Origin of the sequence: Roseicella sp. DB1501 (genome assembly GCF_013112485.1) — a bacterium.
GTDB lineage: Bacteria > Pseudomonadota > Alphaproteobacteria > Acetobacterales > Acetobacteraceae > Paracraurococcus.
In genome coordinates this window covers 442,868-496,908 of sequence record NZ_JABFHG010000002.1, presented here as the reverse complement: position 1 = coordinate 496,908, position 54,041 = coordinate 442,868, and the positions used below count along the sequence as shown (strand labels likewise).

At 68.7% G+C, this 54,041-nt stretch carries 61 protein-coding genes (2 of these 61 running past the window's edge); 21 read left to right on the top strand and 40 right to left on the bottom strand.

The features are described from left to right. From hutU to HJG45_RS05725, 6 genes are all read left to right on the top strand, one after another. Positions 1–210 carry the 3' portion of a urocanate hydratase gene (hutU, locus tag HJG45_RS05750; RefSeq protein WP_171611121.1) on the top strand. It extends 1,473 nt beyond the left edge of the window, so only the last 210 of its 1,683 coding nucleotides appear in the window; the start codon falls outside the window, past its left edge; its stop codon occupies positions 208–210. Next, positions 207–1,715 carry a histidine ammonia-lyase gene (gene hutH, locus HJG45_RS05745; RefSeq protein ID WP_171611120.1) on the top strand — a complete coding sequence of 503 codons (1,509 nt, stop codon included), beginning with the start codon at positions 207–209 and terminating at the stop codon, positions 1,713–1,715. The genes hutU and hutH overlap by 4 nt, the downstream gene beginning before the upstream one ends. After that, complete coding sequence (gene hutI / locus HJG45_RS05740) at positions 1,715–2,905, top strand: imidazolonepropionase (protein WP_171611119.1); 1,191 nt, start codon at positions 1,715–1,717, stop codon at positions 2,903–2,905. Before hutH ends, hutI begins: the two co-directional genes overlap by 1 nt. A gap of 8 nt (positions 2,906–2,913) precedes the next feature. Then, positions 2,914–3,339, top strand: coding sequence for a PaaI family thioesterase (locus HJG45_RS05735; protein ID WP_171611118.1), 426 nt, complete (start codon positions 2,914–2,916; stop codon positions 3,337–3,339). Positions 3,340–3,409: 70 nt separating this feature from the next. After that, positions 3,410–4,147 (top strand): hypothetical protein, encoded by a 738-nt coding sequence (locus tag HJG45_RS05730; RefSeq protein ID WP_171611117.1) that lies wholly within the window; start codon positions 3,410–3,412, stop codon positions 4,145–4,147. 223 nt (positions 4,148–4,370) lie between these two features. Continuing rightward, the gene (locus HJG45_RS05725) at positions 4,371–5,021 is read left to right on the top strand and encodes a TetR/AcrR family transcriptional regulator (RefSeq protein WP_171611116.1); all 651 of its coding nucleotides are present in this window, start codon (positions 4,371–4,373) and stop codon (positions 5,019–5,021) included. A 189-nt stretch (positions 5,022–5,210) separates the two neighbouring features. Here the strand turns inward: HJG45_RS05725 and HJG45_RS05720 are convergent, their stop codons facing one another. Next, positions 5,211–6,209 carry a tripartite tricarboxylate transporter substrate binding protein gene (locus tag HJG45_RS05720; RefSeq protein WP_171611114.1) on the bottom strand — a complete coding sequence of 333 codons (999 nt, stop codon included), beginning with the start codon at positions 6,207–6,209 and terminating at the stop codon, positions 5,211–5,213. 54 nt (positions 6,210–6,263) lie between these two features. On the opposite strand from HJG45_RS05720, the gene HJG45_RS05715 reads away from it, so the two are divergent. Next, positions 6,264–7,010, top strand: coding sequence for an aspartate/glutamate racemase family protein (locus tag HJG45_RS05715; protein ID WP_171611113.1), 747 nt, complete (start codon positions 6,264–6,266; stop codon positions 7,008–7,010). Here HJG45_RS05715 and HJG45_RS05710 read toward each other — a convergent pair. Then, positions 6,964–7,347 (bottom strand): hypothetical protein, encoded by a 384-nt coding sequence (locus HJG45_RS05710; protein ID WP_171611111.1) that lies wholly within the window; start codon positions 7,345–7,347, stop codon positions 6,964–6,966. The two genes, HJG45_RS05715 and HJG45_RS05710, sit on opposite strands and share 47 nt — an antisense overlap. Before the next feature lie 132 nt (positions 7,348–7,479). On the opposite strand from HJG45_RS05710, the gene HJG45_RS05705 reads away from it, so the two are divergent. Continuing rightward, complete coding sequence (locus tag HJG45_RS05705) at positions 7,480–8,943, top strand: NADP-dependent isocitrate dehydrogenase (RefSeq protein ID WP_254452289.1); 1,464 nt, start codon at positions 7,480–7,482, stop codon at positions 8,941–8,943. Positions 8,944–9,063: 120 nt separating this feature from the next. Here the strand turns inward: HJG45_RS05705 and HJG45_RS05700 are convergent, their stop codons facing one another. Then, positions 9,064–10,302, bottom strand: a complete 1,239-nt coding sequence (locus tag HJG45_RS05700; protein ID WP_171611110.1) for an ABC transporter substrate-binding protein — start codon at positions 10,300–10,302, stop codon at positions 9,064–9,066. A 242-nt stretch (positions 10,303–10,544) separates the two neighbouring features. On the opposite strand from HJG45_RS05700, the gene HJG45_RS05695 reads away from it, so the two are divergent. Then, positions 10,545–12,170 carry an ABC transporter substrate-binding protein gene (locus tag HJG45_RS05695; protein WP_217362827.1) on the top strand — a complete coding sequence of 542 codons (1,626 nt, stop codon included), beginning with the start codon at positions 10,545–10,547 and terminating at the stop codon, positions 12,168–12,170. Positions 12,171–12,201: 31 nt separating this feature from the next. Here HJG45_RS05695 and HJG45_RS05690 read toward each other — a convergent pair whose 3' ends face one another. The 3 genes from HJG45_RS05690 to phaR form a co-directional block, all read right to left on the bottom strand. Next, positions 12,202–13,065, bottom strand: coding sequence for a hypothetical protein (locus tag HJG45_RS05690; protein WP_171611108.1), 864 nt, complete (start codon positions 13,063–13,065; stop codon positions 12,202–12,204). A gap of 52 nt (positions 13,066–13,117) precedes the next feature. After that, positions 13,118–13,582 carry a helix-turn-helix domain-containing protein gene (locus HJG45_RS05685; RefSeq protein WP_171611106.1) on the bottom strand — a complete coding sequence of 155 codons (465 nt, stop codon included), beginning with the start codon at positions 13,580–13,582 and terminating at the stop codon, positions 13,118–13,120. Positions 13,583–13,690: 108 nt separating this feature from the next. Beyond that, the gene (gene phaR, locus HJG45_RS05680) at positions 13,691–14,293 is read right to left on the bottom strand and encodes a polyhydroxyalkanoate synthesis repressor PhaR (RefSeq protein ID WP_171611105.1); all 603 of its coding nucleotides are present in this window, start codon (positions 14,291–14,293) and stop codon (positions 13,691–13,693) included. Positions 14,294–14,706: 413 nt separating this feature from the next. On the opposite strand from phaR, the gene HJG45_RS05675 reads away from it, so the two are divergent. Next, the gene (locus HJG45_RS05675; RefSeq protein ID WP_171611104.1) at positions 14,707–15,990 is read left to right on the top strand and encodes an alpha/beta hydrolase; all 1,284 of its coding nucleotides are present in this window, start codon (positions 14,707–14,709) and stop codon (positions 15,988–15,990) included. Between the two features lie 106 nt (positions 15,991–16,096). Further along, positions 16,097–17,272, top strand: coding sequence for an acetyl-CoA C-acetyltransferase (locus HJG45_RS05670; protein WP_171611103.1), 1,176 nt, complete (start codon positions 16,097–16,099; stop codon positions 17,270–17,272). A gap of 86 nt (positions 17,273–17,358) precedes the next feature. On the opposite strand, the gene HJG45_RS05665 is transcribed toward HJG45_RS05670, so the two are convergent. The 3 genes from HJG45_RS05665 to HJG45_RS05655 all read right to left on the bottom strand — a co-directional run bounded on the left by HJG45_RS05665 (position 17,359) and on the right by HJG45_RS05655 (position 21,163). Next, positions 17,359–18,135: a hypothetical protein gene (locus tag HJG45_RS05665; protein ID WP_171611102.1), complete on the bottom strand. Its 777-nt coding sequence runs from the start codon at positions 18,133–18,135 to the stop codon at positions 17,359–17,361. A gap of 279 nt (positions 18,136–18,414) precedes the next feature. After that, positions 18,415–19,776 (bottom strand): ATP-binding protein, encoded by a 1,362-nt coding sequence (locus HJG45_RS05660; protein WP_171611101.1) that lies wholly within the window; start codon positions 19,774–19,776, stop codon positions 18,415–18,417. A 277-nt stretch (positions 19,777–20,053) separates the two neighbouring features. Further along, a complete protein-coding gene (locus tag HJG45_RS05655) occupies positions 20,054–21,163 on the bottom strand; it encodes an SMP-30/gluconolactonase/LRE family protein (protein ID WP_171611100.1) in 1,110 nt (369 codons plus the stop codon). 292 nt (positions 21,164–21,455) lie between these two features. Here HJG45_RS05655 and HJG45_RS05650 point away from each other — a divergent pair, with 292 nt between their 5' ends. Then, positions 21,456–21,764 (top strand): EthD family reductase, encoded by a 309-nt coding sequence (locus tag HJG45_RS05650; RefSeq protein WP_171611099.1) that lies wholly within the window; start codon positions 21,456–21,458, stop codon positions 21,762–21,764. 52 nt (positions 21,765–21,816) lie between these two features. Here the strand turns inward: HJG45_RS05650 and HJG45_RS05645 are convergent, their stop codons facing one another. Further along, entirely contained in the window at positions 21,817–23,478 is a 1,662-nt protein-coding gene (locus HJG45_RS05645) for an ABC transporter substrate-binding protein (RefSeq protein WP_171611098.1), read from the bottom strand. A 91-nt stretch (positions 23,479–23,569) separates the two neighbouring features. Beyond that, entirely contained in the window at positions 23,570–24,349 is a 780-nt protein-coding gene (locus tag HJG45_RS05640) for a methyltransferase domain-containing protein (RefSeq protein ID WP_171611097.1), read from the bottom strand. 57 nt (positions 24,350–24,406) lie between these two features. Here HJG45_RS05640 and gloB point away from each other — a divergent pair, with 57 nt between their 5' ends. The 3 genes from gloB to HJG45_RS05625 all read left to right on the top strand — a co-directional run bounded on the left by gloB (position 24,407) and on the right by HJG45_RS05625 (position 26,915). Further along, positions 24,407–25,135, top strand: coding sequence for a hydroxyacylglutathione hydrolase (gloB, locus tag HJG45_RS05635; protein WP_171611096.1), 729 nt, complete (start codon positions 24,407–24,409; stop codon positions 25,133–25,135). 56 nt (positions 25,136–25,191) lie between these two features. Continuing rightward, positions 25,192–25,629 carry a cupin domain-containing protein gene (locus HJG45_RS05630; RefSeq protein ID WP_368040516.1) on the top strand — a complete coding sequence of 146 codons (438 nt, stop codon included), beginning with the start codon at positions 25,192–25,194 and terminating at the stop codon, positions 25,627–25,629. Positions 25,630–25,805: 176 nt separating this feature from the next. After that, complete coding sequence (locus HJG45_RS05625; protein WP_171611095.1) at positions 25,806–26,915, top strand: SDR family NAD(P)-dependent oxidoreductase; 1,110 nt, start codon at positions 25,806–25,808, stop codon at positions 26,913–26,915. Between the two features lie 112 nt (positions 26,916–27,027). Here HJG45_RS05625 and HJG45_RS05620 read toward each other — a convergent pair whose 3' ends face one another. Further along, positions 27,028–27,975 (bottom strand): DMT family transporter, encoded by a 948-nt coding sequence (locus HJG45_RS05620; protein WP_368040515.1) that lies wholly within the window; start codon positions 27,973–27,975, stop codon positions 27,028–27,030. A 172-nt stretch (positions 27,976–28,147) separates the two neighbouring features. Here HJG45_RS05620 and HJG45_RS05615 point away from each other — a divergent pair, with 172 nt between their 5' ends. Then, complete coding sequence (locus HJG45_RS05615; RefSeq protein WP_171611093.1) at positions 28,148–28,495, top strand: phage holin family protein; 348 nt, start codon at positions 28,148–28,150, stop codon at positions 28,493–28,495. 80 nt (positions 28,496–28,575) lie between these two features. On the opposite strand, the gene HJG45_RS05610 is transcribed toward HJG45_RS05615, so the two are convergent. The 5 genes from HJG45_RS05610 to HJG45_RS05590 form a co-directional block, all read right to left on the bottom strand. Further along, positions 28,576–29,184, bottom strand: a complete 609-nt coding sequence (locus HJG45_RS05610; protein WP_171611092.1) for a GDSL-type esterase/lipase family protein — start codon at positions 29,182–29,184, stop codon at positions 28,576–28,578. Next, positions 29,181–29,570 carry a carboxymuconolactone decarboxylase family protein gene (locus tag HJG45_RS05605; protein WP_171611091.1) on the bottom strand — a complete coding sequence of 130 codons (390 nt, stop codon included), beginning with the start codon at positions 29,568–29,570 and terminating at the stop codon, positions 29,181–29,183. The genes HJG45_RS05610 and HJG45_RS05605 overlap by 4 nt, the downstream gene beginning before the upstream one ends. Continuing rightward, the gene (locus tag HJG45_RS05600; protein WP_254452288.1) at positions 29,570–30,217 is read right to left on the bottom strand and encodes a YciI family protein; all 648 of its coding nucleotides are present in this window, start codon (positions 30,215–30,217) and stop codon (positions 29,570–29,572) included. Before HJG45_RS05600 ends, HJG45_RS05605 begins: the two co-directional genes overlap by 1 nt. A gap of 219 nt (positions 30,218–30,436) precedes the next feature. Next, positions 30,437–31,159 (bottom strand): acetoacetyl-CoA reductase, encoded by a 723-nt coding sequence (phbB, locus tag HJG45_RS05595; RefSeq protein WP_171611090.1) that lies wholly within the window; start codon positions 31,157–31,159, stop codon positions 30,437–30,439. 238 nt (positions 31,160–31,397) lie between these two features. Then, on the bottom strand, positions 31,398–31,730 hold the full coding sequence (locus HJG45_RS05590; RefSeq protein WP_171611089.1) for a cytochrome c: 333 nt from the start codon (positions 31,728–31,730) through the stop codon (positions 31,398–31,400). 244 nt (positions 31,731–31,974) lie between these two features. On the opposite strand from HJG45_RS05590, the gene HJG45_RS05585 reads away from it, so the two are divergent. From HJG45_RS05585 to HJG45_RS29165, 5 genes are all read left to right on the top strand, one after another. Then, entirely contained in the window at positions 31,975–32,706 is a 732-nt protein-coding gene (locus HJG45_RS05585; protein WP_171611088.1) for an SDR family NAD(P)-dependent oxidoreductase, read from the top strand. A 31-nt stretch (positions 32,707–32,737) separates the two neighbouring features. Beyond that, on the top strand, positions 32,738–33,112 hold the full coding sequence (locus HJG45_RS05580) for a tripartite tricarboxylate transporter substrate-binding protein (protein ID WP_254452287.1): 375 nt from the start codon (positions 32,738–32,740) through the stop codon (positions 33,110–33,112). A 417-nt stretch (positions 33,113–33,529) separates the two neighbouring features. Beyond that, the gene (locus tag HJG45_RS05575) at positions 33,530–33,826 is read left to right on the top strand and encodes a hypothetical protein (RefSeq protein WP_171611087.1); all 297 of its coding nucleotides are present in this window, start codon (positions 33,530–33,532) and stop codon (positions 33,824–33,826) included. A 104-nt stretch (positions 33,827–33,930) separates the two neighbouring features. Further along, positions 33,931–34,440, top strand: a complete 510-nt coding sequence (locus tag HJG45_RS05570; RefSeq protein WP_171611086.1) for a hypothetical protein — start codon at positions 33,931–33,933, stop codon at positions 34,438–34,440. Positions 34,441–34,741: 301 nt separating this feature from the next. Further along, complete coding sequence (locus HJG45_RS29165; protein WP_302479709.1) at positions 34,742–34,876, top strand: hypothetical protein; 135 nt, start codon at positions 34,742–34,744, stop codon at positions 34,874–34,876. Between the two features lie 13 nt (positions 34,877–34,889). On the opposite strand, the gene HJG45_RS05565 is transcribed toward HJG45_RS29165, so the two are convergent. The 23 genes from HJG45_RS05565 to HJG45_RS05455 form a co-directional block, all read right to left on the bottom strand. Further along, positions 34,890–35,150 (bottom strand): hypothetical protein, encoded by a 261-nt coding sequence (locus HJG45_RS05565; RefSeq protein ID WP_171611085.1) that lies wholly within the window; start codon positions 35,148–35,150, stop codon positions 34,890–34,892. Continuing rightward, complete coding sequence (locus tag HJG45_RS05560) at positions 35,147–37,702, bottom strand: hypothetical protein (RefSeq protein ID WP_171611084.1); 2,556 nt, start codon at positions 37,700–37,702, stop codon at positions 35,147–35,149. The genes HJG45_RS05565 and HJG45_RS05560 overlap by 4 nt, the downstream gene beginning before the upstream one ends. A 38-nt stretch (positions 37,703–37,740) precedes the next feature. Further along, the gene (locus tag HJG45_RS05555) at positions 37,741–39,798 is read right to left on the bottom strand and encodes a hypothetical protein (protein WP_171611083.1); all 2,058 of its coding nucleotides are present in this window, start codon (positions 39,796–39,798) and stop codon (positions 37,741–37,743) included. Further along, positions 39,795–40,010 carry a hypothetical protein gene (locus tag HJG45_RS05550; RefSeq protein ID WP_171611082.1) on the bottom strand — a complete coding sequence of 72 codons (216 nt, stop codon included), beginning with the start codon at positions 40,008–40,010 and terminating at the stop codon, positions 39,795–39,797. The genes HJG45_RS05555 and HJG45_RS05550 overlap by 4 nt, the downstream gene beginning before the upstream one ends. Continuing rightward, positions 40,010–40,987 carry a hypothetical protein gene (locus HJG45_RS05545; RefSeq protein WP_171611081.1) on the bottom strand — a complete coding sequence of 326 codons (978 nt, stop codon included), beginning with the start codon at positions 40,985–40,987 and terminating at the stop codon, positions 40,010–40,012. Before HJG45_RS05545 ends, HJG45_RS05550 begins: the two co-directional genes overlap by 1 nt. A gap of 33 nt (positions 40,988–41,020) precedes the next feature. Next, entirely contained in the window at positions 41,021–41,617 is a 597-nt protein-coding gene (locus tag HJG45_RS05540; RefSeq protein WP_171611080.1) for a YmfQ family protein, read from the bottom strand. Positions 41,618–41,620: 3 nt separating this feature from the next. Further along, on the bottom strand, positions 41,621–42,730 hold the full coding sequence (locus tag HJG45_RS05535) for a baseplate J/gp47 family protein (protein ID WP_171611079.1): 1,110 nt from the start codon (positions 42,728–42,730) through the stop codon (positions 41,621–41,623). 39 nt (positions 42,731–42,769) lie between these two features. Continuing rightward, on the bottom strand, positions 42,770–43,213 hold the full coding sequence (locus HJG45_RS05530) for a phage GP46 family protein (protein ID WP_171611078.1): 444 nt from the start codon (positions 43,211–43,213) through the stop codon (positions 42,770–42,772). A 3-nt stretch (positions 43,214–43,216) separates the two neighbouring features. After that, positions 43,217–43,441 carry a hypothetical protein gene (locus tag HJG45_RS05525; protein ID WP_171611077.1) on the bottom strand — a complete coding sequence of 75 codons (225 nt, stop codon included), beginning with the start codon at positions 43,439–43,441 and terminating at the stop codon, positions 43,217–43,219. Next, the gene (locus HJG45_RS05520; RefSeq protein WP_171611076.1) at positions 43,438–43,962 is read right to left on the bottom strand and encodes a phage baseplate assembly protein; all 525 of its coding nucleotides are present in this window, start codon (positions 43,960–43,962) and stop codon (positions 43,438–43,440) included. The genes HJG45_RS05525 and HJG45_RS05520 overlap by 4 nt, the downstream gene beginning before the upstream one ends. Next, positions 43,962–45,212, bottom strand: coding sequence for a phage baseplate assembly protein (locus tag HJG45_RS05515; protein ID WP_171611075.1), 1,251 nt, complete (start codon positions 45,210–45,212; stop codon positions 43,962–43,964). Before HJG45_RS05515 ends, HJG45_RS05520 begins: the two co-directional genes overlap by 1 nt. A gap of 8 nt (positions 45,213–45,220) precedes the next feature. Next, a complete protein-coding gene (locus HJG45_RS05510) occupies positions 45,221–46,516 on the bottom strand; it encodes a hypothetical protein (RefSeq protein WP_171611074.1) in 1,296 nt (431 codons plus the stop codon). After that, positions 46,513–47,340, bottom strand: coding sequence for a DNA circularization N-terminal domain-containing protein (locus tag HJG45_RS05505; RefSeq protein ID WP_171611073.1), 828 nt, complete (start codon positions 47,338–47,340; stop codon positions 46,513–46,515). The genes HJG45_RS05510 and HJG45_RS05505 overlap by 4 nt, the downstream gene beginning before the upstream one ends. A 291-nt stretch (positions 47,341–47,631) precedes the next feature. Continuing rightward, positions 47,632–49,536, bottom strand: coding sequence for a phage tail tip lysozyme (locus HJG45_RS05500; protein WP_171611072.1), 1,905 nt, complete (start codon positions 49,534–49,536; stop codon positions 47,632–47,634). 142 nt (positions 49,537–49,678) lie between these two features. Further along, positions 49,679–50,002 carry a phage tail assembly protein gene (locus HJG45_RS05495; protein WP_171611071.1) on the bottom strand — a complete coding sequence of 108 codons (324 nt, stop codon included), beginning with the start codon at positions 50,000–50,002 and terminating at the stop codon, positions 49,679–49,681. Then, on the bottom strand, positions 49,999–50,373 hold the full coding sequence (locus HJG45_RS05490; protein WP_174890389.1) for a phage tail tube protein: 375 nt from the start codon (positions 50,371–50,373) through the stop codon (positions 49,999–50,001). Before HJG45_RS05490 ends, HJG45_RS05495 begins: the two co-directional genes overlap by 4 nt. A 38-nt stretch (positions 50,374–50,411) precedes the next feature. After that, complete coding sequence (locus HJG45_RS05485) at positions 50,412–51,884, bottom strand: phage tail sheath subtilisin-like domain-containing protein (RefSeq protein WP_171611070.1); 1,473 nt, start codon at positions 51,882–51,884, stop codon at positions 50,412–50,414. Between the two features lie 15 nt (positions 51,885–51,899). Continuing rightward, entirely contained in the window at positions 51,900–52,082 is a 183-nt protein-coding gene (locus HJG45_RS05480; RefSeq protein ID WP_171611069.1) for a DUF2635 domain-containing protein, read from the bottom strand. Positions 52,083–52,106: 24 nt separating this feature from the next. Beyond that, entirely contained in the window at positions 52,107–52,628 is a 522-nt protein-coding gene (locus HJG45_RS05475; RefSeq protein WP_171611068.1) for a hypothetical protein, read from the bottom strand. Then, positions 52,625–53,101 (bottom strand): hypothetical protein, encoded by a 477-nt coding sequence (locus HJG45_RS05470; RefSeq protein ID WP_171611067.1) that lies wholly within the window; start codon positions 53,099–53,101, stop codon positions 52,625–52,627. The genes HJG45_RS05475 and HJG45_RS05470 overlap by 4 nt, the downstream gene beginning before the upstream one ends. Positions 53,102–53,104: 3 nt before the next feature. Beyond that, positions 53,105–53,404 carry a hypothetical protein gene (locus HJG45_RS05465; RefSeq protein ID WP_171611066.1) on the bottom strand — a complete coding sequence of 100 codons (300 nt, stop codon included), beginning with the start codon at positions 53,402–53,404 and terminating at the stop codon, positions 53,105–53,107. 57 nt (positions 53,405–53,461) lie between these two features. After that, a complete protein-coding gene (locus HJG45_RS05460) occupies positions 53,462–53,839 on the bottom strand; it encodes a head-tail adaptor protein (protein ID WP_171611065.1) in 378 nt (125 codons plus the stop codon). Continuing rightward, on the bottom strand, positions 53,826–54,041 hold the final stretch of the coding sequence (locus HJG45_RS05455) for a phage head-tail connector protein (protein ID WP_171611064.1). 432 nt of this gene lie beyond the right edge of the window; the window shows 216 of its 648 coding nt (coding positions 433–648); its start codon lies off the right edge, out of view; the stop codon is at positions 53,826–53,828. The genes HJG45_RS05460 and HJG45_RS05455 overlap by 14 nt, the downstream gene beginning before the upstream one ends.

Here is a 54,041-nt window from a genome sequence, read left to right as displayed (position 1 = left end):
GTCGGCATGGGCTTCTCGCAGCATGCCGGCATGGTCATCCTCTGCGACGGCACCGAGGCGGCGGCGCGGCGGCTGAAGCGCGTGCTGTGGAACGACCCCGCCACGGGCGTCATGCGCCATGCCGATGCCGGCTACGACATCGCCATCGACTGCGCCCGCGAGCACGGGCTCGACCTGCCAATGCTCGCCGGCGCGGCGAGGCCGGCATGACGGCGGCGGGCGCGCCGGGCGGCGCCAGCCTCGCCGCGCTGCGGGCGGTCATGGAGGGCGAGACGCTGGTCCTGCCCGCGGGCTGGCGCGCCGGGGTCGAGGCCTCGGCGGCGGCGCTGGCCGCGCGCATGGCCGGGGGCGAGCCGCTCTACGGGGTCAATACCGGCTTCGGCAAGCTGGCCAGCCAACGCATCCCGGACGGGCAGCTGGCGCAGCTCCAGCTCAACCTGGTGCGCAGCCATGCCGCCGGCACCGGGCCGCTGCTGCCGGCGCCGGTGGTGCGGCTGGTGCTGGCGCTGAAGGCGCTGTCCCTGGCGCGCGGCGCCTCCGGCGTGCGGGTGGCGGTGGTGGAGGCGCTGCTGGCGCTGCTCGAGGCGGGCATCACCCCGGCCATCCCGGCGCGCGGCTCGGTCGGCGCCTCGGGCGACCTGGCGCCGCTCGCGCATCTCTCCCTGGTGCTGATCGGGGAGGGGGAAGCCTTCCTCGGCGGCGAGGTGCTGCCCGGCGCGGCGGCGCTGGCCCGCGCCGGCCTGGCGCCGCTCGCCCTCGGCCCGAAGGAGGGGCTGGCGCTGCTGAACGGCACGCAGGTGAGCACGGCGCTGGCGCTGGCCGCGCTCTTCGCCGCCGAGGACCTGCTGCGCACCGCGCTCGTCGCCGGGGCGATGAGCACCGATGCGGCGCGCGGCAGCGACACGCCTTTCGACCCGCGCATCCACGCGCTGCGCGGCCAGCCGGGGCAGATCCGCGTCGCGGCGGCGCTGCGCGGCCTGCTCGCTGGCAGCGCCATCCGCGACAGCCACCGCACCGGCGACCCGCGGGTGCAGGACCCCTATTCGCTGCGCTGCCAGCCGCAGGTGGCGGGCGCCTGCCTCGACCTGCTCGGCCATGCCGCCGGGGTGCTGGAGCGGGAGGCGCGGGCGGTCACCGACAACCCGCTGGTCACGGCGGAGGGCGAGGTGCTCTCGGGCGGCAATTTCCACGCCGAGCCGGTGGCCTTCGCGGCCGATGCCATCGCCCTCGCCCTGGCCGAGCTGGGTTCGATCAGCGAGCGGCGCATCGCCCTGCTGACCGACCCGGCGCTGTCCGGCCTGCCGGCCTTCCTGGTGCGGGAGGGCGGGCTGAACTCCGGCTTCATGCTGGCGCAGGTGACGGCGGCGGCGCTGGTCGCGGAGAACCGGGCGCTCGCCGTGCCGCGCAGCACCGACAGCCTGCCGACCAGCGCCAACCAGGAGGACCATGTCAGCATGGCGACCGGTGCGGCGCTCAGGCTGCACGACATGGCGGAGAACCTGGCGGCGATCCTCGCCATCGAATTGCTGGCCGCGGCGCAGGGGCTGGAATTCCACCGCCCGCTGCAATCTTCGGCGGTGCTGGAGCAGGCGCATGGGCTGGTGCGCGGCGTCGCCGGCGCCTGGGAAGCGGACCGCGCCATGGCGCCCGACATCGCCGCGGTGAAGGCGCTGGTCGAGCGTGGCCGCTTCGCATCGCTGGCGGGGCTCGGCTGATGTTCGACCGGGTCTGGCTGAACGCGCATCTGGCGACCATGCAGGGCGAGGGGCTCGGCCTGGTCGAGGACGGCGCCGTCGCGACGCGGGGCGGGCGCATCGCCTGGGTCGGGCCGCGCGCGGCGCTGCCCGGGCCGGCCGCCGAGACCGTGGATTGCGCCGGCGCCTGGATCCTGCCCGGGCTGATCGACTGCCACACCCATCTCGTCTTCGGCGGCGACCGGGCGGCGGAGTTCGAGCAGCGGCTGGAGGGCGCGAGCTACGAGGATATCGCCCGGGCCGGGGGCGGCATCCTCTCGACGGTGCGGGCGACGCGGGCGGCTTCGGAGGAGGCGCTGCTCGCCGCCGCCCGGCCACGCCTCGCCGCGCTGATGGCCGAGGGGGTGACGACGGTCGAGATCAAGTCGGGCTACGGGCTCGATCTGGAGACCGAGCTGCGGCAGCTCCGCACCGCCCGGCGGCTGGGGGAGGCGGAGCCGGTCTCGGTCGTCACCACGCTGCTCGCCGCGCATGCGGTGCCGCCGGAATTCGCCGGCCGGCGCACCGACTATGCCCGGCACGTCGCCGAAGTGATCCTGCCGGCAGCGGCCGAGGCCGGGCTCGCCGATGCGGTGGACGCCTTCTGCGAGCGCATCGCCTTCACCCTGGAGGAAACGGCGCTGGTCTTCGACGCCGCGCGTGCCGCCGGCCTGCCGGTGAAGCTGCATGCCGACCAGCTCTGCGACTTCGGCGGTGCCGCGCTGGCCGCACGCTACGGCGCCCTCTCGGCGGACCATCTGGAATATGCCTCGGCCGCGGGAATAGCGGCCATGGCGCAAGCGGGCTGCGTCGCAGTTCTGCTGCCCGGCGCCTGCTACTTCATCCGCGAGGAGCGCCGGCCGGACATCGCCAGGATGCGCGCCGCCGGGCTGCGCATGGCGCTGGCGAGCGACATGAATCCCGGCTCCTCGCCCGCCCTCTCGCTGCTCCTGATGCTCAATCTCGGCTGCACCCTGTTCCGGCTCACCGTCGCCGAGGCGCTGCGCGGCGTGACGGTGGAGGCGGCGGCGGCGCTCGGCCTCGCCGATCGCGGGCGGCTGGTGGCGGGGGCGCGCTGCGACCTCGCCCTCTACCGCATCGCCCGCCCGGCCGAGCTCTGCTACTGGATCGGCGGCAATCCCTGCATCGGCCGCGTGGTCGAAGGACGATGATGACGGTCTTGAGCCTTCCCGAGCCCAGCCCCGCCGAGATCCAGGCGATCATGCGCCGCGGCGTGCCGTTGGCTGCCGAATGGGAGGTGGAGGTGCTCGCCGCCGCCTCCGGCACCGCGCTGGTGCGGCTGCCCTTCCGGCCGCTGCTGCTGCGGCCGGGCAACACCGTCTCCGGCCCGGCGCTGATGGGGCTCGCCGATGTGGCGATGTGGGCGGCGCTGCTCTCGGTCTCCAGCGGGCGCGACGAGAGCGTGACCAGCAGCATGACGGTGAACTTCCTGCGCCCGGCCGGCGCCGGCCCGGTCCTCGCCGAGGCGCGCATCGTCAAGCGCGGCAAGCGCATGGTCTTCGGCGAGATCCTGATCCGGGCCGAGGGGTCGGAGGAGCTGGCGACCCATGTGACGACGAGCTGGGCGGTGATCGCCCCCAGCTGAGGCCAAGGGGAAGAGGCAGCGGGAACGGCAGCGGCCGGGCGGCGTTGCGGCAGCGGAAGGGAGAATGCCCATGCGCCGCCTCGCCCTGGCTCTCGCCCTGCTGCTGCCCGCCCTGGCCCGGGGTGCCGAGTTCGACGAGTTCCAGGTCTTCGACGGCCGCATCGGCGAGCCGGGCGGGGTCGATCTCAACCTCCACCTCAATGCAGGGCGGCGCGGCATCCTCGATGGCGAGGGCGCGCCCCGCAACGGCGCGCTCTTCACCACCGAGATCGGCTACGTCACCGCGCCTTGGCACGAGGTGGCGGTCTACCTGCCGGTGGCGAAGGAATTCTCGGGCGACGTCTTCGGCGGCGGCGTGAAGCTGCGCAACAGCTTCGTCATGCCCGGCGCGGCCGACCGGCCGCTTGCCCTCGGCTTCGACCTCGAACTGCGGTACCAGCCGATTCGCTTCTCGGCGACGAACTGGGGCGTCACGCTGCGCCCGATCATCGACCTGCGCCATGGACCGTGGCAGCTGATCCTGAACCCGGCGGTCGAGGTGCCGTTCGGGCGGTCGGGGCCAGTCTTCGCCCCGGCCGTGCGTGGCGTGCGGCAGGTGGCGGAACGGGTTTGGCTGGGCCTCGAGGACTACATGGATTTCGGCCGGATCGCCCATCCCGAGGCGCCACGCGGACAGGCGCACCAGCTTTTCCTCACCACGGATGTCCGGTTCGGCGAGACGGTCGGGCTGCATTTCGGCATCGGCCATGGGCTGACGCGGGCCAGCGACCGCTGGGCGGGAAAGATCATCCTGTCCTTCGACTTATGATGCAAAGTTAAAAATGCGCTGGCATTAAATATTGTGTGTAAAAAATGCGATGAAGCCAGAAAGAGCGATTGGGTTGAGATCGCATAGGCTCTTCAAGACACACAATATTTTGAATCAAGCTGAAGCCCGATGGCGCAACCCCGGACGTGGGAAAATTTCGTACAAGTTCTGAAATGGCAGGTCAACTCTTGCATTTCAGGGACTTCTCTGGAAGTTGCCTGCTATGGCCCAGGCACAACGCATCCCGGAACTGCCCCCGAAGCGCGGCTATCATCACGGCAGTCTGCGCGAGGCGCTTCTGGAAGCGGCCCGGCAGCTTGTCGCGGAACGCGGGCCGCAGGGATTCACGCTGACGGAGGCCGCGCGCCGGGCCGGCGTCTCCGCCAGCGCGCCCTATCGCCATTTTCGCGACCGCGAAGAGGTCCTGGCCGAGCTCGCCCGCCGCGGCTTCGGGCGCTTCGCCGAGCGGCTGCGCCAGGCCGGTGCCGGGGCCCGCGACGCCACCGAGGCACTGTACCGCATGGGCCGCGCTTATCTCGCCTTCGCCCGGGAAGAGCCCGGCTACTACACGGCCATGTTCACCTTCCAACCCCTGGGCCAATCCCTGGGCCAACCCTCGGGCCAACCCCTGGGTCAGCCCCCGGGAACCGAGGAACAGGACAGCGGCGGCGCCTTCGAGGAGCTGACGCGCGTCGTCGCCGCCCTGCTGCCGGCGGGCGCCAGCAACCCGCGCCTGGTCTCGCTGCAGGTCTGGGCGCTGTCGCATGGGGTGGCGATGCTCGACCGGGCGGGCATGCCGAGCACCGGCAGCGCCACCCCGCCGGCCGAGGCGGTGCTGGAGAAGGGGGTGACGGCGCTGCTGCGCCGCATGTGACGGTGTTCCCAGGCGCGTCCTCTGGACGCGTCCTGCCGTCGCGGCATGGGCTTTCCTCGAAGCGCCTGTCGGAACCGTCGCTGCCCGTTGTCCTGCCGCGGCTTGGCTGCGGCAGGCTGTGACGCCCCTTGGGCAGGAGGGATTCCAGGGGGTCGCCGCAAAGCCGCGAAGCGGTTCTGCGGGACGTTCTCAGTCCAGGCTGGCGCCAGAGCGCTTCACGATCTCCGCCCAGCGGCGCAGATCGGCCTCGTGCACCCGCCGGAACGCCTCGACCGAGGTATCGGCAGGCGGGGTGATGCCCTGGCTGTTCACCAGCCAGGCCTGAAAATCCGGTGCCGCCAGGATCTTCGCCACCGCCGCGTTCATCCGCGCCTGGATCGCCGCCGGCAGGCCGGGCGGGCCGAAGAGCCCGTACCAGGTGCTGCTCTCGAAGCCCGGCAGGCGGCAGGCCTCGGCGATGGTGGGCACGCCCGGCAGGGCGGCGATCGGCTTCGGCACGGTGACGCCGAGCGCCTTCACCTGGCCTTGCTGCACCGGCCCGATCGAGGGGCCGACCTGGTTGAAGAACAGGTCGACATCCCCCGCCAGCAGCGCCTGCATCGCCCCCGGCTGGCCGCGATAGGGCACATGCGTCAGCTCGATCCCGGCCGCGGCGGCGAATTGCGCAGCCGCCAGATGGGTCGAGGCGCCGTTGCCGGTGGAGGCGTAGTTGAGCGCCCCCTGCCGCGCCCTGGCCGCGGCGAGCAGATTGGCGCAGCTCCCGTAGTGCGGTCGCTTCTCCGGATTCACCAGCAGCACGTTCGGCACGTCGCCGAGCAACGCGACATGCGTCACGTCGCGCATCGGATCGAAGGGCAGGTGGCGGTAGAGGGCGGCGTTGATCGCATGCGTCCCCGCCGTGCCGAGCAGGAACAGGTAGCCGTCCGGCTTCGCCCGGGCCACCGCCTCGCTGGCGATGTTGCCGCCGGCGCCGGAGCGGTTGTCCACCACCACCGTCTGGCCGAGGGCCTGCGAGAGCGGCTCGGCCAGCTTGCGGGCGTAGATGTCGACGCCCGAGCCGTTGGGGAAGCCGCCGAGCAGCACGATCGGCCGGTCGCCGGGCCAAGGCGCCTCCGCCCGGGCCGGTAGGATGGGCAGCATCAGGAAGGGTAGCAACAGGAGGGGCAGCAGCATCGCGCGGCGGAGCATTCCCGGCTCTCCTTATCCGTTTCGCAGTGCAGTATACTCGTCTAGGCTAACCGCATGAACCCGCACACCGCTGCCCCTTCGCGCCTCGCCCGCGGCGGCAGGGCGATTTATGGCGCGCCGCTCGGCATCCTGATGCTGGAAGCCCGTTTTCCGCGCATCCATGGCGATATGGGCCATGCCGGCACCTGGCCCTTCCCGGTGCTCTACCGCGTGGTTCGCGGCGCCAGCCCGGAGCGGGTGGTGCTGCAGGGCGCCCGCGGCCTGCTGCCCGATTTCATCGCCGCGGCCGAGGAGCTGGTGGCGCAGGGCGCCGAGGCGATTACCACCAATTGCGGCTTCCTCTCGCTGTTCCAGCAGGATCTGCAGGCAGCGATCGGGGTGCCGGTCGCCACCTCCTCCCTGCTGCAGGTGCCCTGGGTGCAGGCGACCCTGCCGCCGGGTCGGCGGGTCGGCATTCTGACGGTGAGCAAGGGCTCGCTGACCCCGGCGCATCTGGCGGCGGCGGGCGTTCCGGCCGATACGCCGGTCGTCGGCACCGAGGGCGGGCGGGAGTTTTTCCGGGTCCTGATCCGCGCCGAATCCGAGGACATGGACGTGGCGTTGGCCGAGCAGGACATCCTCGAGGCCGGTCGGGCGCTGGTCGCGGCGCATCCCGAGGTGGGGGCGGTGGTGCTCGAATGCACCAACATGCCGCCCTATGCGGCGGCGCTGCAGGCGGCGCTCGGCCGGCCGGTCTACGACATCTACTCGCTGGTCACTTGGTTCCATGCCGGGCTGCGGCCCCGTCGCTTCGCGGATTAAGGCGGGTCGCCTCCTCTCCCGTCCCGATGGTGGCGGCCGAGCCCTGCAGCATCGGCATGATGGAGAGGCCCGGAAGCTCCGGCGGTGTCGGGCCGGCCGGGGCGGCGCCGCAGGCCGGGCGCAGCGCGCCGCAATCCCAGCGATGCCCGGCCGGCCGGCCAGTGAGCGTGCCGCCGGGCTCGAAGCGGCAGCGGCAGAGCTTGTCGCCGAAGCAGGCGGCCATCCCCTCCCGCGCCGCGTTGCAGGCGGGCGGAAGCTCGGCTGGCCCTTGGGCGCCCGCCAAGGCGGGGAGGCTGGCCAGGGCGAGCGGCAGCAGCAGGGCGATCGGGCGATGCATCGCCGCAGCCTGCGCCGGTGCGGCTGAAGGAGTGGTGAAGGCGCGGCGGCGCGGCCTCCCGGCATGCCGGTACCGCCCTCGCCATTCCGACGCTATGCTGCGGCGCAATACGCCTCTTGCAGGATGATTCCGATGGATTCCTCCCCGATGCCCACCACCGCCCGCAGCCGGACCAAGGTCACCGCCATCCCCGGCGACGGCATCGGGCCGGAGGTGATGCGGGCGACCCAGCAGGTGCTGGCCGCGGCCGGCGCGGAGCTGGAATGGGAGGAGGCGCTGGCCGGCGCCGGGGCCTTCCGCCGCGGCATCGCCGCCGGCGCGCCGCAGGAGACGCTCGATTCCATTGCCCGCAACGGCGTGGCGCTGAAGGGACCGCTGGAGACGCCGGTGGGCTATGGCGAGAAATCCGCCAATGTCACGCTCCGCAAGGTGTTCGAGATGTACGGCAATGTCCGGCCGGTGCGCGAGCTGCCGGGCATCCGCACGCCCTTCTCCGGGCGTGGGATCGACTTCGTGGTCGTCCGCGAGAATGTCGAAGATGTCTATGCCGGGATCGAGCACATGCAGACGCCTGGCGTCGCGCAGTGCCTGAAGCTGATCACCGAGGTTGGCTGCGAGCGCATCACCCGCCTCGCCGCGGCGGTGGCGCTGGCCGAGGGACGGCGGAAGGTGACGGTCGCCACCAAGGCCAACATCATGAAGCTGACCGAGGGCATGCTGAAGCGGGTCGGCGAGCAGGTGCTGCGGGACTATCCCGAATTGCAGCACGAGCACATGATCGTCGACAACTGTGCGCATCAGATGGTCATCCGGCCCGAGCAGTTCGACGTCACCGTCATGACCAACATGAATGGCGACATCCTCTCCGACCTCGCGGCGGGGCTGGTCGGCGGGCTCGGCGTCGCGCCCTCGGCCAATCTCGGCGACGAGGTGGCGATGTTCGAGGCGGTGCACGGCTCGGCGCCGCAGATCGCCGGCAAGGGCGTTGCCAACCCGACGGCGCTGCTGCTCTCGGCGCTGATGATGCTGCGCCATATCGGCGACTTCGCCACCGCGCGGCGGATCGAGCATGCGCTCTACGTCACGCTGGAGGAGGGGCGGGATCTCACCGGCGACATCGCCCCCGGCGGCGAGGGGGTGCCCACCGCCGCCTATGTCGAACGCATCATCGCCAATCTCGGGCGCGAGAGCGCCCTGGTGCCGCAGCGGGAATACCGGCCGATCGCGCTCAGGCGCTGGCCGCAGATCACCTGGTACCGGGCGGCGGCGACGCGCGAGCTGGTCGGCGTCGATGTCTTCGTCGAGAGCGAGCGGGATCCGCGGGCGATCAGCATCACCCTGCAGGCGGCGGCCGAGGGCAGCGCCTTCGACCTGACCATGATCGGCTCGCGCGGCGCCCAGGTCTGGCCGGAGATGGGCGGCCATACCTTCCTGGTCGACCATTTCCGCGCCCGCTTCATGTTCCGCGAGCCGCCCAAGGGCGATGCGGTGAGCGAGATCACCGACCTGCTGAACCGGATCGGCCGGCAGCATCGCTGGATGCATCTCGAGAAGCTGCAGCGCTTCGACGGGGCGGACGCCTTCAGCAAGGCATAATAAGTCATTCCCCACGACGTCGCTCCGCGCCGTCGCGGGGGCCCCGGATTCCCTCCTGATCACAGGAGCATCACAGCCTGCCGCGGCAGGGCAACAGGGCGAGAAGGCAGTGCGCGCCGTTCAGCTCTTCACCAGCGGGCAGCCGCCCTCGCCGAGGGGGCGAAAGGCCTGCTCGGCGGGCAGCGTCTCGGTCAGGGTGTAGACATCGCCCGGATAGCGAACCTCGCCGGGCTGCTTCACCTGCAACAGGTAGGAGGGGTGGATCTTCCGCCCGTCCTCGCGGATGCGGCCCTTGCCGAAGGCGTCGTCATCGGTCGGCATGCGCTTCATCAGCGCCACCACCTCGCGTCCGCTCTGCTTGGCGCGCGCCGGGCCGAGCTCCTTCACCGCCTTCAGGTAGTGCAGCACGCCCGAGTAATTGGCGGCATGGACGTAGTTGGGAAAGACGCCCGCCGGCAGCTTCCGCTGCACCCGCTTCGTGAAGCCCCGCGTCCGCTCGTCGAGGTCCCACCAGAAGGTCTCGGCGATGTACATGCCCTGCATGGTCTGCGGCCCGGCGGCCAGCACGCCGGTGATCGAGCCGATGATGGCGGCGTATTTCATCCCCGACCGGCCGAGGCCGAATTCCTGCGCCTGCTTCACGCAGTTCACCAGGTCGTCGCCGGCCATGGCGAGGCCGAGCACCTGCGCCCGGCTGGCCTGGGCCTGCAGCAGGAAGGCGGAGAAATCCGTGGTCTGCGGGAAGGGGTAGCGGGAGGCGCCGAGCATCTTGCCGCCGGCGGCTTCGACGAAGCGGGTGGTGTCGCGCTCGATCGCATGGCCAAAGGCGTAGTCGGCGGTGATGAAGTACCAGCTCTTGCCGCCCGCCCGGGTCAGCGCCGTGCCGGAGGTGTTGGAGAGGCAGTAGGTGTCGTAGGCCCAGTGGATGGTGTTCGGCGTGCAGGCCTTGCCCGTCAGCTCCGAAGTGCCGGCCGAGGCGTTGAGGTGGATGCGGTCGCGCTCGACGCAGATCGGGTTGATGCCGAGGGCGATGGCGCTGTTGCCGACATCCGTCACCACATCGACGCCGCGCTGGTCGAGCCACTGGCGCACCGTGTTGATGCCGACATCCGGCTTGTTCTGGTGGTCGGCGGTGATGATCTCGACCTTGATGCCGGGATTGCCGGCGGTGAACTCCTCCACCGCCTGCCGCACGCAGGCGACCGAGGTCGGGCCGGTGACGTCGCGATAGGGGCCGGAGAGGTCGGTGAGCACGCCGATGCGGATGGTCTCGTCGGCCTGGGCGCGGGCGCGGGGCAGGCTGGCGAGGGGCAGGGCGGCGGCACTCGCGCCGAGGAGGGCGCGGCGGGTGGGCTTCATGGACGGTCTCCCAGGTGGCGGCGCTGCATGGCCGCTCTACGACGCGGACGGTACAGCAGATCCCCGCCGAGGGGAAACCGGCGCACCGACGAAGATGCCCTGAAAACAACGGGCTAGGTCGGGCGAGCGTGGTCCGGTCGGGGGCGGCGCGCGATGCCGGTTGCCGCGGCCCGGGGCTTGCTTGGCCCCCCGGCATCGCGCCGCGGCAGCCCGCGGCACAGACCGGGACAGAGGACGATCTTATGCATACCGGCTTCGGACGGCGTGGCCTGCTGGGCGGCCTGGGGGGCATCGCGGCCGCCGCCACCCTGCCTTGGGATCTGGCGCTTGCCCAAAGCGCAGGCACCTTGCGCGTCGGCATGACGGCCGCTGCGGTGCCGCTGACCAATGGCGTGCCCGATCAGGGGGCGGAGGGGCACCGCTTCATGGGCATTACCCTCTACGACCAGCTTGTGGAATGGGATCTCTCCAAGGCCGATGCCGCGGCCGTGCTGCGGCCCGGCCTGGCCAGCGAGTGGAAGGTCGATCCGGCCAATCCCAAGCGCTGGGTCTTCACGCTCCGCGACGGCGTGAAATTCCATGACGGCAAGCTGCTGACGGCGCAGGACGTGGCCTTCTCCTTCGACCGCGTGCTGAAGTCGGACGCGCCGCATTTCGACCAGCGCGCCGCCGCTTTCGGCCGGGTTCGCATCCCGACCGTGGCGCGCTGGGAGGCGCTGGACGAGAGGACCTTCGCGCTCGAGACCAGCACCGTCGATAGCACCGTGCCCTATGGGGTGAGCTGGATCGGCATCGTCCATCAGGGCGCCTGGGAGGCGGCGGGGAAGAACTGGGACGCCTACAACACCAAGGCGGTCGGCACCGGCCCCTGGAAGCTCGAGAGTTGGTCGATCCGTGAGCGGGCGGTGCTGCTGCGCAACCCCGATTACTGGGATGCGCCGCGGGTGCCGAAATGCGAGAGGCTGGTCCTGCTGCCGCTGGCCGAGCCGAATACCCGCGTCGCCGCGCTGCGCTCGAATCAGGTGGACTGGATCGAGGCGCCGCCGCCGGATGCGGTGCCGAGCTTGAAGCAGGCCGGCTTCACCATCGTCACCAACCAATACCCGCACAACTGGACCTGGCAGCTCGCCGTCGCCGAGGGATCGCCCTGGCGCGATGCGCGGGTGCGGCGCGGCGCCAACCTCGCCATCGACCGCGCGGCGATGAAGGAGATGCTCGGCGGGCTGATGGATGAGGGCGCGGGGCTGCTGCCGAAGGGGCATCCCTGGAACGAGGCGAAAACCTTCAAATGGGCTTATGACCCGGCGGCGGCGAAGAAGCAGCTCGCCGAGGCCGGCATCACCCCGAAGACGCCGCTGAAGACCAAGATCGGCATCTCCACCTCGGGCTCGGGCCAGATGCAGCCCATGGCGATGAACGAGGCGCTGCAGCAGATGCTGAAGGAGGTCGGCATCGAGATCGAGTTCGAGGTGTTCGAGTGGAACACTCTGCTCTCGATCTGGCGCGACGGCTGGAAGGCGCCGTCGAACCGCGGCATCACCGGGATCAACATCTCCTTCACCGCCATCGATCCCTTCACGGCGATGATCCGCTTCCTGCGCTCCGACCTGACGCCGCCCGCGGGCAATAATTGGGGCGGCTTCGGCAGCCCGGATTACGACGCGCTGATCGGGAAGATCCTGTCGGAATTCGACCCGGCGGCGCAGGACCGGCTCTGCGCCGAGCTGCATGGGAAGATCGTCGACGACGCACTCTTCCTCTTCGTCGCGCACGACCTGAACCCGCGGGCGATGAACAAGAAGGTGCAGGGCTTCGTGCAGGCGCGCTCCTGGTTCCAGGACCTGACGCCGGTGCGGGTTACCGGCTGAGGGCAGCCGGCGGGGCCGATGGTCCCGCCGCTCAGCGATCGGGGAGCCAGACCTCGAGCGTGCCGTTGGACGGCGAGGGCTCGTAGCCGCGGAAATCCTGGATCGCCCAGCCGCGGCCGAGGCGGCCGGCGAGCCGCGCCGCCGCCGGCGCATCCTCGGCATGGAAGTAGCGCACCACCCGCTGCGACGGCACGGCGGAGGCGGCGCGCGCCTCCTGCGCATCGAAACCGCCCTCGCGGAGCGAGCCGAGCAGGGTATTCGCCGCCTCGGCGCCGTTCCCCGAACCGGCACGGTAGTGCAGGACCACCCGCGGCTGGCCGCTCGCCGCCTCCTGCCGAGGGGGCGCTTCGATCCGTGGCGGCGGCGCGGGTCGGGCCGGCGGGGGGGAAGCCGGGCTGGGAAGGGGCTGGGCAACGCTGGGCGGCGGCGGTGACGCAGCCTCCCGGCGCGGGGCGCTGGCGGCGGCTTCCCGCTGCGCGGCCAAGTCGCGCTGCGCCGCGGCGATGTCGCGTTGCAGCGCGGCGAGCTGGGCCTCGGCGGCCGTCCGGGCGCGGGCCAGCGCATCGAGCCGCGCCTGCTGCTCCGCCTCGGCGGCGGCGCGGGCCCCGGTCACGCGGTCGAGCCGCGCCTGCTCCGCATCGGCGGCCTGCCGCAGCCGCGTCGCCTCCGCCTCAAGGGCGGCGAGATCCGGCCGGTCGGGAGAGGGGGGCGGCGCCATCCGGTCGGCCGGTGCGCTCATCGGCACCGCCTCCGGCGCGGGCCGGAGGGCGAGGCCGATGACCATGCCGCCGAGCAGGCCTGCCAGGCTCAGCACCAGCACCAGGAGGACGGCACGCAAGGTCCAGCGGCGCGGCGGGCGCAGCAGGGGCGGGGCGGGGGAACGACGTGTTGGCACGCAAGGTCAGCCGGCGGGCCGGGTCGAGCCCGGCCGCCGTGTCAGGTTATGGTCAGTGGGCGTCGCCGGCGTCGCTCTCGCTGGCGAGGCTGGCCTGGGCGGCCTGGCTCTGGGCGGCGAGGGCACGCGCCATCTGGCTCAGCGCTTCCTGATGCTTCTCGTTGTCGATCATGGCGAAGTTGCGGGCGAGCTCGAGGCACATGCGCTGCCGCGGCGAGACCTCGTTCTGCTCGCTCTCGGCCGAGAGACCCTCGAAGAACCAGGAGACGCCGACGCCGAGCACCTGCGCAATCTCAAAAAGACGACCGGCGGAGATGCGATTGAGCCCGCGCTCATATTTGTGCGCCTGCTGGTAGGTGACGCCGATCATGCGGGCGAGCTGCTGCTGCGACAGGCCCATCATCACCCGGCGCTCGCGGATGCGGGAACCGACATGGCGATCCGCGGCATTGGCCCGCTGCCCCGGCTTCGCACCATCACCACGCCGTGGTTCGGTCTGGGTTGTTGTCTGCACCATCGGCGTGCCCTTTGCCGTTGAGAATCTCACCCAACGGAATGCCGCTGCATTGCGGGCGTTCCACCACGAGGCGTGACGAACGCGTGATGGAAGCGGGAGCCGCGAAACTCACGTCCCAGGCGAGGAACCACGGCCGGTTCGTACCGCCTCCGCAAGTTGTTGCCGCAGAGAGTCAATCTCGGCCTTGAGCTGCTCGACCGTCGGATTCTGGTCCGTCGGGCGGAAGGGCGCGAAGAGGCTCATCGCCCGTTCCAGCATCGCCATGTTCTGCTTCCCGACCTCCTCGAATCCAGGCAGGGCGCCGAACGGATTGAAGCCACCCATCGCCTGCTCGACCGAGCGGCGCATCTGCTCCTGCTGCCGGGCGAAGCCGGCCATGGCGAATTCCAGGTAGCGCGGCAGCACGCCCTGCAGGCTGTCGCCGTAGAAGCCGATGAGCTGACGCAGGAAACTCTCGGGGAGCAGGTTGCGGCCCTTGGCCTCCTCCTCGACGATAATTTGAGTGAGAACCGAGCGGGTGATGTCCTCGCCCGATTTTGCGTCAAAGACGATAAAGTCGCGTCCTTTTCTCACCATATTGGCAAGATCCTCCAGCGTGACGTAGCTGGAGGATTCCGTATTGTAGAGGCGACGGTTGGCGTATTTTTTAACCACTACCGGTTGCGCCGGGGGCTCGGTCGCGGGCTCGGCGCGGGCAGTGTTTTCGGACATGGCGTCTGCGTTCCTTCCTGGCCGCGCTGCGGCGAACGGCGCTGCGATACGGATTTCCACACAGGATAGCACGCAGTTTCCGCGCTTGCGTTAGAGGGATTCCGCAATGCACCACGGCGCTGCCGGGACAGGTCCCGGCCCCGGTGTCCCCACGGATGATGCCCGGGAGGATGGCCAGGGCGAGCCCCGGCGCGGCCGGGCGGGGGCCGGAGCGGATACGGGGATGGGCCGGAAGGACGAGGCATGCGAGCCGGAACTGGACCGTCTGGCGGAGGCCTGGATCACCCTCTGGCAAAACGAGCTCGCCGCCCTCGCGGCCGATGCCGAGGTGGCCGCCGCTTGGCGGCAGTCCTTCGGCCTCGCCACCGCCTGGCTTGGCGCGGCGCAGGACCGGGCCGGTGGCCGTGCGGGGCATGAGCGGGCCGCCGCTGCGCCGCGGCCCAAGGCCGCTGGTGCTGCATCTGGCGCTGGCGCTGGCGACGCGCTGGGCGGCGCGGATGCCGCCGCCCTGCTTCGCCGGATCGATGCCCTGGAGCGGCGCCTGGCCGCGCTCGAAGGTGGGCCGGCAGGAGGTGAGGCGGATCGCCGCCGCCCTCGCCGCAAGCGGCCGCCCGCCTGAGGCCTTCGCCGCCGCGGTCGAGCGCGCGCTGCTCGACCGCGACGCGGCGCTGCTCGCCGGCATACGCGCCTATCGCCAGCATCCCTACCGGCGCGACCTGCCGGCACCGCCGGCCGTCTGGGCGGAGGGTGGCTCCCGCCTGCTGGATTACGGCGGCGACGGCCGCCTCGGCACCGTGCTGGTGGTGCCCTCCCTCGTCAACCGCGCCCAGGTGCTCGACCTGCTGCCCGGCGGCTCCATGCTGCGCCACCTGGCCGGGGCGGGGCTGCGGACGCTGCTGCTCGACTGGGGCGAGCCCGGGCCGCTGGAGCGCGGCTTTACCCTCACCGACTATATCGCCGGCCGGCTCGAGCGCGGCTTGGCCGCGGCTGTCGGGCTCGCCGGCCAGCCGCTCCTGCTGGCCGGTTACTGCATGGGCGGGTTGCTGGGCCTCGCCCAGGCTCAGCGTCGGCCGGAGGGGTTGCGCGGCCTCGCCCTGCTGGCGACGCCCTGGGATTTCTGGGCCGAGGACCCGGTCCGGGCGCGTGGCCTCGGCGCGCTGCTGCCGGTGCTCGAGCCGCTGCTGCAGGCCGCCGGCGCGCTGCCGGTCGATGCGCTGCAGGCGCTCTTCGCGGCGCAGGACCCGGCCGGCATCGCCGGGAAGTACCGGCTCTTCGGCCGGCTCGATCCGGCCGGGGAGCGGGCCCGGCGCTTCGTCGCGCTGGAGGACTGGCTGAACGATGGCGTGGCGCTGGCGGCGCCGGTGGCGCGCGAGGCGCTCGGCGGATGGTATGGCGGCAACAGCCCGGCGCGCGGCGACTGGCGCGTCGCGGGAGAGCCGGTCGCGCCGGAGCGGATCGCCCTGCCGGCCTTCCTGGCGATCCCGTCCCGCGACCGCATCGTCCCGCCCGCCTCCGCCCTGGCGCTGGCGGCGCGGATGCCGTCGGCCCTTGTGCATCGGGCGGCGGCCGGCCATGTCGGCATGGTCGCCGGGGAGGCGGCGGAGACCCAGCTCTGGCGGCCCTTGCTGGCCTGGGTTGAGGCCTTGCCCGGCCGGCCGGGAGGGCAGCCCCGGAGGAGGCCAGGGCGCCGGGCGTGAGGGCGCTGGGCGTGAGGGCGTTGGGCATGAGAGCCTCGGGCTTGTGAGCCCTCCGGGCCCGGCGCAATACTGCGGCGCAATAGTTCAGGGTGGGAGAATTCCAGTCATGACCGAGATCGTCATCGCCTCGGCCGCCCGTACCCCGGTCGGCAGCTTCAACGGTGCCTTCGCCACCCTGCCGGCCCATACGCTCGGCAAGGTCGCCATCGAGGCGGCGCTGTCGCGCGCCGGCGTGAAGCCGGAGGAGGTGGACGAGGTGATCATGGGCCAGATCCTGACGGCGGGCGCCGGCCAGAATCCCGCCCGCCAGGCCTCCGTCGCCGCCGGCATCCCGGTCGAGCGCACCGCCTTCGGCATCAACCAGCTCTGCGGCTCCGGCCTACGCGCCGTGGCGCTGGCGGCGCAGCAGATCGCAACCGGCGATGCCGCCATCGTCGTCGCCGGCGGCCAGGAGAGCATGACCCAGGCGCCGCATGCGGCGAACCTGCGCGCCGGCCAGAAGATGGGCGACCTCGCCATGGTCGACACCATGATCAAGGACGGGCTCTGGGACGCCTTCCACGGCTACCACATGGGCACGACCGCCGAGAACGTCGCCGAGAAGTACCAGATCACCCGCGAGCAGCAGGACGAGTTCGCCGCCGCCAGCCAGCGCAAGGCGGGCGAGGCGATGAAGACTGGCCGCTTCAAGGACGAGATCGCGCCGGTCACGGTGAAGACTCGCAAGGGCGATATCGTCGTCGAGAACGACGAGTATCCGAAGCCGGAGACCACGCTCGAGGTGCTGCAGAAGCTGCGCCCCGCCTTCAACAAGGCCGGCACCGTCACCGCCGGCAACGCCTCCGGCATCAATGACGGCGCCGCGGTCGCGGTGGTGATGTCGGCCGAGGAGGCGAGGAAGCGCGGCGTCACGCCGCTGGCGCGCATCGTCTCCTGGGCGACGGCCGGCGTCGATCCCTCGATCATGGGGACCGGCCCGATCCCGGCCTCGCGCAAGGCGCTGCAGAAGGCCGGCTGGTCGATCGACACGCTCGACCTGATCGAGGCGAACGAGGCCTTCGCGGCGCAGGCCTGCGCGGTGAACAAGGATCTCGGCTGGGACCCGTCCAAGGTCAACGTCAATGGCGGCGCCATCGCGCTCGGCCATCCGATCGGCGCCTCGGGCGCGCGGGTGCTGAACACCCTGCTGTTCGAGATGCAGCGCCGCAACGCCAAGCGCGGCCTTGCCACGCTCTGCATCGGCGGCGGCATGGGGGTCGCCATGTGCGTGGAGCGCGTCTGAGGCGAATGGTCGCGAGGCGCGCCTGATACGGGCACGCGCCTCCCATCCCCCATCCCGCCGCGGGCCTGGCCCGGGGCGGGGTCCGATCAGCGGGCCGCCATGGAGGTCGGGTTCGGCCGCGGCGGCAGGGCGGTGGAGCGGCCGGGCGCCACGCCCTCGCGTGGAGCGGCGGGCCCGAGCGACGATCCGGTCCGGGCCGGCTCCTGCGCCGCCGTCGCCGGCGCCTGGACGGGCGGGACGGTCCGTGGCGGGGGGGCCGATTGCCAGGTGGCGACGGCCGCCCCGATGGCGAGCATGAGCGTCCAGCCGATCAGCAGAGGCGCTGCATAGCTCGGCTGCGGCTCCCGTGCCGCCGGGACTTCGGGGGGCGGTTCCTCGGCCGGCTCCTGCGCCGCCACCGGCTCGGCTTCGGTTGCGGCGGCCGGCCCGCCCTCGATCACCTGCGCGACCGCTTCCACCCAGGCCTCGCCGGCCGGCAAGGTGAGCGGCGGCTCCCAGGACAGGGCGTAGTCGAGAATATCGGGCAGGCGGCCGATATGCTCGCGCGGCAGCATCCGATGCACGATGGGCAACTGGCCGGGGAAGCGCTGGGCGAAATCCGTCGCCGCGAGCGCGGCGCGGAGATGCTCGGCCGCGCCGATCGAGGCGCGCGGCGCGATGTCGAGCAGCACCAGGCCGAGGGCCGCATTGGCGAGGACCACCGGCCGCTGCCCCGCCTCCCAGATCGGCCGGGCGCCGGGCCCGCCGGGTCGCGCCAGGATCTGCCAGCCGGGACCGAGCCCCTCGACCGCGCTGGCGAGCAGCTCGGCATCCGGCGCGCCGGGCGCGGCCATGGCGGCCTGGGCGGTGGGCGTGGTCGACATGCGGCGAAGCACCTCGGGCAGGGCGGACAGGAGGGGCAGGTAGGAAGGCGGGACGGGGGAGGGAAGCCCGTCCGGTTCCGGGAAAGCTAACGCAGGACGCGGCGGATGGCGAAGGCCGTCACGCTACCGCACGTTGTTTTCACATGAAGATCATACGCCGAATGGTCGGACGCGCCCGCTCCGATCCCGCAATGATCCGGCGCGGACGTGCGAGGCCGTGCCGCCATTCGCCCCAGAGGCCCGCCGATCCGTCGGGATCGCCGATCCCGACGGCAGGCATCACTCCGGCGTGGCGCCGGGGCCCGGGCGCGGCGCCTGCTGGGCCAGCACGGCCCGCAGCAGCACGAGCTGCTGCAGCATCGCCTCGCCGAAGACGTAGAGGCCCGGCCCGTCGCCGCGGAAGGGATGGATGGCGCCGGATTGCAGCACCCGCCGCCAGGCATCGGGATCGGCGGCGATGCCGGCGACGCGCAGCACCGGCTTGTCCGGCGGCCCGTCCTGCCAGACCTGGAAGCGGCCGAGCGAATCCTGGCGGCCGGCCGCCGCGGCGCGCAGGGCGCCGAGCGCCGCCGGGTCGCGCTCCATGCGGGTGACGCTGTCGTAGATGGCGATGATGCGGGGGTCCGCCTCCACCACCGCCGCCTGCATGGCGGCGATGAGGTCGCTGCCCTGCACCGCGGTCCGGCCATGGTCGAGCGCTGCCTGGCCGGCGCGGAGCGCGAGGAGCTGGCCCATATAGGGCACGCCGCGGGCCAGCTCGGCGATGCAGGCGCGCGCGGTCGGGGAATAGTCGAGCCCGGCCCGCTCGGCGCCGCGCTCCACCAGCTCCTCCACCTCCTCATGGCTCAGCAGCGGCAGCGGCACGCGGGTGACGCAGCGCTGGATCGAGGGATGCCGGCCCAGCAGCTCCTCGGCGCTCTCCGAGACGCCGATGATGACGAAGGAGAGCGGCACGCCGCGGTCGGAAAGCTGCTTCAGCGTATCGGCGAAGGCGGTGCGGGTCTCCTGGTCCACCACCCGGTCGAACTCATCCACCACGAGCAGCAGGCGCAGCTCGATCAGGGCGTTGGAGGCGACCATGACGTCGCCCGGCAGCACCGGCCGGTCCGGCAGCAGGCCGAGGGCGCCGGGCGGGTCCTCAGGCCCGGCCGGGCCGAGGGTGCTCAGCCAGCGCGGGATGTCGCGGAACAGGCCGCGCATGATGCTGTCGAAGTCGCTGTTGGCGGCGCAGACATGTCGGGCGACGACGAAGCCCATGGCCAGGGCCTGGGCCATGACCATGTTGGCGAGCGAGGTCTTGCCGCGGCCGCGCTCGCCGAAGATGACGACATGCGAACGGTCCTCGGCGACAGCGCGCATGATGCGCTCGCGCTCCGCCTCGCGGCCGATGAAGCCGATGCTGCTGCTCTGGTCGCCATCCTTGCGCTTGCGCCGCCCGACCAGCGGCCGGGTCGGGGTGAAGCTCTCGGCCAGCCGGCGCCGTGCCGCGTCCAGGCTCGGCCGCGTCAGGGAGCCCTCCTCGCCGGGCTCCGTCCCCGGCATCGGCGGGATGGTGATCTCCGGTTCCTCGGCGGTGCGGAAATCGGGCGCCGGGGCCTCCCCGCGCGGGCGGAACAGGTCGGCTAGCGCGCGAACCGGCACGGTGCCCCCCCAAAGCCTGCCCTTGCGATGCCTGCTCTCACGATATCGGACCCCGCCACGGCCATGGCCACGATCCTGCGGGTATTGGGCCGGGAACCGCCTTCTGCGCCAGGCCGGGATGGTGCGAGCAGAGTGCGCCTCCACGCGTGATCGATGCCGAGGCCAAGCCTTAGCATGTCCGCCGCCGGCCGGGGACGGAGGCATCGGACCGTTCATGAACTGTTGTTGGCCGGGATGGCCGCCGGCGCCTCGCGGCATCCGGCGGCCCGCCTCGGGGTCAGCAGAAATGCGCGCCGCGGGTCTCCACCGGCAGCAGGTAGATCGACTGGCTCGCCGTCATCAGCAGCTGGTTCCGCCGCACGCCGCCGAAGCAGAGATTGGCGCAGATCTCCGGCAGCTTGATGAGGCCGATTCGGGCGCCGTCCGGGGCGAAGACATGCACGCCGTCATAGCCGTCGCCCACCCAGCCGGCGCCGACCCAGAGATTGTCCGATTCGTCGCAGCGCACGCCGTCGCCGAAGCCGGACTTGCCCTGGTACTCCATGCTGCAGAAGGTCCGCGGGTTGCTCAGGCGTGGCCCGTCGACATCGAAGGCCCAGACGATGTTCTTCGCCTCCGGATAGTGGCTGCTGCCGCTATCGGCGACATAGAGGCGGCGGTAGTCCGGCGAGAAGCAAAGCCCGTTGGGCTTGAAGGGCTGGTCCGCCACCTTCGCCACCTGGCCGGTCTGCGCGTCGATCCGGTAGATCGCCTCCTTGATCAGCGGCCGCGGGCTGTTCGCCGCCTCCGGAAGGCGCTGGCCCTCGTAGTTCATCAGCGCGCCGTAGCCGGGATCGGTGAACCAGATGGCGCCGTCCTCGGGATGCACCACGGCGTCGTTCGGCGCGTTCAGCGGACCGTCCGGGGCCCGCGCGCAGAGCACCGTCAGGCGGCCATCCGGCTCGTAGCGCACCACGTCGCGGTGGAAGTGCCGGCAGGCGATCTGCCGCCCCTCGCGGTCGAAGGTGTTGCCGTTGGAGAAGCCGGAGGGGCTGCGGAACCGGCGATGGACCGAATGATCCTCCTCGTTCATGCGCAGGCATTCGTCATTCGGGATGTCCGACCACACCCAGAAGCGCCCCGTCGCATGCCAGGCCGGCCCCTCCGCCCAGCCGAGGCCGGTATAGAGCCGCTTGATGGTGCTGTTGCCGAGCGGCGCGGTGAAGCGCGTCTTGTCGAGGGTGATGATATCCGCGTCCGGATACCGCGCCGGCGCGGCGCCGCGGCCGAAATCGCGCTGCGCCTGGGCCGGGATCGCCGCGCCGGCCGCCATGGCGGCGGCGAGCCCGCCGAGCACGGCGCGGCGGCCGGGCGCCCCGTTCGGGACGCCATCGGGTCTGTCCTGCATCCTGTATTCCTCCCCATGGCCGGCGGCCTCGGCGGCGCCGGCCATAGGGAGGGTGGCACGGCCTGGGCCGGTCGAGGCAAGCGCCAAGCGCGGGGTCGGGGCGCCACGGCGCGCCGGCCGGGCCGGATTGCGCCGCCGGCTGTGTCCAGCCGGGCGGGATCTGCTCTAGGCTGCCCGGCACGGCGGCGCGCCTCCGGCCGGGAACGGGGGACTGCCGTGCGTCGAGACGGGATGGACAGCGCCGCATCATGGGCATGCCGGTCCGCTTCCATCCCGGCAGAGGGAGGACAGCATGATCACCGTCAGCGTGATGTACCCGAACGAGGCCGGGACGAAATTCGACGAGACCTACTACCTGCAGAAGCACATGCCGCTGGTGCGCGAGCGTTGGTCGGGATTGGGCCTCAAGGACAGCCGCGTGATGCGCGGCACGCCCGGGCCGGAGGGCGCGGCGCCCTATCGCGTCATCACGCTGCTCAGCTTCGGCTCCGTCGCCGAGTTCCAGAAGGCGGCCGAGGCGCATGGGCCGGAGCTCTTCGGCGACATCCCGAATTTCACCGACTGCAAGCCGGTGGTGCAGGTCAACGAGGTGATCGGCTGAAGGCGCCTCCACGGAGCCGCGTCGCGGCTCCGTGGAGGCCCGGCGCCGTGTATCAGGCGAGCGTCGTCAGGTCCTGGAACCAGTGCTGCGCCTGGGTGTAGCCGCGCACCGCCTTGCCGAGCGCGTGCGGGTTGGTGTCGTGCACCACGAAGACCAGCAGCGCCTGGTCCACCACCCGCTCATGCACCCGCGCCATCAGCCGGTCGACCTCGGTGGGATCGAAGGTGTTGACGGCGGTGTCGATCAGCCGGTCGGTCTCCGGGTCGCTGTAATGCGACCAGTTCACCCCGGTCGGCGCCACCTGCTTCGAGTGGAAGAAGCGGACCAGCGCATAGAGCGGGTCGCTGGTGACATAGGCGACGTTGTTCGCGGTGATGCCGCCCTGGCGGGCGATCTCCCCCGCCGCGCCCTGCCGCCAGCAGGTGTAGAGCACCTCCAGCTCCACCGGCTGGAATTCCACCTCGATCCCCACCTCGCGCCAGGCGGACTGGATGTACTCGTTCATCGGCATGGAGAGCATCTGGCCGCTGCCGCCGGTGGCGACGATGAATTTCGTGCGCAGCGGCGAGCCGCGCGAGATGCCGGCCTCGGCCAGCAACTTGCGCGCCGCGTCGATATCGGTGCGGACCTGGAATTCCGGCCGGCCGAACCAGGGCGAGGCGGGATCGACCACGCCGACCGCCGGCTTGGCCAGCCCGTTCATCAGCGCCACCACCTCGTCCCGGTCGATCGCCAGGTTGGCGGCGCGGCGCAGCCGCAGGTCGCGCCAGGGCGAGCCTTCCAGCAGCGAGAGATGGTAGTTCCAGACATGCGGCGTGACGTTCCCGGTGATCCGCATGCCGGATTGCTGCAGCCGCGGCACCAGGTCCGGCGCCGGCGTCTCGATCAGGTCGAGCTGGCCGGTGAGCAGCGCGTTGGTGCGCGTCACCGCCTCCGGCGCGACGACGAGGATCAGCCGGTCGAGCTTAGGCAGCCGCGCCGGGTTCCAGTAGGCGGGGTTGCGCACCAGCTCCGCCCGCTCCCGCGGCACCAGCCGCGCCAGGCGGAAGGGGCCGGTGCCGGAGGGCTCCTGCGCGAAGCGCTCCCAGCTGCGGCCAAGCTTTTCATAATGCGCCGGCGAGGAGATCAGGAACCACAGCATCTGGTAGGGGAAGATACTGTCGACGGTTTTGGTGGTGACCTCGATCGTCATCGCGTCGAGCTTGCGCCAGGCGGCGACCGAGGGTAGGCGCGGCCGCACCTGGGCCGCCTGCCGGTTGTCGAAATGCGGCGCCTGCGGGTTCAGCACCTTCTCGAAATTCCAGATCACCGCATCGGCGTCGAAGGCCGAGCCGTCATGGAAGGTGACGCCCTCGCGCAGCCGGAAGATCCAGCGCCGGCGATCGGCGGGGTCGGCCTCCCAGGCGGTGGCGAGGCCGGGGACGAGCCGGCCCGGCCGGTCGGCGACATCCATCTCCCAGGCGACCAGCGGGTCGTAGAGCGTGTGGCCGGTGAACTGGTAGGCGCCGGCGCCGCGATCCGGCTGGCCGGTGGTCTGCGGGATGTCAGCCATGGAGATGCCATAGCGCAGCACCCGCTCGCCCTGCTTCGCCTGTTGCGCGGCGGCGGGGCGGACTGCCCAAGGCCCAGGCAACCCAGGGGGCAGGCCTGGCAGGCCAGGGGGCATGGCGGCGAGGCCGGTGGCGCCCAGCAGGGCACGGCGGGAGAGGGACATGCGGCATTTCCCGGCAGCAGGATCGGGACCGCAGACGCAAGCGCCGTGCCGCCCTCTCCGTGCCGCCCGTCCGCGGACGGCGCGGCGCCGCTCAGGCCCTGAGAGCTGCCACGCGCGGCTCCCGCGGCGCCGTGGTGCGGCTTCGCGGGGACAAATACGCGCCCTCGGCCATCGCCACCCGCCGCTTCTTCGCCTGCACCGCCCCGGTCGGCACCAGCGCCGCGAAATCCTTCACCGCCTCCATCAGCGTGACCCCGGCGAAGCGGGGGAAGAGTGGTCCGCCGAGCCGCTCCCAGGCGCCGGCGCCGCGCAGCAGCAACCGGCTCTGGAAGGGCGGGACGAAGAGCGCGCCCTGCCGCTGCTCCACCTGGAACATCTGCCGGCGCAGCAATCCCTCGAGCTGGCCCGGCGAATAGGGCTGGCCATGCCCGAAGGGCGTGCGCTCGAGATGCGCCCAGAGGCCGAGGCGGTTCGGCACCACGACGATCAGCCGTCCGTCATCCTTCAGCACCCGCCAGGCCTCGCGCAGCATGCGCCGGCCGTTCTCGGCGGTCTCCAACCCGTGGACGAGCAGGATGCGGTCGAACATCAGGTCGGGGAAGGGCAGCGCATCCTCCTCCACCGCCGTGGTGCAGCTTCGGGCGCTGCGCGGCCAGCGCCAGCGGGGCAGCGGCACGGGGGTGGCGGCGATGCAGCGCGCCGCCTCGGCTCGCCAGAGCCGCAGGAAGGGACTCGCATAGCCGAGGCCGAGAACCGCCTGCCCGGGGAGGCTGGGCCAGAGCTGCCGCAGCGCATCGCGCAGCAGCCTTGCGGTCACCAGCCCCGCCGGGGTGGCGTAGAAATTCCCCAGGCCGTGGACCTCGTGGCTCATGGCCTCGATATAGGGCAGTCGAGGCCCCGTTGGAGCGGGGCGCATGGAGGAGCCCGCATGACGCTCTCTGTCACCGCCATCCCGTGTCTTTCCGACAACTATATCTGGCTGCTGCAGGATCAGGCGAGCGGCGCCGTCGCGGTCTGCGATCCCGGCGAGGCGGCTCCGGCCATTGCCGCTGTGGAACGGCTTGGCAAGCCGCTCGACCTGATCCTGCTGACGCATCACCACGGCGACCATGTGGCGGGCACGGCCGAGCTGCAGGCGCGCTGCGGCGGCCGGGTGGTCGGTGCCGCGGCCGATGCGCACCGGCTGCCGAAGCTCGATCAGGCCGTGCGGCCGGGGGACACGGTGGCGCTCGGGGAGAGCCGGGCAGCGGTGATCGACACGCCGGGCCACACTGTCGGCCATATCGCCTTCCATTTCGACGCCGATGACGTGCTGCTCTGCGGCGACACGCTCTTCTCCCTCGGCTGCGGCCGGCTGCTCGAGGGCAGCGCGGCGCAGATGTTCGACAGCCTCCGCAAGCTGGCCGCACTGCCGGCGCCGACGCTGGTCTGTTGCGGTCACGAATACACCGAGAGCAACGCCCGCTTCGCCCTCACGATCGAGCCGGAGAATGCCGCGCTGCAGGCCCGCGCGCAGGAGGTCAAGAAGCAGCGGGCCGAGGGCCGGCCGACCGTGCCGACCACCATCGGGCAGGAGCGGGAGACGAATCCCTTCCTGCGGGCGCCGGACGTGGCGCGCCTCGCCGCCATCCGCAGCGCGAAGGACAACTTCCGCTGAGGCCGGGCGCGGCGCCCCTGCCGGACCTGCGCGACCAGAGCCTCGACCCGGCGCGGGTGATCGCCGCCCTCGGTCTCGCGCCGCATCCGGAGGGCGGGCATTACCGCGAGCTCTGGCGCGACCGCCCGGCGGATGGCGGCCGCGGCGCCGGCACCGCCATCTACTACCTGCTGGCCGCGGGCGAGCGCAGCCACTGGCACCGCGTCGACGCGGCGGAGGCCTGGCACTGGTATGCCGGGGCGCCGCTGACGCTCTCGCTGTCGCTGGACGGGCAGCGCGTCGAGACGCTGTCGCTCGGCCCCGATCTCGGCGCCGGCGAGCGGCCCTTCGCCCTGGTGCCGGCCGGTTGCTGGCAGGCGGCGGCGCCAGATGGGGCCAGGGGTGGGAGCCGGGGCGGGGGTTGGGGCTGGAGCCTGCTCGGCTGCACCGTCAGCCCGGCCTTCGACTATGCCGGCTTCGAGATGGCCCCGCCCGGCTGGCGGCCGGGCGGGTAGAGCAAAGCGCCGCAGAGTGGACTCGCCCGGAGGCGAGACCCTGCTCTGGAAACAACAGGCTGCAGCGGAGCAGCGTGCAATCTTGAACGCAATCCGCTGTTGCGCGATCCGCTTCGGCGGCAGGCAACCCGCGGCCGGCGCGCCTCGTTCGGCCTGCTCATCCCGGAGCGATTCCCATGGTGGAGACGGAGGCGGCGGGACGCGCGGCGCGCCGGCGGCAGGTGCTGCTCGGCGGCGTTGCCGCCGGTACGGCGGCGGGGACGGCGATGGCGGCCGGAACCGGCGCAGCGGTGGGCGACGGCCGCACCGATACCGAGCCTCGCGAGCTCGGCGGGCAGCCGATGCCGGAGCCGCCGCCGGAGCGCTCGGCCGGGCCGCCGCGGCCCGGTCGCGGCTCGGCCCTGGCCGGCAAGCTGGCGGTGGTGACCGGCGCGGCGCGCGGCATCGGTCGGGCGATTGCGGTGGAGTTCGCGGCGAACGGTGCCGATGTGGTTGCGCTCGATATCTGCGGTCCGGTCAGCCCGGCCTCGAACGCCCGGCCGGCGACGCCGGAGGAACTGGCGGAGACGGTGCGCCAGATCGCCGACTTCGGCCGCCGGGGCGAGGCGGTGCAGGCCGATATCCGCGACATCGCGGCGCTGCGCCGCCTGGCGGAGCGGCTGGAGCAGGAGCATGGGCGCGTCGACATCCTGGTGGAGCGGCTGGAGCAGGAGCATGGGCGCGTCGACATCCTGGTGGCCAATGCCGCGATCCAGCGCTGGATGCCGCTGCTCGAGATGCAGGATGCCGACTGGCGCGACGTGATCGACAACAACCTCAACGGCTCCGCCAACACGCTGCGCGCCTTCGCCCCCGGCATGGTGCGGCAGAAGGGCGGGCGGATCATCCTGCTCTCCTCCATGCAGGGGAAGCACGGCACGCGGAACGCGGCCAGCTACTCGGCGAGCAAATGGGGCATCCTCGGGCTGATGAAATCTGCGGCGATGGAACTCGGCGAGCACGGCATCACGGTGAACGCGCTGCTCCCCGGCCTCGTCGACACGCCGCTCACGCGCTACGAGACGCGGCTGCGCAACAGCATGGCGGAGCAGGGCGTGACCCCGCCCGAGCATCCGACGCCGCAGCAGGCCTGGGACAACCGCGCGCCGACCGTGCCGCTGAAGGTGGGCTGGCTGCAGCCGGACGACATCTCCCCGGCCGCCGTCTTCCTCGCCTCCGAGGCGGCGGCGATGGTGACAGGCGCCGCCTATGAGGTCACCGGCGGCGACAGCGCCAAGGATATATGATTTTCCCCATGACGTCGCTTCGCGCCGCCGCGGGGACCCCGGTGAGTCCCTCCCAGGGGAGGGGCGTCACAGCCTTCCGAGGCAAAGCCCCGGAAGGGCAGCGGGCAGCGGCCTAACGCTCGCCCGGCCTCGTAGCCCGGTCGCTGCGCGCTGTCGCCGCGAGGGCCCCGCCGCCGACGACCAGCGCCGCCGCCGCGAGGGTGGCGGGACCGAGCCGGCCCTCGCCGAAAGCGACCAGCAGCAGCGTCGAGGCGACCGGCACCGCATAGGCCAGCGTGCCGAGCAGCCGCGGATCGCCCCGCTTCATGCCGACATCCCAGAGGAAGAAGGCGGCGCCGACCGGCCCGGCGCCGAGCAGCAGCAGTGCCGGCCATTGCCGCCCCTCCGGCCAGGACGGTGGTTCGAAGGCGGCATGGCCGAGCAGGGCGAGCGCCGCCGCGGCGAGGCAGAAGCCGGCAACGGCCTCGGTCGGCACGCCGGCGAGGCGCCGCGTGCCGGCGAGGACCGAGTAGAGCGCCCAGGTCAATCCCGCCGCCAGCGCCAGCGCATAGCCGGCGATCGGGCTCGCCGTGGCTGTCGCCGGCGCCGCGCCGGCCTCGGCACCCGAGAGCAGCAGCACCGCGCCGGTGGCGCCGAGCCCGACCCCGGCCAGCCGGCGCGGCCCGAGCGGCAGCCCGCGCAGCGGCGCAGCAAGGAGCACGATGAGCAGCGGCCAGGTGTAGTTCAACAGATTCGCCTCGACCGGCGGCGCCAGGGCGAGGGCGGCGAAGTAGAGCGCATGGTAGCCCGCCAGCCCGCCGACGCCGTGCAGCCAGACCAGCGGCGGCTGGCGCAGCGCGCCAAGCCGCCGGCGCGCCGCCACGACGAGGAGGCCGAGCGTGCCGCCGATGGCGAAGGCGAGGCCGGTCAGCAGCAGCGGCGGCAGGGGCTGGGCCAGCCGCGCGAGCAGGGCGAGGAAGGCCCAGAGCAGCAGCGCGGCGCAGCCGGTCAGGGTGGCGCGCAAGGGCGTGGCGTGCAGCGGCGTAGTGCCGTCCGGTGCGCTATTCGGGGTAGCGGTCACGATGGTTCCATTCGGGGAAGCGGCAGCGCAGCCTGGACCATGGTCCGTTCGCTCGGGTTCGCGGACCATGATCTAGGTCATTGATGGATCGCGTGATTCACGCCTTCGGTGATTCCACCTCAGGCGATCACGCTTTAACCTGCCGGCCAAGCTTTGCGGAGACGACGGCAGCATGGGCTTCTTGGCGCAAACCCTCATCACCGCCTTCGCCCTCTGGGCAGCGACGGAGATCGTCCCCGGCATGGAGGTGCGCAGCCTCGGCTGGCTGCTGCTCGCCGCGCTGGTCTTCGGCCTGGTGAACGCCTTCGTCCGGCCGATCCTCGTGTTGCTCTCGCTGCCGCTGACCATCCTGACGCTCGGGCTGTTCCTCTTAGTGGTGAATGCCGCCATGCTCGGCCTCACCTCCTGGTTCCTGCCCGGCTTCAGCGTGCACGGCTTCTGGGCCGCCTTCTGGGGCGCGATCGTGGTCTCGATCATGAGCTGGGCGGCGACGCGCCTCTTCGCCCCGCCAGTCGGCTGATGCCAGCGGACCGGTCGCTCGACCAGTCCGGGACCCCGAATGGGGCCCGCTTGCGGGCCATTGATAGGATACCCCGCGGCTCAGGTCGTGGTCAGCGCCCGCCAGGGTTGCCAGCCCTCGACCAGACCGGCGAGGGCGGCATAGCCGGCGCCGTCGGGATGCACGCCGTCGCCGCGCCCGACCGCGTTGCGCCAGGCGCTGCTCGCCGCGAGCGGGGCATGCACCGGCAGGTAGGGCAGGCGCATCGTCGCGCAGAGCGCCTCCAGCCGGACCGAGAGCGCCGCGACGCGCGCATCATGCGCCGCATCGTCCAGCACCGGCGGCGGGCCGATCATGAGCACCGGCCAGCGTGCCGCCGCCCAGCCGAGCATCGCCGCGGCATTCTCCTCGGTCGCCTCCGGCGGCACGCGCGGCATCTCGTCCTCATGCGTGCAGTCATTGACGCCGAAGCTGAGGACCATCGCCTGCGCGTCACCGGCCTGCAGCAGCCGCGCCAGGACCTCCGCCTTCATCCGCCGCCGCACATCGGCGCTGGTGTCGCGCCGCACGCCGAGATTGTAGGCGGTGAGCGCCACACCGCGGTTCCAGGCGGCGGCGGTGACGCGCCCGACCCAGCCGAGCGCCGTCTCGTCCCCGGCGCCGGCGACGAAGCTGTCGCCGACGAAGCAGATGCGCAGGTCGTGGATCATGTCTCGAAGGCGGGGTCGATCGGCACGCGCAGCGCCTCGGCGAGCCGGTTGGTCTCGGCGGCCATGCCGAGCACCGCCAGCAACTCGCCGAACATGGCGTCGTCCATGCCGGCACGGCGGGCGGCGGCGCCGTGGCTCGCCGTGCAATAGGCGCAGCCCACCGCCATGGAAGCGGCGAGGTAGAGCATCTCCTTGGTCCGCACATCCAGCGCGCCGGGCGCCATCACCTGCGACAGGCTCTCCCAGGTGCGCCGCAGCGTCGGCGGATCGACGGCCAGCGCCTTCCAGAAATTGTTCACGTCCGGCACGCCGCGCGCCGCCTTGATGGCATCGAAGACGGCGCGGACTTCGGGGCCGGCCTCGGCGTAGTCGACGAGGCGCGGCATCACACGCCCCCCGGCAGCGCCTGCCAGGGCAGCGGTGCGAAGCGGGTGCCGTGGAGCACCGTCTCCTGCCAGACGCCGCCGGTGACATAGGGGTCCTCGGCCATCCAGGCGCGCGCCGCCGCGTCGCTGTCGCAGGCGACCACCGCGATGGAGCCGGTCATCCCGCCATCGGCGTCGAGGATGGCGCCGCCGATGGCGAGCGTGCTGTCCTCGGCCATCGGCCGGACGCGCGCGATGTGCCGCTCGCGCACCGCCTGCCGCCGCGCCGGCGCCTCGGCATCCCGGCCGTCGCGGGCGAGGATGACGGTATGGGTGCGGCGCGGCGCCAGCGGCGCGCCCGGCTGCGGCAGCCGGCGATAGGGCAGGGGCGCGATGCGGAAGGGGAAGACCTCGTGCCGCGCCCAGACGCCGGACTGGTTGAAGGGCTCCTCGGCAAGGTAGTCGCGCAACCCGGCCTCGTCCGGCACGGCGAGGATCATCAGCGATCCCATCGCCCGGCCGTCCTCGGCCAGCAGCGGCGCGCCGAAGGCGAGGCGGCCGTCGCCCGCCCAGCGCGTCAGCACCTCCATATGCCGGTCGCGCGCCGCCATGCGGCGTGCCGGCGCAGCCTCATCCTCGCCATCGAAGGCAAGCACGGCATAGCCCATCGCGTCGTCTCCCCCGTTCCTGGCGCCGCAGCATGCCCCGGATGAACGGCTGCCGCCATGCCCCGACAACCAGCGCGGGCAGCCCCATCGAAGGCGCCCATCAGAACCGCCGCTATCCGTTGTCCTGCCGCGGCTTCGCCGCGGCAGGCTGTGACGCACCGAGGGCCAATGGCGAGTCACCGGGGTCCCCGCAAAGCCACGAAGCGGCTTTGCGGGGAGTTAGTACATGTGCTGGCCACCGTTGATGGAGAGCGTCGAGCCGGTGATGAAATCGGCATCGTCGGCGGTGAGGAACGCCACGCCGCGGGCGATGTCCTCGGCCTTGCCGAGACGGCCGCGGGGGATGCGCGCGATGATCTTCTCGAGCACGTCGGGCGGCACGGCGCGCACCATCTCGGTATCGACATAGCCGGGCGCGATGGCGTTGACGGTGATGTGCATCCGCGCGCCTTCCTGCGCGAGCGCCTTGGTGAAGCCGTGGATGCCGGATTTCGCCGCGGCGTAGTTCACCTGGCCATACTGGCCAGCCTGACCGTTGATCGAGCCGATATTGACGATGCGGCCGAATTTCCGCTCCGTCATGCCGTCCCAGACCAGCTTGCAGAGGTTGTAGCAGGAGCCGAGATTGGTATCGATGACGTCGTCCCACATCTTGCGGGACAGGCGCTTCATGGTGGCGTCCCGGGTGATGCCGGCATTGTTGACCAGGATCTCGATCGGGCCGACTTCCTCCTCGATCTTCTTCACCGCCGCCGCGCATTGGTCGTAATCGGCGACGTCGAACTTGTAGCACGGAATGCCCGTGCGCTCGGTGAAGGCCTGCGCCGCCGCGTCGTTGCCGGCATAGCTGGCCACCACCGTCCGCCCGGCCGCCTTCAGCGCCTCGCTGATCGCCGCACCGATGCCGCGCTGCCCGCCAGTCACCAAAGCAACTCGTGCCATGTCCCCGTCTCCTCACTGCTTGCGCCCGGGATACGATATCGGCGCCGCGCCGGGCGAGGCGATGCGCGGTGCCGTAACGCTAGGTCAGCCCGGAAGGCTGGTCGGATCAAGCGCGAAAGCCGTCCTGCCCGCCTTCTGCGCGGCCGGGTGGCGCCGGCCGCCGCGATCGTTGCGGAAAACTGATAGATTCGCTGGTCCTGTCTTTGCGGACGCGGTTCCGTTGCGCGGGCTGGCCTGCCTAATGTCCCGGCCGCAGCGCCAGGATCCAGGCGGTGATGCCGTCGAGCTCGGCGCGGCTCAGCCGGTGATCGGGCATGTTCGCATGCGGCATCCGCAGGAAGGCGCGCAGCGTGGCGTCGCTCGTCTCCGGCATGCGGGCGATCACCTCGAAGGGCGGCGCGGCATCGCCGGTCGGGCCGCGCGCATGCGGGCCGATGAGATGGCAGTTCGCGCACCAGAGTTCGGCCACCTTGCGGCCCTCGGCGAGCCGCGCCTGCTGCGCCGCATCCTGCGCCGCCGCGGGCAGGGCCGCGATCAACGCGCAGAGCGCCGGAACCAGCGATGTTCGCATGCCATGTCCTCCTTCCCGGCCTGGATGAGATGGGGATGCTTCGCCGGCATTCGCCGGAGGCGCGCCGATTCCGCCCGGCCGGGCATTCCCGCCGCGCCCCGATCCGCCCTGGAGCAGATCGCGGGAGGGCGAGACCGCCCGGAGGCGTGCCTCTGCTCTGGAAGCAGCAGACTACTGCGGAGCAGCATTCAATCTTGAACGCAATCCGCTGTAGGCTTGTCCCGGCAGAGCAGGGGAGGAACCGATGCCGCGATTCACCGGGAAAGTGGTGCTGATTTCGGGCGGCGCCCGCGGCCAGGGCGCGGCCGAGGCGCGCATGCTGGTGGCAGAGGGGGCGAAGGTCGTGCTCGGCGACCTGCTGGAGGAGCAGGGCGAGGCGCTGGCCAGGGAGCTCGGCCCGGCGGCGCGCTTCATCCGCCAGGACGTGACGCGCGAGGCCGACTGGGCGGCGGCGGTGCAACTCGCCGAGGAGCTCGGCCCGCTCACCGGCATGGTCAACAATGCCGGGATCTACGTGCCGCGGTCGCTGATGCAGACCGATGCGGAGCTGTTCGAGCGGCATATGCGCGTCAACCAACTCGGCTGCTTCCTTGGCATGCAGGCGGTGGTGCCGGCGATGGAGCGCGCCGGGGGCGGTTCGATCGTCAACATCTCCTCGACCGCCGGGTTGCGCGGCTCGCCCGGCGCGCTGGCCTATTGCGGGACGAAATGGGCGCTCCGCGGCATGACCAAGGCGGCGGCGGTCGATCTGGCGCCGCGCGGCATCCGGGTAAACAGCGTGCATCCGGGCCCGATCGAGACCGACATGGTCAAGGTCTGGACCAATGAGCAGCGGGCGGTGCGGCTGGCGCAGATCCCGATCGGGCGCATCGGCCAGGCGGAGGACGTGGCGCGGGCGGTGCTGTTCCTGCTCTCGGAGGAGAGCGCCTACATGACCGGGGCCGAGCTCTCCGTCGACGGCGGCGCCTCGCTCTGATCCTCCCCGGGGCGTCGCGGGAAACCCGGTCATGGCCATTGGCACGAATCGGCGGCGGGCGGTTCCCGTCCGCGGCATTCCGGCCTATGCCGTGCTGTCCAGCCGTGAGTTCCGCATGATGTTTCCCCTGTCCCGCCGCGCGGCGCTCGCCGGTCTCGGCGCGGCGCTGCCGCTTACGGCGCGCGCCCAGCCCGCGCGGCCGGTGACGCTGGTCGTGCCCTATGCCGCGGGCGGCGGCACCGACATCATCGGCCGCGAATTCGCCCTCGGCTTCGGGCCGGCCTTGGGCCAGACCGTGGTGGTCGACAACCGCGGCGGCGCGGCCGGGCATGTCGGCTCGGTCAGCGTGGCGCGGTCGCGGCCCGACGGCACGACGCTGCTCTTCGCCGTCTCCACCAACGCCTAGACGCCTAATGCACCATCGGTCTGATTTGAAATCAGATTGTGCGAAAGCATGACCGTGCATGAGTTGCCTGTGGTCGGCCGTGTTCGCAACGGCCAAGACCCGGCGTGGCCGTACATCCCCCCGCCCTGATGGGTACCGTTCTGCAATTCAATCCCGATGATCCGCGACCAGAAACGACACGGTTCGGATATGTTGACCTCAATACTGAAGGTAAGGAATAGCCTGTTGACGAGTATTGAACCTTAGTAAATGGGTCATGATCGAATCATGAAAGAGAAGATAAAATAGGATCAAGGAAGCTGAAACCAGGTTGAGCCCATATTTCTCTATCTATCATTATTAATCGCAAAATCGTGTTTTGATCATTACGTTATAAGCGGTATCCTAGCGCTTCCTTAGCCATAGGAGTGCTTGCGCGTGCCGTTCTGGATTGATGTGGGCAACGATGATCCGCGGCTGTATGAACTTGTCGAAGCCCCCAGTGCTGATGCCGCCGCTATTTTACTAATGCAAGGACGGATCGATATACTTCGTGGGTTTCGCAGTACGCTTATAATGCACGGAGGCGGAGTATCGCTCGACGCCGACGATCGAGAGGTCATGTGGCATTATAATTTTGAGTTCAGATCGAAAGGGAAATACCACACCGAGACACTGGCGGTCCGCGAAGCGCTCGTAAAAGCCGGGTCCGACCTCCCGTGGAAAATCAAATGACTGGTTGGGCCGGGCAGGAGGGTGAACCCCTATGCTGAAAGGCTTTAGCCTCATTCTGCGCGAGACGTCGACGCGTAGGAGTTGTCCCACGGGAGGTTAATCAGATGGAGAAGGGCCTCATAAGCGGCTACTTCGATACTTTAGAGCCGTACAGCCATAAGTTCGGAAAACGCCTTATCGCGCTTGGCGACGAAGAAGACGTCGATACGTGGTCCTTCATGGTTTTCGACAGCATCGAAACCGCCGTGAGGGAGTCGACCTTGGTGCTCCAAGAAGCCCGGCGCGAGGCGCTAGAGCGTGGTCACCAGAAAACGCGTTATAGTGGTAGGATCGTCACGCCCTCGGTGACGGGAAGCGCAGACTGGACTCACAATCTCCTCGGCACCATTCCCAACGTTTCGTACCTCTGGGTGGAGATCGGGTTGGCCAACACCTCAACGCCTCTGCCCAGAGTGGATACGTACTTTTGGACGGATGACTACCCGGCGATTGAGCGGATCATGGCTTGGTCAAGAGGAGAGCCGCTAATGCACCTGCGGATCTGGCGGAATTCTAACGAGCCGCCAATCTGGGAGGTGGGTGACTTCGAGGATCGGGCCACTGGGAGGCATTGAGCCCGACACTGGGTGAGTGCCCGTGATCAACCTCCGGAGAGCCCGGACTCTCTGGCGCTCGCCGCGGGATCAATAGCTGTGTGGATACGAATGTTCCGGAGTGCCCTACGCTCCATGACCGAGATCGCTGCTGCTCAACGATAGGCCCGGCCTGCCGTGAGCCTGGCTGCTGGCGGCTGCCCGAAACGCCGTGGGAGATCGCGGAGCGGTTCGTCCGCCAGGTATACCTCGCCTTGTTTCTCTGGTGTGTGACGCTCGCTGTGGCGATCGCGGTGTTTGGCGGCGCGGGATAAATCCCTGCATGCAAATCCCTTGTGGCACCACTGCCGAGCGTCCCGCCAATCCCGCCGATGGCGAGCTATTCTTCAACATCGACAATGCCGCCATCGAGGTTTGGTACGACGGCCTCTGGCGATACATCCCGCTCGGCATCTGAGGTTAGCTAACCGTTAGCTAAGCCGTCCGGCAAACTGCCTGCGGTACTCGCGCACGACAGTCTCGTGCGCCAGCCGCATGGCCTCGGCCTGCTCCTGTGCGGTCAGCAGCATGCTGACGTACGGTCGGCTGAAGACCTGGCGCGACGTCTCGACAAAGTAGCCATTCCACAACACTGCATCGCGCATAACCGCGTGCCACCCGGCCGCCGGAGGACTGCTTTGCATTTGTGCCAGCAGTCCTTGCGCCGCGATGGCCGCGGCGTCTTGCGTCACGGCGCCTGGAACATGAACACGATGCTACCCGGCGATGTTCCGGAAATCGTCACCGCGCCTGCGGTCGCCGGCAGGAACGCACTGCCTGCAACGTAGGTCGGTGCGGTATTGCGCGCCATCCGGTTGATTAGCTGGCCACCGGCCATAAAGGCGCCGCCAGTGAGGCCGCCAACGATATTGACGAATCCACCACCACCCGCCGTGTTCGACCAGGATACGAATACGGGCGCGTTCGTCCCTTGCGTGACGATCCCGACCCAGTAGACACCGGGGTTCAGTGTGACCGCGGACGCAAATGTAGCTGTCTTGATCTGGCCCGTCGTGAGGTCGATATCGGCGTTGCACTCTGCCAGCAGGTTTGCAGGCCGTCCGCCGGAGTTGCTGTAGAGACCGACCTTCGCATACGCGGCTGTCGCTCCCCCGGATGTTGCGGTAGTGACCATGTAGAACGAAATGTTCGTGACAGACACACGGAACATTACCGTCATGGGGCTGAACAGCATCGACCCGGTCGGATAGGCACCCGTGGTGATCACCGCATTCGGCTGCGTGCCGTACCACAACCCGCTGACGTAGCCTGGATGGTCCATGGGCGAGAGGCCCATCCACTCGGCCGCGCCGCTCACCGCTGTGCGGGCGATGAAGATTTCGCCGCCGCTGGTATTCAGCCAGTGCGAACCGGCCGCATAGCCGGAGCCACTATCGTCGGTAGTCGTCGGGTCGACGGTCGCAGCGCTGTTCGCCTTCGGCACGCCAAGGTTCGATAGCGCGCCGGCAACGGTGGTCGCGCCAGTTCCGCCGCTCGCTACTGGAACGGTGCCGGAGAGATAGCCCTGCGCCTTGACGAAGGCGGTGCTGGCCGCTGCCGTGCTGCTGTCGCTGGTCGTGGCCGTGGTGATGCGCACCAGCCCGGAGCCACGCGGTGTGATCGTGATGTCACCATCGGTCGGTGCGCCAGACGCCGCGCCGATCGAGATCGTCGGGCCGGTCGTGGACCCGACGACCGAGAGACCGAGCAGCGAGGCAGAGGGATTAGTCGCAACGGTAAGGCTAGGCTGGTTGCCCGTGCCGGAGGAGAGGCCGAAGCCGGCATTGCCGCTGCTGAAGATCGCGTGCCGGCGAGTGCCGCTAACCGAAATCGACAGTTCGTTCGTGGCGGCGCTGTAGATGCCGGAGGTCGTGCCAGTGCCGAAGATGATCGTCGGTGCACCGGCTGAGCCGCTCGGCAGGGAGAGGGTGCCCGTAAACGTCGGGCTGGCGGCAGGAGCCGCACCTAGGGCCGTCAGGGCCGCGGAGGCAGATGTCGCGCCCGTGCCGCCATTGGCGACGGCGAGCGTCCCCGCCAGGGTGATGGTCCCGCTCGTGGTGACAGGGGACCCAGAGACCGTGAGGCCCGTGGTGCCGCCGGAGAGCGCCACGCTCGTCACAGTTCCCGAGCCACCACCGCCGGCAGGGACGGACCAGGTCCCATCGCCGCGGAGGAAGGTCGTGCTGTCGCGCGTGCCCGTCGCCGTCAGGTCAGCGATGGCATGGGTGTGGGAGGCCGCCGCAAAGGCGCTGGAAGCCGATGTCGCCGCGGTGCCTAGCCCGAGAGCCGTCCGCTGGGCAGCGGCGTCAGCGGCCGTCAAAAGCCCTTTTCCGACCGTGGTCGCATCGGTGACGTCGGCAGCCGCGATCGTAACCGCGCCTGTCCTGCCGGCGACCGACTGAACGGGCGCGGCTGCCGCCGCCTGCGAGGAGGTTACCCCGCCGAGCGCCGTCAGCGCCGCTGAAGCGGTGGTCGCGCCTGTGCCGCCGGCAGCGATCGCAAGAGTGCCCGCCAGCGTGATGGTGCCGCTGCTCGTCACCGGGGAGCCGGAGACCGTTAGGCCGGTCGAGCCACCACTGACCGCAACGCTCGTGACCGTCCCAGATCCGCCACCACCGCCCGCCGGGGTCGCCCAGGTGCCATCGCCTCGCAAATAGGTGGTGGCATCGCGGGTACCTGTTGCCGTCAGGTCCGCGATCCCGTGGGTATGGGACGCGGCAGCGAAGGCGCCGGCTGGCTGGGTGGCAGCAGTGCCGAGGCCGAGGGCAGACCTTTGGGCCGAGGCATCCGCGGCGGTAAGGATTGCCCGGCCGGCTGTCGTGCTATCGGTAAGGTCAGCAGCCGCGATGGTGACCGTCCCCGTTCGGCCAGCCACAGACTGCACAGGGGCAGCCGCACTGGCAGCAGAGGCAAACCCGCCGATGTCGGAGTTCGTCAGCGTCACCGCGCCTGTCCGCCCGGCCACCGACTGCACAGGCGCGGCTGCGGCAGCAGCGGCGCTGAAGCCCGCCACGTCAGCCGGCGCCAGGGTGATGGCCCCGGTGCGCCCGCACACGCTGAGGACCGGCGAGGCCGCAGCCACAGCGGCGCTGAAGCCCGCAATGTCAGACGTCGAGAGGGTGACCGCACCTGTCCGCCCGGCGACGCTCTGCACGCCCCCACCTGCAACCACCACGGGTGGCGAGTTAACCTGAACAATGCGCTGGACGGCGGAGCTATCGCTGATGCGGACGATCGTAGGCATTCAAGGCCCTTTTTATTGTGTTGATTGGATCGCCCTCGTCAGGCGATCACAGTGCCATCCGCGAAGCGCCAGGCGGTGCCGTCAGAGGTGGCGAGTTTGTGGTTCCGGTCGGTGATCCGGATCGTGCAGCCCGAGTTACTCGCCGCGGCAGGAACGCCGGAAAAGGCATAGCCGGGGAAGCGGGTCGGCTGGGCGAGGTCGACCAGCGTCGCGCCACTGCCCACCGTCAGCGCCGCACTATCGTCCCGAATGGCATTGATGCGGCGGATGGCCGACGTCTGTGCCCCATCGAGGATCGAGCCGAGGGTATTGCCCCGCAGGTCACCCGTGATCGCCAGTGCGGTCGTGGTGGTGTTCGAAGCGATCTCGACGCCGTAGCGGGCATTGCCGCCATACCAGTTCGAGCCCGACTTCGCATGGATGTCGAACGACACCACCTGCGTGCCGATGTAGTGGCCCGAGCCGCTCTTGCTGTCATAGACGGAGGCGGAGGAGCGGAAGTACCGCGCGCGATCGACCCGGATGCCGTGGCCCCGGCTCGTGATCACGGACCCGCCGTTGATCTCTAGATGCGCGATCGTCCCGGCGCCAGTCGCAAGGATGCCGCAGGACGTGGTGTCAGAGACATTGTTGTTCCCGGCCGTCGAGATGAACGGCTCGGTGATGGAGACGCGCCGGATCGTCCCGGCGGCATTCAGCCGGATGGCATCGCTGGTCGTCACCGTGATGATCGGGGTAGTGATCGCCACATCGAAGACGGTCTCGCCAGACGTCGGCGCAATCTCGACCATAGTGGCGATCTGTCCGCCCGTCAGGTTGGCGATCTGAACCTCTTGTGCAGCGGTGACCTTGAACAGGGTGCCGGGGTTGGCCGTGCCCGACCCGGTGACGTTGATGAAGTTCCGGACCCGCAGGCGCGCATTCGTGTTGTGGATGTAGAAGGCCACGGCGCTGCTGTTGACGGAGTAGAAGGCTCCCCATCCGGCCGTGCAATCGATGAGTTCAAGCCTGCCCTGCACGTCCCACATCAGATCGGCTTTTGCATGGCCGAACGAGCACGAGCGGCATACGACATCGACATTAGGGTCAACGACGAAGACCGGCGAGGAACCCGCGATGATCTCCTGGCAGCCGAACTGGATGTTTTCCAGGATGCAGGCGTCGCCGCCTTTGATCCCGTTGGGGAGATCGGGAGCGCGGAAGCGCATGAAGGTCGGCATAAGGGTCGCGTCGACCTGCCGATAGCTCCATGAAGTGTTGCGATTGCCTGCGGCGCGGAAGACCGTGGCGCGATGCGGCGTGACAGGAGAGCGGAAATTCCACACGCCCTCGCAGAACCAAATGACCGCGCCGTCGTACCCAAACGGGTCCTGCGCCCGCAGGTAATCAATCAGGTTGTTCAGGCCGGTGGCGCAATCCGCCGTGCCCGTGATGGTGCTGTACGAGCCGGAGGCATCGGCGCGGGCCGGGAAGATACCGGCGACGCGGGCATCGATCTGCGGCGTCCGCACCATCTCCCACCATGCGCCATCGGCGGACTGAAGGCAGAGCAGGTGCGCGGGCTGGGTCGAGACGCGGTTGTAGCGTGCACCACCGCCATCACCAGGAGCCGAGTAGCCCTGTAGGGTGATGGTCGTCTTCGTCGGCGCGATCATGGCCGAGGTCGCGGCCGAACGATTGGCATAGGTGTCGCCATTGTCGTACGCAGGCGTGCCGGTCGTGGAAGACGTGCTATCGCGGGTGACCTCCCCGGAGACGATGCAGCGCCCGGCCAGCAGCCTCGTCACCACCGCCCCCTTGACGATTTCCAGGTCGTAGACGGCCTGGCCGATCGGAAGGGCTGCGGTGTCGGTCGCCGAGATCGTCAGGCTGATGACGCCCGTGGAGGGCGAGATGACGATCCGCCCATTCTCCGTCGTCAGGGTGATGATCGCAGTGGCATCACCCAGCTTCCGCCGGACCTGCATGCGGGCCGTGTAGCCTGCCAGGTTGACGGGCGTCTCGATCTTTGTCGTGGGATCGACGTCGGCCAGCGTCAGGGTATGTGCGAATGTCGCGCCCTGGCAGACCTCAATGTCATATGCCTCACTGCTCATGCCGCGGGCCACCCGGCCGGGTACTGCGTCGCCAGGACGTCCTGCAACTCGGCTTCAGAGACGATGTGGGTCGCGTCATTGCCGCGTGCCCGCCACGCTGAATAGGCGGCATCATCGAGGGGAACGTAGCCGATGGCGCGGCTGCTATAGAGTCGATTGGTCTCCTGGGCGACGACCCAATACCAGTCCTGCGGCGTATAGATCATCCGCATCAGACGTACTGCCCGCCGTTCGAGGTCGTACCGGCGGCATTGCCAGGCAGGGCGGATGCACCGCCGCCATTGGTCGAGATGATGCCGCCCAGCGTGGCGAGATACCGGCTGCCAGTGGCGCTGCCCGTATAGGTATTGCTGTAGGAGAAGACCTCGCCGAAGCTGGCAAGGGCAAAGGCGGTGAAGGCGCGCGTGCCCGAGAGGGTGACGGCCGCGCCGGCATTCGAGCAGACACCGCCGTCGCTGCCGACCATGTGGTAGGCGGCGTCGCCACTCACAGTGTAGGTCACGCTCGACGCGGTGGTCGCGTAGGTGCCGATCGAGGCATTCGAGGAGGCATAGAGATGCGCATAACCGCACGCGCCGAACTCGATGTTGCCGAATGAGACGTTGCTGCCCTGCATGGACAGGATGCCGATGCCGCCGGTCGAGAAGGTTCCAGCCGTGCCGGTCGACGTGATCTTCATCGAGCGGATGATGAAGGGCGTGGCTCGCACCGCGCTGACGGCAACCGCGCTCGTCCCGGCGATGATGACGCTAGCGGGCGTTGAGGTATTGCCGATGACGGTGATGGTTTGGCCGGTATATCCGTGCAGGTTGCCCGTCACGGTCTGCGCCGCATACGTGCCATTGGCTAGCTGGAATGTCAGATTGTAGCCGTTGAGGTCCAGCGATCCCACGGCGTAATTCCAGGCCGTCGTCAGCGTGGCGAATGGGTTTCCGCTTGTGCCGGTGCCGGTCGTATCGCTGCCGGTGGTGGCGACGTAAAGCGTCGTGTTCGCTTGCAGTTTGATGCGGGTAAGGGCCTGGATGGCATCCCGAAGCTGGGTGCTGCTGCCGGTGCTGGGCGTGATGCCCGCCGCACTCAGGACATTGTTGATCTCGGCCTGGATACCGTTCAACCAGCTAGCAGCGAGGACAGTGCCGACTACTCCCGTACCGGGATTGCCATCGACGAAGGTGGTTACCTGAGACATGCCCTATTTACCACACGGCGGGCAATGCTCGGCTTAGGTATAGGCGAAAACCGCGACGGTGTGAGCGGGCTTCATGGCGTTGATCTCGCAGATCATGGTGTCGTTGCCAAAGCTGCTTAGAGGTTCGCCCGCGGTGCTCACGCCCGCGCGGAAATAGCGGACGGTGTTCAGCGCCGCATTGACGGTGAAGGTGTGCGCCGCTGCGGCGGACATCAGGTTATCACCCGCACGCGCGATCCCGGCGATAGACGCCGTGTACTCCGTGACCGTCACCGTATAGCCGAGCGAGGCCGCATAGGCGATGATTCGCGGCACCGATTGGCCGCCGCCATCGCAGAACCGCGCCAGGACTTGCGACCGGCGGGCATCGAGGGTCGGGCTGGTGCCCCAGCAGGGATCGGGCAGGCCGAGGCTCTTCTCCCACTCGGGTAGGAGTTCGAGCGTCGTGTCGGGCCGGGTCTCGTTCAGCAAGTTCCCGGCGCGATCCGTCAGCCGGACGACGCCTGCCGTCAGGGCACCTGCGACTTGCGAGATGACGCTCGAAGTCCCCCGCGGCCATACCCGGCCACGCGGTAGGAGGTTCAGGAAGACGGCGCGGATGTCATCTGCGGAGAAGGACGGAATAGGCATCGATCAGGCGCTCGCCGTGAGGGTGCCGAGGACCGGAATCGAGCCGGTGGCGATGGTGACCGCGGAAGTGGGGGACAGGATGAAGTGTCCGCCTCCTCCTACGACACCCTCGATCGCATCAGCGATATCCGAGGGATAGATTTTCGTCCCTAGGGGCGAGCCGATCGTGAGGAACAGTTGCTTCAGCGCGGTGGTGATGTCTGCGACGACTTGCGCGCTGTAGGGTGAGAGGCTGGTCAACGTCACGTTGACGTTCTGCGTAGCCGGCGCCGCTACAGTGACGAGCGCCGTTGCAGGACGCAGCGGGTAGAGGGCATCCGCGATCATAAGCTGGTCGCCCGTCGCACTGGCGCTGCGGGTCTCTAGCGTGGCAGATCCAGTGCTACCCTGCGGCAGGCCGTTGAAGCTGGCGCGGGCGGCATCGAGGCAAGCCCAGACCGTCACTGTACCGGGGCCGCTGGCATTCGGCAGGCACCATGCTCTGGTGACGCCGGGTACCGCCAGGGTCCAGTTAACGTAGTCGGACTGGGACCCGCCCTGGGCTGGCGCTGAGTAGGCGAGGAGCATGCGGGTCCGGAAGGCCGTATCGCTCTCGGCATCCGCACCACCGACCACCGCCGTCGAGACCGAGCCGGCGGAGACGATCCCCGCGACGGCGCTTTGCAGCGTCAGGACAGAACCGACCGCGGCATTCCCTGCCGCGCCCGCGACCGAGGCGGTGATCGCTACCGAGCCGCTGGTTCCCGTCAGGGTCAGATCCGCCGCGGTCGTATACTGGACGCTATCGCCACGGACGAGGATGGTCCCTGCCGGCAAGGCATAACCAGGTGTGCCGGTGAAGGTGGCAGTGCCGCTGGCCTGCGTGGCCGGGATGCGAATGACGCCCTTCAGCGCGGCCCAACCTTCCAAACTCTCTTGCGTGGCGGTGAATGGCACCGACTGCTTGGCGATCCAATCGAGGTACCCCAGGGTCCCGTGGATCAAGCCCGCCATGGCGGTTGCGAGGATGCGGAGCACCGACCCGAAGAGCGGCATCCCAGTCGGGAGCGCTGCTGCGACGTCGGTGACGGCCTGATTTTGAAGCGCGGAGAGAGAGGAACGGGCGTACGGCATGCGCGTGTATTTATAGGCCGCGCGCTCCCCCTCAGTCGGTCAGTTCCAAGCCCAACTGAACTGGAAGGGATGCAGGACCGTCCCAGTCGGTTCTGTGATGGTGATCCGGATACCGATCGCCGTGGCGTTGATCCAGGAGGTCCGCACGTCGATTTTTGCTGCGATCCCATCCTCGATCATCCAGGCCAGCGCTTCCTTGCAGTAGTCGCGGGCTTGCAGGAGGAGCGGCGTCTGGCCGACCTTCTTTGCCCTGTCGAGCGTCCAGAGACGGGAGCCTAGCTGGCGATCGGCAAAACTCGATCCCCACCAGCCGCGTGGGTCATTGGTGCCATCGTTCGGCCGGTAGTCATCCGGTGCCCTCCGATCGCTGAAGAGGCTGACGAATACGGCGCTCTCGATCGAGGAAGCGGTGACGAGGTCGCCAACCGTCGCAGCCCAATCTCCCATGCCGGTCGCGGCATCCCACTTGATTCCGATATCCATCGGCTATTTAGAGGGCCGCCGGTATGTGATGATCACTCCGCCGAAGACCTCAATGCCCTTGCCGAGAAACCGGCGCATGTCGTAATCGATCTCGACAATCTCTGCATCTGGGTTGTCCCGCCGAAACCGTGTGATCACCAGTTCGGCCTCACGCCTCATTCCTGCATACCCCCACTGCTCGAAGCCCTGGCGGGTGAAGAATGTGGGGAAAGTTTCGACGTCGGTCATGGCTTCGGCACGCCCGAAAGCCCGGTCCCGACAGTGACCTGCTGATGCACATGAGTCTTCAAGCTGATGGTCCCTGCGACCACGTCGCCGCCCGTGCTGGTGATGTCGCCCGTTACCGTAAGTTTGCCGCTCATCGTCACCTCTGGGGAGGTCACCACGACCTTCGTAGCGGCCACGATGGTGATCTGGCCGGCCGCAACATGCACGTAATCGCCCGCGGCATTGTAGATCCTGCACTCGCCGGCAGCGATGCCCTTCGGTCGTAGGCTCTGGTTGTTCGATGCGATCGCCACGCCGTTCGCGTTATCTCCGGAGACGTTGACGATCATGACATCCGTCCCTGCCGGCAGGCCGGAGGCGAAGCCGAAGTGCTGCATCGAGTTCGTCTCGTGCAGTTCCATGCTGTTGAAGGCCGGCTGGATGCGCTGGATCACACCAGCTTCCTGCGATGGTGCGGCCAGACGGGCAGGGCGTACGACGTGCTGGATGCGGCGGAAGATCCGCTGAAGGTCGAAGGACATCAGTGATGCCCCCCGGCGACCGGCTGGGTAATTGCACCGGCCTCCTGCAACGCCTGGGTCTGATCCCAGGTCGTTGGCGCCAGGGACATTGGCGCGATGGCGAAGGCCGCGGGTTCCATCAGGGTCAGCGTCGCGGTCGTGCCTGTCTCGACATCGCGGGTAAAGGTCACGTCGGCCACGACCAGAGGGTAACCCGATTGGTCGACGGCCTCGATATAGGTGTAGACAAACGAACCCGGCTCCCAGAGTTTGCCGTCTCGATCCCGCCAGCTATCGACGGTGGCAAGCGTTGCTTGCCCGCGACCAGCGCGGCGATTGCACTCCCAGATGGCGCGGCGCTGGGCAAGGCTCTGGCCCAAATCATACTGCTCTGAAATAATATAGAGTTGGCGATTGCGGCCGAGGTACTCGTCTTCGCAGAAGGCGTCCGGGATCGTCACGCCCAGTGCGGCGGTCTGGTCGCGCTGCGTCTCCACCGACTGGGGGAAGACCGTATAGCGGCTGAAGCGGCTACTCACCGAGACATGCCGTACCGCGCGCTGGACGTTGATACCCTGCTGAACACCGACGCGGATACCGGCCGACTTCAGATTGCCCTCTGCCAACTGGCCGTTGATGGTGACGACATCCGGCAGGGTCACCTCTTGAATGCGGGTTAGCAATAGTGCGCCGTCGACATCATCGGTCACCAGGACGCCGCAGTACCGGGCCACACGCTCTAGGATTTCATAGGCGGATTCGCCCAGATTTGCGGTGAACGTCGGGAAGGTCGGCATGGCGCCCGCCGGGAGGTTGCTGCGAACTTCGATCCCGTAGGGCCGGGCGAGTTCCTCCGCGAGACTCATCAGGGTGTCGCCCTGGCGATAGCCGCGCCAGTCCCGGATCTCCGCGGACGCATCGATGAGGTCGCAGGTTTTGGACCGTCCCGCGATCGCTACCTGGTGGGTGTCTGACGAAAGGCTGACGGACATCCGGTCGACGTAGCCGGTCAGGACGACGTCGCTGCCGATCGAGACCTGGATCTCGTCCCCGGCTTTGAGCGGACACCAGAATCGGTCCGGGACCTTCTGCGTCAGCGAGACCTCGAAATCACTCGGCATGCGCTCGATGCCGCGGCTGATGCGGACCGCCTGCCAGCCTGTCAGAACCGCGTTCTCTGTCCGATTGATGATCCGGAGTTCGTCGCTAGCCGGCGTACGCGCGGTCGATGCATCGTTTGCAATCGGCTGATAGGTTTTGGAAAGCGCCATGCTTTAATTTATGACGACAGCGCGTCGAACTCTTTTGGGAAGAATAAAGGGTGCGGGGGGTCGACCCGGCGGGTCAGTTCCGCTTCCCGCCCGGCGTCGCCGTACATGCGATACGCCTGCACGAGAGACGGTTGCGAGACCGCCCGGCTGACGTGCACGATTTCCGGGAGATTGATCGCCCGTTCGGTTAGGTCGCGGCTGACGGCGGTACGCATCGCCCGCAGCGCTGAATAAGCGGCATCGTCCCCGGCATCGGCCGAGGAGAGGATCTCCGCATCGTACAGCGCCAGGACGGCTGCAAGCGTCCTCTGAGCCTCTGTGGCCGAGGGAGGGTAGTAGTCCGCACAGGCAAGGGCGAGGCTGCACAGCGCAGCCCTACGGCACAATGCGGCCATGCCGTCAGCGGCGCGGCTCTGGGCGGCATTCACCAGCAGCGGGGCAGAGACGGCCGACGGCGAGACATTGTCCGCGGCGCGCGAAACGGTGGCGGAGGTTGTCGGAATGAGGGACGATAGGCCATCCGGCTCGATCTGCGTCCCCCAGACGTCGACGGCGGTCCCAGGCTGATGATTGTCGGCGTAATAGACCTGCAACTGCGCGGTATCGCTGCGGGTCGTGAAGGTTCGGCTGACCCGCGTCCAGCCATTGCGGTTCACCCCGGCGGCGCCAAGGTTCCGCGTGCCCGTACGGGTCGTCACATTCCCTGCCGTCACCTCATCGACCGTCAGGCCGGTGTTCGGAGTTCCCACCGCCGCGCGGTAGTAGCACGACACCGTGTAGGTCGTGGAGGGCGAGACCGTCACGCGGCTGCCGCGGGAGAGGTAGACGTTGCCCGGCCCGCCAGCACCACTGACGATACGCCGGGCCGTCAAGGAACCGTCCGGCGCCAGGACGGCGCCGCCATCGACGGTGTTGCTGCCAGTGCTATAGCCGGTGCCAGGGACGATGCTGGTCGAGTAGACCTGTAGGTTGCTCGACGCCGTCTCGTTCAAGTAGCCGATGCAGTAGGGACCGGCGTACAAGGGGCGGACGCGGTTAGCCGGCAGCAGACGGAAGACGCCCGCGCCATCGATAAAACTGCCGCTGGTCGACCTGGTGCACGATGCCCAGACGTTCGAAGCCCCCGCGGCGCGATAGCCGATGATCCCTACAGGATCGGTGGTGACGTCGGGTGATCGGCCATAGCGCGCCAGTTCGGAGAGGAGCCGGATCTGATCCGCGGGATCGGGCGTGCCGAGCCGCAGCGTCTCTGCCAGGTCGGTAATCGAGGTCGCCAGCCCGTTCAGGGTATCGGCAGTCGTCATAGCTTATTCACCCATCCGGTAACCCGATCAGCCGCGGACACGACGCTCGCCTGCGCTTTGCCGGCGTTCGCCAGGAGCGTGATCGAAGCGTTGTTCACCCGGTTGACGGTCGAGACGCTGCTCTGGACGCTCGTCAGCGTGCTCGTGACCTTGTTCAACGGCGAGAGGTAGCGGGAGAAATCGAGGCCGGGGATGCCGAGCATCTTCCCGACGCCCGCGACGCTGTTGACCGCGCGGCTGGCATCGCTCACCAGCGCTTTCGCGTCTCCGACATAGCCCATGGCCTCCGTGGCCACGCTCTTCACCGCTGCCTGCCCGCTCCGTACGGCATCGCCTACGGTCGAGAGGAAACTCCCCACTGATGCGAGCCTGCCATCCGCTGCGGCGCTGACGATGCCCGAGGCGGTATTCACCTGCGAGACCGGCCAGAGGGTGATGCTGCTTTCCGTCTGGGTGACGAGGAACACCAGGGTCATTTTGACCACGTTCCCGCCCTCGCGCACCGCTTCAACGAACGAGGATGTCGTCAGCGAGACTGTCATCGATCCGAGACGCGGGTGCACGAACTCGCCGTGGCCGGGCTGATGGCAGGCGTACCCAAAATCCGCATATTGCTGGCTGACGTCATCGCCCCACAGATAGCCATAGACGGTGAATTCCTGCGGGCCGAGGCCGAGGTCTTCGACCCATGGCAGATCGCGCATGGGGTACAAATGCACCGCGGTTTGCCGCCCGCTGGTGCTGCGGATCGCTTCGACAACGAATGGCAAGCCGCGCCATGTCGCGGGCTGAAGATCGGCCATCCAGGCCGGGCGATAGGTCATATACCTATTTAGGGGTTGACCATCGCTTACCTCGCAGTCGAGTTGAACGCATCAGCCGTATTTCACGCAATAAACTAGCCAATGAAGCTAAGGCTGCGGCGATCTCTGCAATGATGAGATGTAGGTGTTCCATACAAAGCCTCCCCTAATCAGGAAGTCATCATTTGCGTCGCACTTAAAAATGCATCTCGTGTCGGGGAATTACAATGATGAATTAGACATCAAAGGTTGTATTACGGTCGCCATTGGATTGAACGGCGGGTGTTTAGGGGAAAGGCAAATTTCTTTGCTTCATGCCGCCGCGTACCCCGGCAGGCCCGAGCCGATGTTGAGTTCCGAGAGGAAGCCCGACGATGTCCCGCTGACCTGCATACCTTTCGGCGCGTTGGCGAACTGGATATTCAGCGTGGCCGATCCTGTCACGTTGCTGCTCTGCGGACCTGGTGTCCCGGCGGCCGGTGCGGGGGAGATCGTAGGCGCGGCTGGTGCGGCAGTCGCGGGCTTTGCTTCCAGGCCGCGTTGCATCTGGCGCCTGAGAACGCGCGCGGCCTCCGCGGCCCGTGCGGCGTCCTCCGCGGCATTGCCATGGCGTTCGAACCCGGCGCTGTACTGGTAGCCGAAGGCATTCGCGGACCCCGGCCCGTAGCCGCCAATTCCTGCCTTGTTCATCGCCTCGCGCTGACGCTGCCGATCGGCCATGAAGGCGTCTAGCTGCTCGTCCGTCGTTCCTTGCGAGAGGAGGCGGCCATCTGGGAGATAGGCGCGATCAGCGCGGCCCTGGTACAGCCCGTGCGCACCCACGCCACCGCCTTCCCGGTTTACGGTATCGGGGCGACCGCCGCTTTCCCGCATGATGTTGGCGGTGACGCCAGCCGCTTCCTCAGGCCCGAGTCCACGCTTCCTGAGGCCGTCGTAGATGGCATTCTCCCTGACCAGCCGGTCACCGCTCGGTGCCGGGCCGGGGAACAGCCCTGGGAACTTCTCACTCAGATATTCCGTCAGGGTCCGGCGTGGCTTACCGGCCTGTTCCCTCTCTCCGTTATCGGCCTTGGATGCGTTCTCAAGGGTACCGAGCACCGCATCATCGACCGCCGCAGCAGCGCTGAAAATGGAGCTAATGACATTCGCAACCTTCGATCCGGTCCAAAGCCGAATGATTTCCTGCGTGGTTTTGACGACGGTTTCGAGGCTGTGCGCCATCCCTTTGAGACCGTCCCAGAACCCCTTTGCCGCTTCGGCGACGTCGGCCCATTTGATGGTCTTCAGCCATTCCCCGATCTCTTTGACGTACTCGGCCGTCTTCAGCCCGATCCACTTGCGATTTTCCGCAACCAGGTCGGCGAATTGATTGAGAAGTGGCGCGAGGACAGGAGCGACGCTGTTCGAGATGGCATTGCCCAGACCCTCGAAGGCCATGGCGACGCGGGTCTGCGAGCGGCGGAATTCATCTGCAACCTTGGTGTTCTGCGCCGTCAGGAGCCCATACCGCTCGGCCTCTTTGCGCAACTCCTCGATCCCGGCCTTGCCCTGCCGGAGGAACGGCAAGAGGGTATCGGCGGCACCGCCGAATAGGGTGCGGGCAAACTGCGCCTGGATGACCGGGTTCCCGTTCAGCTTGGCGACTTTATCGGCCACCTCCGAAAACGCCTCTGCACCGCCGCGGGCTTCGAACGCGGATTTCCTGATGCCGATGCCAAGCGCGTTGAACATGCGCAGTGCGGCGGGATTGCGACCCGCTAGCGCGTCCTGCATGGTCTCGCCAAGCGTCTCCATCCCGGCCGTCAGCGATCCCGCATCGCTGCCGGCGAGCCGCGCCGCGTTTTGGAAGCCGTGCAGCGTCTCCGCCGACGTACCAAGCCTCTCTGAGGTATTGCCGAGTTCGGTGCCGAAGTCCGAGAAGCGCGTCACCAGCCGGGCCATACCGGCCAACGTCCCAGCGCCCAGAATGGCACCGAGGGCAGGGGAGAAGCGACTGAGCGCACCGACTGTGGATGCAATGTAGCCGCCAAGCCTCTGGAAGCCCTGCGCGAGGCCGTTCAGGCCGGAGAGGTTGTAGAATGTCGCAAGGCTGCGCTGTAGGCGCTCCACAGGGGCACGCATGGCAGCTAGGCGGCGGTTGATCAGGTCGATCTGCCGCGAGGCATTGTCCTGCGCGGTGATCCGTACAACAAATCCGCCTGTCTTCGCAGCCGCCATGTCAGTTACTCCTCGGCGCCGCTGCGCTCTTTATTAATTCGGATCGCTTGGTCGCGCCACTCCGCAAGTTCACTGCCGGTTAGTTCCGCGGCTGATCCCGGCCCTGATGCGGGCCAGTGGTAGAAGACCGTCAAGTCCGCAATCAGATCCCGCCACCTAGGAGGGAGCCGGACAAAAAACTCTGTAGATACTCCACGGCTTGCTGGAACAGCCTGATCGGCATTTGCTCGATGCCGCGCTCATGAACACCAGAGACCGACGCCACCAGCGTGTTCTGAAACCGCACCATGGACTCCGGTGTCGGGTTGCCGCCCAGCACCTTGAATGCAGCCGCGATCTCGCGCACCTTCGGCTCACGGAGGACAATCTCTGACCAGGACTTACCACCAAACTCGATCGGCTCGTCCAGAGTGAGGATCAACTCCGGCAGCGGTTCCGCCGCCGGAGCTTCAATCTCAATGCTCACGAGAAGACCTCAGTGACGTCCGGTCCCTCGAAGCGCACCTTGACGGTACCCTCTGTGCCGTCAACCTCAAGGGCAGACGTGCACCAGCCGAGGCTCATGATCACCTGCTTACCATTCGCCATCGTGCCGACCACCGTCGAAGACGTCATCGCGTTGAAGTCCTCCACGCGGACGCCCGAATCGCGGATGTTGGCTTCGATCCAGCCAGCGACGGGCATCTCCTTGAAGCCATGAAGGCCATCGAGGCCAAGGCTGGTCTCCCGCGAGACCGTCGACGGGGACCAAACGAAGCCATCGACAAGCATGTATGGGCTGCCGTCGATGGTGAAAGAGGCAACGCCTGCGACGCGCCGTGTATTGCTCACTGCCATTCTTGCTTTTCTTTCTTATCTGGCGGTTAGGCGGTCGTTCAGCTTTTGATGAACTGTACCGAGATACCCAGGACTCGAAGTTGGTTGGCGACATCGATGGGCAGCATGACGGCGACGCGGCCCTGGCCGATGTTCTGCGCCTGTACGTTCCGCGCAAATGTGTCGGGGTTCTGCACCACACCTTCGAGGGCGCGGGCGCGATACCAGGCGATGATCTCCGCCTTCACCGACTGCGCCGTGACGAAATTGCTGCCGCCGGGGACCTGCGTCCCGTCCGCGAGCAACTTCTTCCGCGCAAACTTGGTGCCGAGCATGCTGTCCAGGCTGCGGATGCAGAACTGCAAGGTGGCCAGCGTCTCTGTGTCGCGGTAAGAGGTATCCTTCGCGCCCGCGGCGTTCGTCGTGTAGGTCGTGACGCTGCGATCGAGGATCACCTGGCCCGCATCGTTCGCCCGCGTCGCGCCCATACCCACGCCATACAGCGTGTTGCGCTCGCTCAGGAGGAATCGAGAGGCACGCGGCGGTGCGGGAATGTTCATGACCACGTTCTGAAGCGGGGTCGCGGGATCGACCCGAAGCGAGTTCGCGCAAACCGCGCCGTAGTCGGCCGCCACAAGGTAGACCGGGACGGGCGTATCGTTGATGCCGAGAAGGCTGAGGTGCTGGTCATTGTACGACGCGATGAAGGTCGTCAGTGCCGAAGACGTGCCCTTCTTTGCGCCAAAGCAGTGGCCGTACAGCTTGGTCTGCCAGGACCAGCGGCCCGAGACATCGTTGAGTAGCGCAGTGGTCGCGGCCAGCGAGGTGCTGTCGCCGTACGGGGTGATGATGTAGTCGTAGACGGTATCGCCCAGGTTGGCGAAGCTTAGCGTCGGCTCACCCGTGCCAGCGGACAGGGAACCCACAGAGACCGTCAGGCCAGCCGGTGTGCTCTCGCCCGCCGGAGTGCCGCTGAAGTTGATGCGCGCATCGATGTCACCCGCAACAATGCCCTTATGCCGGGCAGTAATCGTCACTGTGCCAGTCGATGCAGCAGCGGTGACGGGCAGGTCGATCAGTGCATTGATGGCCGCGGCGGTCGCGGTGGCGACAGTTGCAGCGGTCGCACCAGAGGCAACACCGACCTGCACGTTCGTGCCACAGACGTAGAGGTTCAGCGTACCAGCCGCGGTGCTCGTGCCGGAGATCGTCACCGCGATCGAGGCATTCGTGCCGGAGCCGTTGTCGCTCACGGGCAAGCACCAGACTTCGCCGGTCGGATCGCTCTTGCGATACTGCTGTAGCATCAGCGAAAGCATCGAGCCTGCACCGCCAGCCGTGCGGGCCGCGGCGTAGCTGGTCACCAGGAACGGGACACCAGCCGTCGCCGTGACGCTGGCGAGCATCTGGCCAATGACCAGGGTGCGCTGCGGAGCCGTTCCAGCGTTGGCGTTTGTCGCGTCGACGTCAAAGTAAACGCCCGGCGCTAGGTTTGTGTTGATCGGGAAGTTCTGGAATCCAATTGCAGCCATTTGCGGCGCGCTCCTTTACGAAGTCTTTTTGTTGATGGCGCCGGCAGGCGCGGGTTCGGGCACTGCGGTCACGACATCGCCGTCAGCTAGACGGCGCTGCCAGTATTCTGTCATCTCGACATCTGCCCCATCCGCGGACAGAGGCATGCCGGTCTCGGGATCAATCACCAGGAGACCGGCGGCGGGCTTCACTTGCATGCCCGTATTTAGCGAGAGGCCACCTTAGCTCTGCGGTAGCGCAGTATCGAAATTGCAGATGTCGTCCGGGGTATGACCTTCAATGTGCAGCAACGGATCTCCATCGGGCTGGAAGCCATCCGCCTCGGTGATGAAAATCTCCGAGGTGTAGACCATCTCCCAGAACAATCTCGCGCCATCGAGGTCGACCATGTGTCCACCGTCATACCAGAGGCCGCGCGCGGTTCGGGTCGGGTCCATGCGCCAGTTCAGCAAAGCGCCATGCACCTCGTACTTCATGCTTTCGACCGATGTCGTAGAGGTCTGTCCGCGGCGATCGGGCGTATTGTCGAGCACAAGGATGACGCCAAAGCTTTCCAGCACACGCTGCTGAAGCTGCGTCTGGTCCTCATTTGGCGAGGCATCGTCAGCGCGAGGGATCACGTATGCGGCGGGGACCTGGCCGAAGGTGTCGCGGCTAGCGCGTTCATAGTCGGCTGCGCCGCCAACGACCTTCAGCGTCGGGCAGTATGTGCGTAGCTGCTGGATGATGGCCGGGATGTTCATGCCTGGACCCCGGTGATCGCCTCACCCACGCCTTCGCCTACCCGGCGGACGATCTCGGCCTGTGAGGCTTCGAGCGCCGCGGTGAGGAACGGGCGAGGGGCCATGTTGCGCTGGGTGGTGTATTTCCCCGTCACCTTCCGCCTGGCACGGCCAGCGACGCGGGTGCGGGTGAAGCCCCTGCCGCCGCCAGAGGTCGCGCCGGTCTCTAGGAATCGCGCGTAGAAAGCATCGTTCGATTGCGCTGCATCGATGATGCGGGCGGTTGACCCACGGGCACGGACGAGCAGGGAGCGCGCCAGGAGCCCCGTCCGGTTCGCCGGGGGTCCGCCAGCCACAGACGGCTTAGGGGCACTGAGGATCAAACTGCGGGCCTTTGCGGCCACGATCCGTCCGGCGGCCCTGAGAGCCGCCGTCAGGTTTTTTCTGTTGTAGGCTAGCTGGTAGGACGAGACGGAAAGCTGAAGGCGAAGCATCCCTTATTTAGGGCAATACTTCTCGATCAGTTGCGACCGTAGCTCCGGGTCGTCAGGAGTGCAGCAGAGTTCCTCCCACTCATCGTCCGTCAGACCGATATGGTCCGCCGTCAGGAACTCGATGATCTCGCTATGGTCGGTGTAATCGTCGTCTGTGGCTTCCCTCTCCTCCAACGCCTGCAACTCCTCGACGGCGATGTCGAGGACGGCGACATAGCGGACAGGGGGTTCCTTCGCGTCGACCGCCTTCAGGCGGGCCACGATGCGATCATGATACTGGCGGATGGCAGGGGTGAGGCGCATGGATGGACCATAGCGGCCAGCTAAGCAACGACTCTACTGAAAATCGCGATCCCGCGATCAGCCGCGGTCGCGGGCTTCTAGCTCGCAATCCAGGACCGCAAAGCGTGTCCTTCCGGCCACTTCTGCAACACGATGGACACGGTAAACGTCCTCCCGCGTGGTACCATCCGGCAGGATCGTTTCGCGCAAGATGCAGGTGTAGATGGAGAGGTCCGGCTGCCAACGGACGGTGACGCGGTGGGTGATGCGGCCGAGGTCGATTTGCTGGCCGGCGAGGTACGCGGCAGTGCCGAGAGGCTCGATGGCGGCTCTGACGGTACGGCGATCGAGATACCGGACATCGAGGCCGTTATCATCGTACCCGTTCGTGTGCTGGCGCGTCGCAAGGTCGACCTGCCAGCGGAGGTCGCCAATCTTCGGGTTACGAAACGCCATAGCTACGTCCGAAGCTTACCAGGCGGAACGGCGCCAGCAGCATCTCTGCCGCCCGCGGCATCTCCCCTCCGGCATCCCCGCGCTGCTCATAGAGGAAGGCGGTTAGCAGTAGGATGGCGTTGCGGATCGCCGCCGGCACTGCTGCCGGCTCACTGCCGTAACCGGCCACGTAGGTGATGGAGAACCTCTGCATCGACGGCGG

Excerpts from the sequence above, each read along its gene's own strand:
- HJG45_RS29165 (WP_302479709.1), top strand. The coding sequence starts at position 34,742 with ATGCAAATCCCTTGTGGCACCACTGCCGAGCGTCCCGCCAATCCCGCC.
- HJG45_RS05550 (WP_171611082.1), bottom strand. The coding sequence starts at position 40,010 with ATGCGGATGATCTATACGCCGCAGGACTGGTATTGGGTCGTCGCCCAG.
- gloB (WP_171611096.1), top strand. The coding sequence starts at position 24,407 with ATGACGCTCTCTGTCACCGCCATCCCGTGTCTTTCCGACAACTATATC.
- HJG45_RS05610 (WP_171611092.1), bottom strand. The coding sequence starts at position 29,184 with ATGATCCACGACCTGCGCATCTGCTTCGTCGGCGACAGCTTCGTCGCC.
- HJG45_RS05500 (WP_171611072.1), bottom strand. The coding sequence starts at position 49,536 with ATGGCGGCTGCGAAGACAGGCGGATTTGTTGTACGGATCACCGCGCAG.
- HJG45_RS05710 (WP_171611111.1), bottom strand. The coding sequence starts at position 7,347 with ATGCATCGCCCGATCGCCCTGCTGCTGCCGCTCGCCCTGGCCAGCCTC.
- HJG45_RS05615 (WP_171611093.1), top strand. The coding sequence starts at position 28,148 with ATGGGCTTCTTGGCGCAAACCCTCATCACCGCCTTCGCCCTCTGGGCA.
- HJG45_RS05600 (WP_254452288.1), bottom strand. The coding sequence starts at position 30,217 with ATGGGCTATGCCGTGCTTGCCTTCGATGGCGAGGATGAGGCTGCGCCG.
- phbB (WP_171611090.1), bottom strand. The coding sequence starts at position 31,159 with ATGGCACGAGTTGCTTTGGTGACTGGCGGGCAGCGCGGCATCGGTGCG.
- HJG45_RS05605 (WP_171611091.1), bottom strand. The coding sequence starts at position 29,570 with ATGCCGCGCCTCGTCGACTACGCCGAGGCCGGCCCCGAAGTCCGCGCC.
- HJG45_RS05650 (WP_171611099.1), top strand. The coding sequence starts at position 21,456 with ATGATCACCGTCAGCGTGATGTACCCGAACGAGGCCGGGACGAAATTC.
- HJG45_RS05555 (WP_171611083.1), bottom strand. The coding sequence starts at position 39,798 with ATGAGCAGTGAGGCATATGACATTGAGGTCTGCCAGGGCGCGACATTC.
- HJG45_RS05520 (WP_171611076.1), bottom strand. The coding sequence starts at position 43,962 with ATGTCCTTCGACCTTCAGCGGATCTTCCGCCGCATCCAGCACGTCGTA.
- HJG45_RS05645 (WP_171611098.1), bottom strand. The coding sequence starts at position 23,478 with ATGTCCCTCTCCCGCCGTGCCCTGCTGGGCGCCACCGGCCTCGCCGCC.
- HJG45_RS05475 (WP_171611068.1), bottom strand. The coding sequence starts at position 52,628 with ATGAACATCCCGGCCATCATCCAGCAGCTACGCACATACTGCCCGACG.
- HJG45_RS05470 (WP_171611067.1), bottom strand. The coding sequence starts at position 53,101 with ATGCTTCGCCTTCAGCTTTCCGTCTCGTCCTACCAGCTAGCCTACAAC.
- HJG45_RS05725 (WP_171611116.1), top strand. The coding sequence starts at position 4,371 with ATGGCCCAGGCACAACGCATCCCGGAACTGCCCCCGAAGCGCGGCTAT.
- HJG45_RS05670 (WP_171611103.1), top strand. The coding sequence starts at position 16,097 with ATGACCGAGATCGTCATCGCCTCGGCCGCCCGTACCCCGGTCGGCAGC.
- HJG45_RS05530 (WP_171611078.1), bottom strand. The coding sequence starts at position 43,213 with ATGGATATCGGAATCAAGTGGGATGCCGCGACCGGCATGGGAGATTGG.
- HJG45_RS05720 (WP_171611114.1), bottom strand. The coding sequence starts at position 6,209 with ATGCTCCGCCGCGCGATGCTGCTGCCCCTCCTGTTGCTACCCTTCCTG.
- HJG45_RS05515 (WP_171611075.1), bottom strand. The coding sequence starts at position 45,212 with ATGGCGCTTTCCAAAACCTATCAGCCGATTGCAAACGATGCATCGACC.
- HJG45_RS05700 (WP_171611110.1), bottom strand. The coding sequence starts at position 10,302 with ATGAAGCCCACCCGCCGCGCCCTCCTCGGCGCGAGTGCCGCCGCCCTG.
- HJG45_RS05715 (WP_171611113.1), top strand. The coding sequence starts at position 6,264 with ATGAACCCGCACACCGCTGCCCCTTCGCGCCTCGCCCGCGGCGGCAGG.
- HJG45_RS05510 (WP_171611074.1), bottom strand. The coding sequence starts at position 46,516 with ATGACGACTGCCGATACCCTGAACGGGCTGGCGACCTCGATTACCGAC.
- HJG45_RS05540 (WP_171611080.1), bottom strand. The coding sequence starts at position 41,617 with ATGCCTATTCCGTCCTTCTCCGCAGATGACATCCGCGCCGTCTTCCTG.
- HJG45_RS05705 (WP_254452289.1), top strand. The coding sequence starts at position 7,480 with ATGGATTCCTCCCCGATGCCCACCACCGCCCGCAGCCGGACCAAGGTC.
- HJG45_RS05585 (WP_171611088.1), top strand. The coding sequence starts at position 31,975 with ATGCCGCGATTCACCGGGAAAGTGGTGCTGATTTCGGGCGGCGCCCGC.
- HJG45_RS05485 (WP_171611070.1), bottom strand. The coding sequence starts at position 51,884 with ATGGCTGCAATTGGATTCCAGAACTTCCCGATCAACACAAACCTAGCG.
- HJG45_RS05590 (WP_171611089.1), bottom strand. The coding sequence starts at position 31,730 with ATGCGAACATCGCTGGTTCCGGCGCTCTGCGCGTTGATCGCGGCCCTG.
- HJG45_RS05545 (WP_171611081.1), bottom strand. The coding sequence starts at position 40,987 with ATGTCTCAGGTAACCACCTTCGTCGATGGCAATCCCGGTACGGGAGTA.
- HJG45_RS05580 (WP_254452287.1), top strand. The coding sequence starts at position 32,738 with ATGGCCATTGGCACGAATCGGCGGCGGGCGGTTCCCGTCCGCGGCATT.
- HJG45_RS05665 (WP_171611102.1), bottom strand. The coding sequence starts at position 18,135 with ATGTCGACCACGCCCACCGCCCAGGCCGCCATGGCCGCGCCCGGCGCG.
- HJG45_RS05730 (WP_171611117.1), top strand. The coding sequence starts at position 3,410 with ATGCGCCGCCTCGCCCTGGCTCTCGCCCTGCTGCTGCCCGCCCTGGCC.
- HJG45_RS05640 (WP_171611097.1), bottom strand. The coding sequence starts at position 24,349 with ATGAGCCACGAGGTCCACGGCCTGGGGAATTTCTACGCCACCCCGGCG.
- HJG45_RS05695 (WP_217362827.1), top strand. The coding sequence starts at position 10,545 with ATGCATACCGGCTTCGGACGGCGTGGCCTGCTGGGCGGCCTGGGGGGC.
- hutI (WP_171611119.1), top strand. The coding sequence starts at position 1,715 with ATGTTCGACCGGGTCTGGCTGAACGCGCATCTGGCGACCATGCAGGGC.
- HJG45_RS05675 (WP_171611104.1), top strand. The coding sequence starts at position 14,707 with ATGAGCGGGCCGCCGCTGCGCCGCGGCCCAAGGCCGCTGGTGCTGCAT.
- HJG45_RS05505 (WP_171611073.1), bottom strand. The coding sequence starts at position 47,340 with ATGACCTATCGCCCGGCCTGGATGGCCGATCTTCAGCCCGCGACATGG.
- HJG45_RS05480 (WP_171611069.1), bottom strand. The coding sequence starts at position 52,082 with ATGCAAGTGAAGCCCGCCGCCGGTCTCCTGGTGATTGATCCCGAGACC.
- HJG45_RS05625 (WP_171611095.1), top strand. The coding sequence starts at position 25,806 with ATGGTGGAGACGGAGGCGGCGGGACGCGCGGCGCGCCGGCGGCAGGTG.
- HJG45_RS05490 (WP_174890389.1), bottom strand. The coding sequence starts at position 50,373 with ATGGCAGTGAGCAATACACGGCGCGTCGCAGGCGTTGCCTCTTTCACC.
- HJG45_RS05685 (WP_171611106.1), bottom strand. The coding sequence starts at position 13,582 with ATGGTGCAGACAACAACCCAGACCGAACCACGGCGTGGTGATGGTGCG.
- HJG45_RS05465 (WP_171611066.1), bottom strand. The coding sequence starts at position 53,404 with ATGCGCCTCACCCCTGCCATCCGCCAGTATCATGATCGCATCGTGGCC.
- HJG45_RS05655 (WP_171611100.1), bottom strand. The coding sequence starts at position 21,163 with ATGCAGGACAGACCCGATGGCGTCCCGAACGGGGCGCCCGGCCGCCGC.
- HJG45_RS05570 (WP_171611086.1), top strand. The coding sequence starts at position 33,931 with ATGGAGAAGGGCCTCATAAGCGGCTACTTCGATACTTTAGAGCCGTAC.
- HJG45_RS05560 (WP_171611084.1), bottom strand. The coding sequence starts at position 37,702 with ATGCCTACGATCGTCCGCATCAGCGATAGCTCCGCCGTCCAGCGCATT.
- hutH (WP_171611120.1), top strand. The coding sequence starts at position 207 with ATGACGGCGGCGGGCGCGCCGGGCGGCGCCAGCCTCGCCGCGCTGCGG.
- phaR (WP_171611105.1), bottom strand. The coding sequence starts at position 14,293 with ATGTCCGAAAACACTGCCCGCGCCGAGCCCGCGACCGAGCCCCCGGCG.
- HJG45_RS05535 (WP_171611079.1), bottom strand. The coding sequence starts at position 42,730 with ATGCCGTACGCCCGTTCCTCTCTCTCCGCGCTTCAAAATCAGGCCGTC.
- HJG45_RS05525 (WP_171611077.1), bottom strand. The coding sequence starts at position 43,441 with ATGACCGACGTCGAAACTTTCCCCACATTCTTCACCCGCCAGGGCTTC.
- HJG45_RS05460 (WP_171611065.1), bottom strand. The coding sequence starts at position 53,839 with ATGGCGTTTCGTAACCCGAAGATTGGCGACCTCCGCTGGCAGGTCGAC.